Source organism: Tsukamurella serpentis (genome assembly GCF_054780975.1).
Genome location: NZ_BAAGVH010000002.1, coordinates 172,183 through 228,554, shown reverse-complemented (window position 1 = coordinate 228,554; position 56,372 = coordinate 172,183). Strand labels below are relative to the sequence as shown.

56 protein-coding genes, 3 tRNA genes and 1 other RNA gene (2 of these 60 only partly in view) are annotated in these 56,372 nt (G+C 68.9%); 42 read left to right on the top strand and 18 right to left on the bottom strand.

What is annotated here, in order from left to right; all coding sequences use genetic code 11:
* The 16 genes from dnaJ to ACYVHG_RS03430 all read left to right on the top strand — a co-directional run.
* Window positions 1-1,015 carry the 3' portion of a molecular chaperone DnaJ gene (dnaJ, locus tag ACYVHG_RS03505; RefSeq protein ID WP_461166046.1) on the top strand. It extends 137 nt beyond the left edge of the window, so 1,015 of the gene's 1,152 nt are visible here — the last part of the coding sequence; its start codon lies beyond the left edge, outside the window; it ends in the stop codon at window positions 1,013-1,015.
* A gap of 6 nt (window positions 1,016-1,021) precedes the next feature.
* Window positions 1,022-1,789, top strand: coding sequence for a 16S rRNA (uracil(1498)-N(3))-methyltransferase (locus tag ACYVHG_RS03500; RefSeq protein WP_461166045.1), 768 nt, complete (start codon window positions 1,022-1,024; stop codon window positions 1,787-1,789).
* A gap of 56 nt (window positions 1,790-1,845) precedes the next feature.
* Window positions 1,846-2,565: an alpha/beta hydrolase family protein gene (locus ACYVHG_RS03495; protein ID WP_461166044.1), complete on the top strand. Its 720-nt coding sequence runs from the start codon at window positions 1,846-1,848 to the stop codon at window positions 2,563-2,565.
* Between the two features lie 119 nt (window positions 2,566-2,684).
* Complete coding sequence (locus tag ACYVHG_RS03490) at window positions 2,685-3,734, top strand: PhoH family protein (RefSeq protein ID WP_461166043.1); 1,050 nt, start codon at window positions 2,685-2,687, stop codon at window positions 3,732-3,734.
* Window positions 3,731-4,270, top strand: coding sequence for an rRNA maturation RNase YbeY (gene ybeY, locus ACYVHG_RS03485; RefSeq protein WP_461166042.1), 540 nt, complete (start codon window positions 3,731-3,733; stop codon window positions 4,268-4,270). Before ACYVHG_RS03490 ends, ybeY begins: the two co-directional genes overlap by 4 nt.
* Window positions 4,271-4,273: 3 nt before the next feature.
* Window positions 4,274-5,593 carry a hemolysin family protein gene (locus ACYVHG_RS03480; RefSeq protein WP_461166041.1) on the top strand — a complete coding sequence of 440 codons (1,320 nt, stop codon included), beginning with the start codon at window positions 4,274-4,276 and terminating at the stop codon, window positions 5,591-5,593.
* A 56-nt stretch (window positions 5,594-5,649) separates the two neighbouring features.
* The gene (locus ACYVHG_RS03475) at window positions 5,650-5,919 is read left to right on the top strand and encodes a cytidine deaminase (RefSeq protein WP_461166906.1); all 270 of its coding nucleotides are present in this window, start codon (window positions 5,650-5,652) and stop codon (window positions 5,917-5,919) included.
* Entirely contained in the window at window positions 5,916-6,893 is a 978-nt protein-coding gene (era, locus tag ACYVHG_RS03470) for a GTPase Era (protein ID WP_461166040.1), read from the top strand. Before ACYVHG_RS03475 ends, era begins: the two co-directional genes overlap by 4 nt.
* Window positions 6,894-6,956: 63 nt before the next feature.
* Window positions 6,957-7,754 (top strand): DNA repair protein RecO, encoded by a 798-nt coding sequence (gene recO, locus ACYVHG_RS03465; protein WP_461166039.1) that lies wholly within the window; start codon window positions 6,957-6,959, stop codon window positions 7,752-7,754.
* Between the two features lie 40 nt (window positions 7,755-7,794).
* Complete coding sequence (locus ACYVHG_RS03460; protein ID WP_461166905.1) at window positions 7,795-8,556, top strand: isoprenyl transferase; 762 nt, start codon at window positions 7,795-7,797, stop codon at window positions 8,554-8,556.
* Window positions 8,553-8,960, top strand: a complete 408-nt coding sequence (locus ACYVHG_RS03455) for a hypothetical protein (RefSeq protein WP_461166038.1) — start codon at window positions 8,553-8,555, stop codon at window positions 8,958-8,960. Before ACYVHG_RS03460 ends, ACYVHG_RS03455 begins: the two co-directional genes overlap by 4 nt.
* A gap of 289 nt (window positions 8,961-9,249) precedes the next feature.
* Window positions 9,250-10,524, top strand: coding sequence for an alkane 1-monooxygenase (locus ACYVHG_RS03450; protein WP_461166037.1), 1,275 nt, complete (start codon window positions 9,250-9,252; stop codon window positions 10,522-10,524).
* A complete protein-coding gene (locus tag ACYVHG_RS03445; RefSeq protein ID WP_461166036.1) occupies window positions 10,521-10,682 on the top strand; it encodes a rubredoxin in 162 nt (53 codons plus the stop codon). The genes ACYVHG_RS03450 and ACYVHG_RS03445 overlap by 4 nt, the downstream gene beginning before the upstream one ends.
* A gap of 36 nt (window positions 10,683-10,718) precedes the next feature.
* Window positions 10,719-10,907 carry a rubredoxin gene (locus tag ACYVHG_RS03440; protein ID WP_461166035.1) on the top strand — a complete coding sequence of 63 codons (189 nt, stop codon included), beginning with the start codon at window positions 10,719-10,721 and terminating at the stop codon, window positions 10,905-10,907.
* On the top strand, window positions 10,904-12,103 hold the full coding sequence (locus ACYVHG_RS03435; protein ID WP_461166034.1) for an NAD(P)/FAD-dependent oxidoreductase: 1,200 nt from the start codon (window positions 10,904-10,906) through the stop codon (window positions 12,101-12,103). The genes ACYVHG_RS03440 and ACYVHG_RS03435 overlap by 4 nt, the downstream gene beginning before the upstream one ends.
* On the top strand, window positions 12,100-12,708 hold the full coding sequence (locus ACYVHG_RS03430; RefSeq protein WP_461166033.1) for a TetR family transcriptional regulator: 609 nt from the start codon (window positions 12,100-12,102) through the stop codon (window positions 12,706-12,708). The genes ACYVHG_RS03435 and ACYVHG_RS03430 overlap by 4 nt, the downstream gene beginning before the upstream one ends.
* Before the next feature lie 69 nt (window positions 12,709-12,777).
* On the opposite strand, the gene ACYVHG_RS03425 is transcribed toward ACYVHG_RS03430, so the two are convergent.
* Window positions 12,778-13,191, bottom strand: coding sequence for a Fur family transcriptional regulator (locus tag ACYVHG_RS03425; RefSeq protein ID WP_461166032.1), 414 nt, complete (start codon window positions 13,189-13,191; stop codon window positions 12,778-12,780).
* 2 nt (window positions 13,192-13,193) lie between these two features.
* Complete coding sequence (locus ACYVHG_RS03420) at window positions 13,194-13,496, bottom strand: ArsR/SmtB family transcription factor (RefSeq protein ID WP_461166904.1); 303 nt, start codon at window positions 13,494-13,496, stop codon at window positions 13,194-13,196.
* Between the two features lie 218 nt (window positions 13,497-13,714).
* On the opposite strand from ACYVHG_RS03420, the gene ACYVHG_RS03415 reads away from it, so the two are divergent.
* Window positions 13,715-15,118 carry a glycine--tRNA ligase gene (locus ACYVHG_RS03415; protein WP_461166031.1) on the top strand — a complete coding sequence of 468 codons (1,404 nt, stop codon included), beginning with the start codon at window positions 13,715-13,717 and terminating at the stop codon, window positions 15,116-15,118.
* A gap of 30 nt (window positions 15,119-15,148) precedes the next feature.
* Here the strand turns inward: ACYVHG_RS03415 and ACYVHG_RS03410 are convergent, their stop codons facing one another.
* A complete protein-coding gene (locus ACYVHG_RS03410; RefSeq protein ID WP_461166030.1) occupies window positions 15,149-15,580 on the bottom strand; it encodes a lipoprotein LpqH in 432 nt (143 codons plus the stop codon).
* Between the two features lie 50 nt (window positions 15,581-15,630).
* On the opposite strand from ACYVHG_RS03410, the gene ACYVHG_RS03405 reads away from it, so the two are divergent.
* From ACYVHG_RS03405 to dnaG, 3 genes are read left to right on the top strand one after another with little or no spacing between them, the layout of a single operon-like run.
* Entirely contained in the window at window positions 15,631-16,134 is a 504-nt protein-coding gene (locus ACYVHG_RS03405) for a cold-shock protein (protein WP_461166029.1), read from the top strand.
* A complete protein-coding gene (locus ACYVHG_RS03400; protein WP_461166028.1) occupies window positions 16,135-17,472 on the top strand; it encodes a deoxyguanosinetriphosphate triphosphohydrolase in 1,338 nt (445 codons plus the stop codon).
* Between the two features lie 19 nt (window positions 17,473-17,491).
* Window positions 17,492-19,441 (top strand): DNA primase, encoded by a 1,950-nt coding sequence (dnaG, locus tag ACYVHG_RS03395; protein ID WP_461166027.1) that lies wholly within the window; start codon window positions 17,492-17,494, stop codon window positions 19,439-19,441.
* 10 nt (window positions 19,442-19,451) lie between these two features.
* On the opposite strand, the gene ACYVHG_RS03390 is transcribed toward dnaG, so the two are convergent.
* Window positions 19,452-19,694: a hypothetical protein gene (locus ACYVHG_RS03390; RefSeq protein ID WP_461166026.1), complete on the bottom strand. Its 243-nt coding sequence runs from the start codon at window positions 19,692-19,694 to the stop codon at window positions 19,452-19,454.
* Window positions 19,695-19,757: 63 nt separating this feature from the next.
* Between ACYVHG_RS03390 and ACYVHG_RS03385 the strand changes: the two genes are divergently transcribed.
* Window positions 19,758-20,501 (top strand): YggS family pyridoxal phosphate-dependent enzyme, encoded by a 744-nt coding sequence (locus ACYVHG_RS03385; RefSeq protein WP_461166025.1) that lies wholly within the window; start codon window positions 19,758-19,760, stop codon window positions 20,499-20,501.
* A 63-nt stretch (window positions 20,502-20,564) separates the two neighbouring features.
* On the opposite strand, the gene ACYVHG_RS03380 is transcribed toward ACYVHG_RS03385, so the two are convergent.
* Together ACYVHG_RS03380 and ACYVHG_RS03375 are read right to left on the bottom strand one after the other, a co-directional pair.
* The gene (locus ACYVHG_RS03380; protein ID WP_461166903.1) at window positions 20,565-22,064 is read right to left on the bottom strand and encodes a glyceraldehyde-3-phosphate dehydrogenase; all 1,500 of its coding nucleotides are present in this window, start codon (window positions 22,062-22,064) and stop codon (window positions 20,565-20,567) included.
* Window positions 22,065-22,130: 66 nt separating this feature from the next.
* Window positions 22,131-22,204, bottom strand: a tRNA-Ile gene (locus ACYVHG_RS03375).
* 125 nt (window positions 22,205-22,329) lie between these two features.
* On the opposite strand from ACYVHG_RS03375, the gene ACYVHG_RS03370 reads away from it, so the two are divergent.
* From ACYVHG_RS03370 to ACYVHG_RS03360, 3 genes are all read left to right on the top strand, one after another.
* Window positions 22,330-22,500 carry a hypothetical protein gene (locus tag ACYVHG_RS03370; protein WP_461166024.1) on the top strand — a complete coding sequence of 57 codons (171 nt, stop codon included), beginning with the start codon at window positions 22,330-22,332 and terminating at the stop codon, window positions 22,498-22,500.
* A gap of 158 nt (window positions 22,501-22,658) precedes the next feature.
* Window positions 22,659-24,206, top strand: coding sequence for a hypothetical protein (locus tag ACYVHG_RS03365; protein ID WP_461166023.1), 1,548 nt, complete (start codon window positions 22,659-22,661; stop codon window positions 24,204-24,206).
* A 91-nt stretch (window positions 24,207-24,297) separates the two neighbouring features.
* A tRNA-Asn gene (locus tag ACYVHG_RS03360) sits at window positions 24,298-24,373 on the top strand.
* Window positions 24,374-24,427: 54 nt separating this feature from the next.
* Here ACYVHG_RS03360 and ACYVHG_RS03355 read toward each other — a convergent pair.
* Window positions 24,428-26,446 (bottom strand): hypothetical protein, encoded by a 2,019-nt coding sequence (locus ACYVHG_RS03355; RefSeq protein WP_461166022.1) that lies wholly within the window; start codon window positions 26,444-26,446, stop codon window positions 24,428-24,430.
* A 204-nt stretch (window positions 26,447-26,650) separates the two neighbouring features.
* Here ACYVHG_RS03355 and ACYVHG_RS03350 point away from each other — a divergent pair, with 204 nt between their 5' ends.
* Window positions 26,651-27,472, top strand: a complete 822-nt coding sequence (locus ACYVHG_RS03350; protein ID WP_461166021.1) for a serine hydrolase domain-containing protein — start codon at window positions 26,651-26,653, stop codon at window positions 27,470-27,472.
* Window positions 27,473-27,609: 137 nt separating this feature from the next.
* Window positions 27,610-28,125, top strand: coding sequence for a DUF3145 domain-containing protein (locus ACYVHG_RS03345; RefSeq protein ID WP_461166020.1), 516 nt, complete (start codon window positions 27,610-27,612; stop codon window positions 28,123-28,125).
* Between the two features lie 106 nt (window positions 28,126-28,231).
* On the opposite strand, the gene ACYVHG_RS03340 is transcribed toward ACYVHG_RS03345, so the two are convergent.
* The 5 genes from ACYVHG_RS03340 to aceE all read right to left on the bottom strand — a co-directional run bounded on the left by ACYVHG_RS03340 (window position 28,232) and on the right by aceE (window position 35,112).
* Entirely contained in the window at window positions 28,232-29,539 is a 1,308-nt protein-coding gene (locus ACYVHG_RS03340; protein ID WP_461166019.1) for a KasA/KasB family beta-ketoacyl-ACP synthase, read from the bottom strand.
* Between the two features lie 3 nt (window positions 29,540-29,542).
* On the bottom strand, window positions 29,543-29,848 hold the full coding sequence (gene acpM, locus ACYVHG_RS03335; protein WP_344996564.1) for a meromycolate extension acyl carrier protein AcpM: 306 nt from the start codon (window positions 29,846-29,848) through the stop codon (window positions 29,543-29,545).
* A 120-nt stretch (window positions 29,849-29,968) separates the two neighbouring features.
* A complete protein-coding gene (locus ACYVHG_RS03330) occupies window positions 29,969-30,871 on the bottom strand; it encodes an ACP S-malonyltransferase (protein WP_461166018.1) in 903 nt (300 codons plus the stop codon).
* Window positions 30,872-31,008: 137 nt separating this feature from the next.
* The gene (locus ACYVHG_RS03325; RefSeq protein ID WP_461166017.1) at window positions 31,009-32,298 is read right to left on the bottom strand and encodes a PucR family transcriptional regulator; all 1,290 of its coding nucleotides are present in this window, start codon (window positions 32,296-32,298) and stop codon (window positions 31,009-31,011) included.
* Window positions 32,299-32,304: 6 nt separating this feature from the next.
* A complete protein-coding gene (gene aceE / locus ACYVHG_RS03320; RefSeq protein WP_461166016.1) occupies window positions 32,305-35,112 on the bottom strand; it encodes a pyruvate dehydrogenase (acetyl-transferring), homodimeric type in 2,808 nt (935 codons plus the stop codon).
* A 291-nt stretch (window positions 35,113-35,403) separates the two neighbouring features.
* Between aceE and ACYVHG_RS03315 the strand changes: the two genes are divergently transcribed.
* The 4 genes from ACYVHG_RS03315 (at window position 35,404) to ACYVHG_RS03300 (ending at window position 37,392) form a co-directional block, all read left to right on the top strand.
* Window positions 35,404-35,790 carry a DUF3052 domain-containing protein gene (locus ACYVHG_RS03315; protein WP_461166902.1) on the top strand — a complete coding sequence of 129 codons (387 nt, stop codon included), beginning with the start codon at window positions 35,404-35,406 and terminating at the stop codon, window positions 35,788-35,790.
* Entirely contained in the window at window positions 35,787-36,320 is a 534-nt protein-coding gene (locus ACYVHG_RS03310) for a peroxiredoxin (RefSeq protein WP_461166015.1), read from the top strand. The genes ACYVHG_RS03315 and ACYVHG_RS03310 overlap by 4 nt, the downstream gene beginning before the upstream one ends.
* Window positions 36,311-36,384: transfer RNA gene (locus ACYVHG_RS03305), tRNA-Val, on the top strand. Before ACYVHG_RS03310 ends, ACYVHG_RS03305 begins: the two co-directional genes overlap by 10 nt.
* 75 nt (window positions 36,385-36,459) lie before the next feature.
* Window positions 36,460-37,392, top strand: coding sequence for a cobalamin biosynthesis protein (locus ACYVHG_RS03300; protein WP_461166014.1), 933 nt, complete (start codon window positions 36,460-36,462; stop codon window positions 37,390-37,392).
* On the opposite strand, the gene ACYVHG_RS03295 is transcribed toward ACYVHG_RS03300, so the two are convergent.
* Window positions 37,331-38,200 (bottom strand): SURF1 family cytochrome oxidase biogenesis protein, encoded by an 870-nt coding sequence (locus tag ACYVHG_RS03295; protein WP_461166901.1) that lies wholly within the window; start codon window positions 38,198-38,200, stop codon window positions 37,331-37,333. The two genes, ACYVHG_RS03300 and ACYVHG_RS03295, sit on opposite strands and share 62 nt — an antisense overlap.
* Window positions 38,193-38,663 (bottom strand): low molecular weight protein-tyrosine-phosphatase, encoded by a 471-nt coding sequence (locus tag ACYVHG_RS03290; RefSeq protein ID WP_461166013.1) that lies wholly within the window; start codon window positions 38,661-38,663, stop codon window positions 38,193-38,195. The genes ACYVHG_RS03295 and ACYVHG_RS03290 overlap by 8 nt, the downstream gene beginning before the upstream one ends.
* 49 nt (window positions 38,664-38,712) lie before the next feature.
* Here ACYVHG_RS03290 and ACYVHG_RS03285 point away from each other — a divergent pair, with 49 nt between their 5' ends.
* The 9 genes from ACYVHG_RS03285 to ACYVHG_RS03245 all read left to right on the top strand — a co-directional run bounded on the left by ACYVHG_RS03285 (window position 38,713) and on the right by ACYVHG_RS03245 (window position 46,368).
* On the top strand, window positions 38,713-39,828 hold the full coding sequence (locus ACYVHG_RS03285) for a Nif3-like dinuclear metal center hexameric protein (RefSeq protein WP_461166012.1): 1,116 nt from the start codon (window positions 38,713-38,715) through the stop codon (window positions 39,826-39,828).
* Between the two features lie 10 nt (window positions 39,829-39,838).
* Window positions 39,839-40,597, top strand: a complete 759-nt coding sequence (locus ACYVHG_RS03280; RefSeq protein ID WP_461166011.1) for a zinc ribbon domain-containing protein — start codon at window positions 39,839-39,841, stop codon at window positions 40,595-40,597.
* A complete protein-coding gene (locus ACYVHG_RS03275; protein WP_461166010.1) occupies window positions 40,594-41,244 on the top strand; it encodes a histidine phosphatase family protein in 651 nt (216 codons plus the stop codon). Before ACYVHG_RS03280 ends, ACYVHG_RS03275 begins: the two co-directional genes overlap by 4 nt.
* Before the next feature lie 34 nt (window positions 41,245-41,278).
* Window positions 41,279-41,693, top strand: an RNA gene (rnpB, locus tag ACYVHG_RS03270) — RNase P RNA component class A.
* A gap of 72 nt (window positions 41,694-41,765) precedes the next feature.
* Window positions 41,766-42,245: a DUF6194 family protein gene (locus ACYVHG_RS03265; protein ID WP_461166009.1), complete on the top strand. Its 480-nt coding sequence runs from the start codon at window positions 41,766-41,768 to the stop codon at window positions 42,243-42,245.
* 33 nt (window positions 42,246-42,278) lie between these two features.
* Window positions 42,279-43,274 carry an ATP-binding cassette domain-containing protein gene (locus ACYVHG_RS03260; protein ID WP_461166008.1) on the top strand — a complete coding sequence of 332 codons (996 nt, stop codon included), beginning with the start codon at window positions 42,279-42,281 and terminating at the stop codon, window positions 43,272-43,274.
* Window positions 43,271-44,107: an ABC transporter permease gene (locus tag ACYVHG_RS03255; protein WP_461166007.1), complete on the top strand. Its 837-nt coding sequence runs from the start codon at window positions 43,271-43,273 to the stop codon at window positions 44,105-44,107. The genes ACYVHG_RS03260 and ACYVHG_RS03255 overlap by 4 nt, the downstream gene beginning before the upstream one ends.
* A gap of 46 nt (window positions 44,108-44,153) precedes the next feature.
* Window positions 44,154-44,942: an acyl-[acyl-carrier-protein] thioesterase gene (locus ACYVHG_RS03250; RefSeq protein WP_461166006.1), complete on the top strand. Its 789-nt coding sequence runs from the start codon at window positions 44,154-44,156 to the stop codon at window positions 44,940-44,942.
* 4 nt (window positions 44,943-44,946) lie between these two features.
* On the top strand, window positions 44,947-46,368 hold the full coding sequence (locus ACYVHG_RS03245; protein WP_461166005.1) for an RNB domain-containing ribonuclease: 1,422 nt from the start codon (window positions 44,947-44,949) through the stop codon (window positions 46,366-46,368).
* Here the strand turns inward: ACYVHG_RS03245 and ACYVHG_RS03240 are convergent, their stop codons facing one another.
* The 4 genes from ACYVHG_RS03240 to ACYVHG_RS03225 form a co-directional block, all read right to left on the bottom strand.
* On the bottom strand, window positions 46,369-47,865 hold the full coding sequence (locus ACYVHG_RS03240) for a CYTH and CHAD domain-containing protein (RefSeq protein ID WP_461166004.1): 1,497 nt from the start codon (window positions 47,863-47,865) through the stop codon (window positions 46,369-46,371).
* A 3-nt stretch (window positions 47,866-47,868) separates the two neighbouring features.
* Window positions 47,869-48,867, bottom strand: a complete 999-nt coding sequence (gene pip, locus ACYVHG_RS03235) for a prolyl aminopeptidase (RefSeq protein ID WP_461166003.1) — start codon at window positions 48,865-48,867, stop codon at window positions 47,869-47,871.
* Window positions 48,867-49,721 (bottom strand): 3-methyl-2-oxobutanoate hydroxymethyltransferase, encoded by an 855-nt coding sequence (panB, locus tag ACYVHG_RS03230; protein ID WP_461166002.1) that lies wholly within the window; start codon window positions 49,719-49,721, stop codon window positions 48,867-48,869. The genes pip and panB overlap by 1 nt, the downstream gene beginning before the upstream one ends.
* 74 nt (window positions 49,722-49,795) lie before the next feature.
* Window positions 49,796-51,562 (bottom strand): NAD+ synthase, encoded by a 1,767-nt coding sequence (locus tag ACYVHG_RS03225; RefSeq protein WP_461166001.1) that lies wholly within the window; start codon window positions 51,560-51,562, stop codon window positions 49,796-49,798.
* A 54-nt stretch (window positions 51,563-51,616) separates the two neighbouring features.
* On the opposite strand from ACYVHG_RS03225, the gene ACYVHG_RS03220 reads away from it, so the two are divergent.
* From ACYVHG_RS03220 to ACYVHG_RS03210, 3 genes are all read left to right on the top strand, one after another.
* A complete protein-coding gene (locus ACYVHG_RS03220; RefSeq protein WP_461166000.1) occupies window positions 51,617-53,251 on the top strand; it encodes an alpha/beta hydrolase in 1,635 nt (544 codons plus the stop codon).
* Window positions 53,252-53,319: 68 nt separating this feature from the next.
* Complete coding sequence (gene glnA / locus ACYVHG_RS03215) at window positions 53,320-54,660, top strand: type I glutamate--ammonia ligase (protein WP_461165999.1); 1,341 nt, start codon at window positions 53,320-53,322, stop codon at window positions 54,658-54,660.
* A 10-nt stretch (window positions 54,661-54,670) separates the two neighbouring features.
* Window positions 54,671-56,372 carry the 5' portion of a bifunctional [glutamine synthetase] adenylyltransferase/[glutamine synthetase]-adenylyl-L-tyrosine phosphorylase gene (locus ACYVHG_RS03210; RefSeq protein ID WP_461165998.1) on the top strand. Its footprint extends 1,385 nt past the window's final position, so the window shows 1,702 of its 3,087 coding nt (coding positions 1-1,702); its start codon is at window positions 54,671-54,673; the stop codon falls past the right edge of the window.

The following is a 56,372-nucleotide window of genomic DNA, read 5'->3' as shown; positions in this document are numbered from 1 at the left end:
GGACGTCTCCGATGCCTACGAGGTGCTCAGCGACCCGGAGAAGCGGCGCGTCGTGGACATGGGCGGTGACCCGCTCGACAGCAGCCCCGGCGCCGGCTTCGGCGGGGGTGCCGGGTTCTCCGGTGGCCTCGGGGACGTCTTCGAGGCGTTCTTCGGCGGCGGTATGGGCGGCGGACGAGGTCCCCGCGGACGGGTCCGCGAGGGCAACGACGCGCTCATCCGGATGGAGCTCGACCTCGACGAGTGCGCGAACGGCGTGAGCCGCGAGCTCACCGTCGACACCGCGATCCTCTGCGACAAGTGCCACGGCGCGGGCACCGAGGGGGACAGCAAGCCGTCCACCTGCGGCACCTGCCACGGCGCCGGTGAGGTGCAGTCGGTGCAGCGATCGTTCCTCGGTCAGGTGATGACCTCACGGCCCTGCCCCACCTGCGGCGGCGTCGGCGAGATCATCGAGAATCCGTGCGGCAAGTGCAGCGGCGACGGCCGGGTCCGCACCCGCCGCAACCTCACCGTGAAGATCCCCGCCGGTGTCGGCGACGGCATGCGTGTGCGCCTGGCCGGTCAGGGCGAGGTCGGTCCCGGCGGCGGTCCCGCAGGTGATCTGTACGTGGAGGTCACCGAGCGCGAGCACGAGTTCCTCACCCGCGACGGAAGCAATCTGCACGTCACCGCCCGGGTTCCGATGTTCGACGCGGCGCTGGGCGCCGAGGTGACCGTTCCGACGGTGATCGACGGTGAACTGACGGTGGAGGTCCCGGCCGGCACCCAGACCGGTGATACCAAGGTGCTACGCGGGCACGGTATGCCCCAGGTCAACTCGCAGGTCCGCGGCAATCTCGTGGTGCACTTCGACGTGGCCGTGCCGGCCCGTCTCGAGCGCAAGCAGGCCGAGAAGCTGCGCGAGCTCAAGGCGCTGTTCCCGGGGGAGGAGCCGCAGGTCGCCCGGCGCGGTGGCGCCGACCAGTCCGGCGGCATCTTCTCGAGGCTGCGCGACACCTTCGCCGGACGGTGACCGCAGGTGGCGGCCACCGTCTTCCTCGCGGACACGCTTCCGGCGCCCGGCCGGGACTACCTGCTCGGCGGTGACGAGGGGCGGCACGCCGCCACGGTCCGGCGGGTGCGGGTCGGTGAGGAATTGGTGCTGTCCGACGGTGCCGGTGGCTTCGCCCGGTGCACCGCGACCGCGGTGGACAAGTCCAGTGTGGAGTTGAACTGCACCCGGACCTGGACGGTGCCGCCGGCCTCCCCGCAAGTGGTTCTGGTGCAGGCGCTGCCCAAATCGGACCGTTCCGAGTTGGCGGTGGAACTGGCCACCGAGGCCGGGATCGATGCGATCATCCCGTGGCAGGCGGCGCGGTGCGTCTCCCGCTGGGACGGCGGTAAGGGTGGCTCGAGCAAAGCGGACAAGGGAGTGGCGCGCTGGCGGGCGGTGGCCAGGGCTGCGGCGAAACAGGCTCGCAGAGCGTATGTTCCGCAGATCCACGATCTGGTCACCACCCGAGAACTCGTTTCGCTACTCACTAGTATGGATGCGAATGTAGTTGTCTTGCACGAGGGTTCGGCGGTGCCCTTCGGTGAGGTTGACTTCTCGGTAACCCGAACCGTCGTTATTGTGGTGGGACCGGAGGGCGGGATCAGCCCCGAGGAACTGGATGCCCTGGTCGGAGTAGGTGCGCAGCCCGCGCTGCTCGGTCCGACGGTGCTGCGGACTTCCACTGCGGCCGCCGTCGCGCTCGGGGCGCTAGGGGTCATGACGAACAGGTGGTCCGGCACACCGCCGGACTGATCGACACGGTCCGGCGCTGTGCCGGGCCGGATGGTGCTCAGGAGGGCTCGGACACGATGGCGCGTCGCATCTTCTACGGCAGCGAGGAATCGCAGCACGGCCACTTCTATCCGGGCGATGAGGGCAAGCCGCTGGTCACCCTGGTGCACGGCGGTTACTGGCGGAACCTGTACTCGATGACGATGGAGTCGAAGGTCGCCAAGGATCTCAGCGACCGCGGCTACCCGGTGTGGAACGTCGAGTACCGCCGGGTCGGCGAACCCGGCGTGAAGTGGCCCATCCCCGGCGAGGACGTGCTCGCCGCCATCGACTACGGCAGCGACAAGCTGGCCAAGGCCGCCGGACACATCGTCGCGGCCCACAGCGCCGGTGCCACCCTGGGGGTGTGGGCGGCGGCCCAGCGCCCGGACCTGCTCGGGGTGATCTCCCGCGGGGGTGTACTGGACCTGATCGAGCGCGGCGACGGCGATCAGTCGATGCGCCTGCTCTTCGACCTGGGTCCGAACGCCAATCCGCGTCTGCTCAAGCGTACTTTCGCGCAGGCCAGCCCGGTTGCGGCGATGCCCTTCAAGACCCGGGTGCGTGCGCTGCACGGCCGACTCGACGAGCAGGTCCCCTACCAGCTCTCGGAGTGGTTCCTCAGCCAGGCGCAGGAGCACGGAATGGACGCCACGTTGACCATGATCGAGGGCGAAGGACACGACGACTTCCTCGAGCCGGGCTCGCAGGGGCACTGCGCCACCGTCGCCGCGATCGAGGAACTGTCCGGGCACTGAGCGGTCGCTGACCGGGCGCTGCGGAAACCCACGAGCCGATCCGGGGCAGTCGGTACTAAACTGGGGATATCCGCCCCGTCAGGAGCGGTGACCGCCCCGAACAAGGATCGAACCACCGCGTGGCAGACCGCAACAGTCCCGAACCCCGAGATCAGACCGTGCCACCGGCACGGTCGACCATCGAGATTCCGATCGAGCTGACCTTCGGGCTCCTCGGCCCCGCGGACGCGAACCTGCGCGCCCTCGAGGACGGCCTCGATGCTCAGATCCACGCCCGCGGCAACGTGGTCACCCTGTCCGGCCCGCCGGCCGATGTCGCTCTGGCCGAGCGGGTGCTCGCCGAGCTCCAGGCCACGGTGCGCAGTGGAGTCGCGGTCAGCCCGGAGGAGGTGCGCCGGTCGATCGCGATGATGACCGACGGCTCGGGGGAGTCCCCGGCCGAGGTGCTCACCCTGGACATCATCTCGCGGCGCGGCAAGACGGTGCGCCCGAAGACGGTGAACCAGAAGAAGTACGTCGACGCGATCGACGAGCACACCATCGTCTTCGGAGTCGGCCCCGCCGGTACCGGTAAGACCTACCTGGCGATGGCCAAGGCCGTGCAGGCCCTGCAGGCCAAGCAGGTCAGCCGGATCATCCTCACCCGCCCCGCGGTCGAGGCGGGAGAGCGTCTGGGCTTCCTCCCCGGCACTCTCAACGACAAGATCGACCCGTACCTGCGCCCGCTCTACGACGCGCTGCACGACATGATGGACCCGGAGGCGATTCCCAAGCTGATGGCGGCCGGAGTGATCGAGGTGGCGCCGCTGGCGTACATGCGCGGCCGCACGCTCAACGACGCGTTCATCATCCTCGACGAGGCGCAGAACACCAGCGCCGAGCAGATGAAGATGTTCCTGACCCGCCTGGGCTTCGGCTCGAAGATCGTGGTCACCGGTGACGCCACCCAGGTGGACCTGCCGGGTGGCGCGACCAGCGGGCTGCGGGCAGCGGTGAACATCCTGCACGGCATCGATGACATCCACATCAGCGAGCTGACCAGTGCCGATGTGGTGCGGCACCGGCTGGTCGCCGAGATCGTGGACGCCTACTCCGAGTTCGAGGCACAGTTGGAGAACACCAAGCGCCCGCAGATCGGCGGGACACGACGGATGCCGGGGCGCCGATGAGCATCGAATTCGCCAACGAGTCCGGTTTCGAGATCGACGAGGCCGAGGTCGTCGCCGTGGCGGCGTTCGCGATCGCCGCGATGGACGTGCACCCGGGTGCGGAACTGAACATGCTCGCCGTCGACCTCGACGCGATGGCCGACCTGCACGTCAAGTGGATGGACCTGCCCGGCCCGACCGATGTGATGAGCTTCCCGATGGACGAGCTCACCCCGGGTGGCCGGCCGGATATGACCGACGCCGGGCCTGCGACGCTCGGAGACATCGTGCTGTGCCCGCAGTTCGCCGCCGAGCAGGCGACCGCCGCCGGTCACTCCACCGAGCACGAGCTCAACGTCCTCACCGTGCACGGCGTGCTGCACCTCCTCGGCTTCGATCACGCCGAACCCGAGGAGGAGCGAGAGATGTTCGCCCTCCAGGACGGCATCCTGGCCGAGTACTACGCGCAGCAGCGCGACGAGCAGCGTCGCGCCCGGCAATCGGCGCGTGACGACAAACTGCTCGGACGCACGGGATTCCTGGGGCGGCGGGACTAGCGCGTGGCCTCGTCGATCCTGCTGATCGTCGGCGTCGTCGCGCTGGTCCTGCTCGGCGGGTTGTTCGCGGCGCTGGACTCCGCACTGCTGACCGTCTCCCCGGCGCGGGTGGTGGACCTGGTCGAGGACGGCCGGCCCGGTGCGCGCCGGCTGCAGCGACTGCTCGGCAACCGGCCGATGTACGTGAACCTGGTCGTGCTGCTGCGTACCGCCTGCGAGGTGCTCTCGACGGTGCTGGTCTTCCTGGTCGCCGACCGGTACCTCGCCACGATGTGGACCGCAGTACTGACCGCCGCGGTCATGACGGTGGTCAACTATGTGCTGATCGGCGTCGGTCCACGCACTCTGGGGCGGCAGCACGCCTACACGCTCGGGTGCAACACCGCGGTGTTCCTGCAGGGGATCGCGATCCTGATGGGCCCGCTCACCCGGTTGCTGATCCTGCTCGGTAACGCCATCACCCCCGGCCGCGGCTACCGGAACGGGCCGTTCGCGACCGAGGTCGAACTGCGCGAACTGGTCGATCTGGCGCAGCAGCGCGGAGTGGTCGCCGAGGACGAGGGCAAGATGATCCAGTCGGTCTTCGAGCTCGGTGACACCGCGGCACGGGGGATCATGGTGCCCCGGCCGGAGGTGGTGTGGATCGAGGCCGACAAGTCGGTGCGTCAGGCGGTCCGGCTGGCCGTGCGCTCCGGTCACTCGCGAATCCCGGTCATCGGGGAGAACGTCGACGACGTCCGCGGCGTGGTCTACCTCAAGGACCTGGTCGCTCTGCCGGACGGTGCCGATCGGCACGCGATCACCGTGGGCACGATGGCCCGGCCGGCGGTGTTCGTGCCCGACTCCAAACCGGTCGACGCGCTGCTGCGGGAGATGCAGCAGACCAACAACCACATGGCCGTGCTGGTCAACGAGTACGGTTCGATCGCCGGTCTGGTGACCATCGAGGACGTGCTCGAGGAGATCGTCGGCGAGATCACCGACGAGTACGACGCGGACGAGATCGCCCCGGTCGAGGAGATCGGTGACGGCCTCTACCGGGTGTCGGCGCGCCTCGGCCTGGAGGACCTCGGTGACCTGTTCGACGAGGACATCGACGAGGACGAGGTCGACACCGTCGGCGGGCTGCTCGGGTTGGTACTGGGCCGGGTCCCGCTCCCGGGGGCCGAGGTACGGGCGCACGGCCTGCTGCTGGAGGCCGAAGGCTCGACGAATCGGCGTGGCAGGATGCGGATCACGACTGTTCTGGTGCGTCGCGCCGAGGACGAAGGGGCGGCGCCGTCGGACGACGATGCCGCCGACGACGAGAAGGAGAGCGTGTGACGGCCCCGGAGACCTCCGACGAGGACCGCAAACTGGTGACTCTCGCCCGCGGGGCGATGGGCCGGGCGGCGGCCGCGCACGGCGCCGCGGTGCGCGACCTGGACGGCCGCACCTACGCCGGGGCGCCGGTGGGGCTGCGGGCGTTGACGCTGACCGGCCTCCAAGTGGCGGTCGCGACCGCCCTCGCCTCCGGTGCGACGGGCTTCGAGGCGGCGGTGCTGGTGGGCGCCGCTGCCGACGACGACGCCGGAGTCGGCGCACTGCGCGAGGTCTCGCCGGCCGCACCGGTCCTGTTGTTCGACGAGCGCGGGGAGGCCCGACGGTGACCGAGGATTCCGAGACCGCAGCCCCAGGCGCAGGCGCCGTAGACGGGGCCGACGGCGATTTCCGCTCCGGGTTCGTCTGCTTCGTCGGCCGCCCGAACACCGGCAAGTCGACCCTGACGAACGCGCTGGTCGGGACCAAGGTCGCGATCACCAGCTCGCGGCCGCAGACCACCCGCTCGACCATCCGCGGCATCGTCAATCGGCCCGACTGCCAGTTGGTGCTGGTGGACACTCCCGGGCTGCACCGTCCGCGCACGCTGCTCGGGCAGCGCCTCAACGATCTGGTGCGCGACACCTATTCCGAGGTCGACGCGATCTGCCTGACGATCCCCGCGGACGAGAAGATCGGCCCCGGTGACCGGTACATCCTCGATCAGGTGCGGCACATGGCGCCGAAGACCACACTGATCGGCGTGGTCACCAAGATCGACAAGGTGGCCCGTGACCGGGTCGCCGAGCAGTTGGTCGCCGTCTCCGAATTCCTCGGCGGTGACTGCGATGTGATCCCGGTGTCGGCGACCTCCGGCCAGCAGATCGAGGATCTGGTGGCGCTGCTCGCATCGAAGATGGAGCCGGGGCCGGCGTTCTATCCGGACGATGAGATCACCGACACCGACGACGACACGATGATGGCGGAGCTGATCCGTGAGGCCGCGCTCGAAGGTGTGCGGGACGAGCTGCCCCACTCGTTGGCGGTGGTGATCGAGGAGGTGCTCGAACGGGAGAAGACGCCGGCGCAGGAGAAGTCGGGCAAGCCCGCGATGCTGGAGGTGCACGCGCTGCTGTACGTGGAGCGGCCCTCGCAGAAGGCGATCATCATCGGGAAGGGCGGTGCTCGGCTCAAGTCCGTGGGGACCGCGGCACGCGGTGAGATCGAGCGACTCCTGGGCCGGAAGGTGTTCCTCTCCCTGCACGTGAAGGTCGCCAAGGATTGGCAGCGCGATCCCAAGCAACTCGGCAGGCTGGGGTTCTAGCGATTCGACGCCCCGAGCGTCGATGGTGCCGGTTGTCGGGGTGGAGTGGGACAATCTCTACTCATGAGGTCGTACCGGGACAGCGCTGTGGTGCTGCGGCAGCACAAGCTGGGGGAGGCCGACTACATCCTCACGCTGCTCACCCGGGAGAACGGCCTGGTCCGCGCGGTGGCGAAGGGGGTGCGCCGGCCGCGTTCGCGGTTCGGGGCACGGCTGGAACTGTTCGCCCACGTCGATCTCCAGCTGCACCCCGGCCGCAGTCTGGACGTGGTGACCCAGGTGCACTCCATCGCCGCCTACTCCGGTGACCTCGCCGACGACTACGGGCGCTACACCACCGCCTGCGCGGTGATCGAGACCGCGGAGCGTCTCGCGGGTGAGGAGCGGGCCCCGGCCCCGGAACTGCACCGGCTCACCGTCGGGGCGCTGCGGGCGATCGCCGCCGGCACCCGTGACCGGGAACTGGTGCTGATCTCGTTCCTGCTGCGCGCCATGGATGCCGCGGGCTGGGCGCCGGCGCTGACGCTGTGCGCCCGCTGCGGTGACGACGGCCCGCACCGCGCCTTTCACGTGGCCGCGGGGGGCGCCGTCTGCGTGCACTGCCGGCCCGTCGGATCCGCGGTTCCCTCCCAGGGAGTGCTGGACCTGATGGCGGCACTGGCCCGGGCGGATTTCGACTTCGCCGAGACGATGGATGATCGGGTCCGTAGGCAGGGCGCGGGCCTGGCTGCGGCGCACCTACAGTGGCACGTGGGCCGGCAACTGCGCTCGTTGCCCATGATCGAGCGGCACGCGCCGCACAGTCCGGCCCTCGCGGCCGGTGAGAGGGAGGTCGACGGTGCCGGGACTGCGGCGGGGTAGGGCCAAGGCGGCGAAGCCGGCCGGTGAGCAGTCACGACCGGTGACGCCCCGTCCGCCGGACCCGCATCCCTCGGGGGCCGTGCCGCCGGAGATCCCCGCGGAACTGGTGCCGCGTCATGTCGCGCTGGTGATGGACGGCAACGGGCGCTGGGCCAAGGAACGCGGTATGGCTCGCACCGAGGGCCACAAGCGCGGCGAGGCCGTTCTGATGGACACCGTGTGCGGCTGTATCCAGATGGGTGTCCAGCAGCTGTCGGCGTACGCCTTCTCCACCGAGAACTGGTCCCGCAGTCCCGAGGAAGTGCGTTTCCTCATGGGCTTCAACCGGGACGTGATCCGGCGCCGCCGCGACGAGATGCACGAGATGGGTGTCCGGGTGAAATGGGCCGGACGCCGACCCCGGCTGTGGCGCAGTGTGATCGCCGAGCTCGAGGCCGCCGAGGAACTCACCCGGGACAACACCGTCATGACGCTCACCATGTGCGTCAACTACGGTGGACGCGCCGAGATCGTCGACGCCACAAGGGAGATCGCCCGTCGGGCCGCCGCCGGGGAGATCAACCCGGACCGCATCACCGAGCAGTCCTTCCAGAACTACCTGTACCAGCCGGATATGGGTGATGTCGACCTGTTCCTGCGTCCGTCGGGGGAGAAGCGCTCGTCGAACTTCCTGCTGTGGGAGAGCGCTTACGCCGAATACGTCTATCAGGACACGCTTTTCCCGGACTTCGATCGGCGCGACCTGTGGGCTGCGTGCCTGGAGTACGCCAAGCGCGACCGCCGGTTCGGCGGTGCCCAGTGACCGCGCGGGATCCGCGCCTGGACGGACTGCGTTCCCGGCTGGAGTCTGCGCTGGCCGATGGTGTCGCGCTGCGGCGTGACGAGAATCAGGCCGTGCTGGTCGATTTCGGTGATACCCCGGCGTCGGTGCAGGTGTTCGAGCTGGCGCACACCGTTGACGTCTACTCGCTGACCCAGGTCGTGGCTTGGGATCTACCGCTCAGTGACCGCCTGCGGACCGATGTCGGCGCGGCCGGTGAGGCAGTGCAGTTCGGAGCGTTGCGGCTGATGGAGCGGGAGGTATCCGCCGACCTCGTGCTCACCTATTCGTTCCCCGCCGGCACCCTCGCCGGCGATCCGCTGCGCGAGTTCGTGTTGTTCGTCCTGGCGCAGGGCATCGAAGTCCGCCGCCGGATCGTCGGCTGACGTTCTGTTCGACCGGTTCACCGGGAACGGCCGGTGAGCCGCTCACCGCTGCGTGGCCAGTGAACTCCCGGCGCGTTCGATCGCCGTCACGTCCCCGCACCCACTGCACCCCACCTCGACGCTCCCGCGAAGGGCGGGTGTCGGGCTGTGCAAACTCACCCTCATGTACACCGAGTACTTGACGAATCAAGGCAGTGTGTATCGGCATTGCTTGACATGTTGACGCGATCTGTCAAATACTGGCGAGACGATAGGGCGACGGGCGCAGAGCTCGTTGCAGCGGCCGAGGATGGGAGAGACCGTGAAGGGCCTGACCTACATCGACGCGGACGGCGAGGAAGCCGTCTGGACCGATCACAAGAGACGTCTGTGGTTGTGGGGGCTGTTCGTGCCCACCGCACTGTTCTTCGCCGTGGGACTGATGGTGCTGCTCGGTCTCGGCCACACCCCGCTGATGTACCTCACCCCGGTGCTCTGGTGGATCGGTCCGATCCTGCTGTACGTGATCCTCCCGATCGTCGACGTCAGAGCCGGCGACGACGGCGAGAACCCGCCCGAGGAGGTGATGGAGGCGCTGGAGAACTCCACCTATTACCGGTGGCTGACCTTCATCTTCCTGCCCTTCCACCTCGCCTCGTTGGTGGCGTTGTGCTACTTCCTGACCGCTGATTCGCTCACCTGGCTCGGTGGCCTGTACTCCGACGGTGGTGGCCTGAGCCCGGTGAGCAAGATCGGGCTCACGCTGAGCCTGGGCGTGGTCACCGGCATCGGGATCAACACCGGACACGAACTGGGCCACAAGAAGCCCGACAGTGAACGCTGGATCGCCAAACTGACTCTGGCACCCGCCATGTACGGCCACTTCTTCATCGAGCACAACCGCGGCCACCACGTCCGGGTGGCTACTCCGGAGGATCCGGCCAGTGCCCGGTTCGGGGAGACCTTCTGGGAGTTCCTGCCGCGCAGTGTGTGGGGCAGTGTGAAGTCCTCGTGGAACCTGGAGAAGACCCGCCTGCGCCGGCTCGACAAGAGCCCATGGACTCTGCGGAACGACGTGCTCAACGCCTGGATGATGACCGCTGTCCTGTTCGGGACGCTGACGGCGATTTTCGGCTGGTACGTGCTGCCCTTCCTGATGATTCAGGCCGTCTACGGGTTCAGTCTGCTCGAATCGGTGAACTATCTCGAGCACTACGGTCTGCTCCGGCAGAAGACGGCCTCGGGGAGGTACGAGCGCTGCTCGCCGCGGCATTCGTGGAACTCGGACCGCATCGTCACCAACGTCTTCCTCTACCACCTGCAGCGCCACAGTGACCATCACGCCAACCCCACCCGGCGGTACCAGACGCTCCGGTCGTTCGAGGAGGCACCGTCATTACCCCACGGGTACGCCACGCTGATCGGTCTGACCTACTTCCCGCCCCTGTGGCGGAAGATGATGGACCACCGCGTGATCGAGCACTACCAGGGCGACGTCACCAGGGCGAACATCCACCCTCGCGTCCGCGATCGGGTACTCGCCGAGTACGGCGCCGACGCCTCGGGCGGGCGGGCCGCGGCATGAGTGCGTACCAGTGTCCGGTGTGCGGATACCGGTACGACGAAGCCGTCGGCGCGCCGAGGGAAGGGTGGCCGGCCGGAACCGTCTGGTCCCGGATCCCGGACGACTGGAACTGCCCGGATTGCGGTGTCCGCGACAAGATCGATTTCGAACCGGTGTGACACAACGGATCGGCCAACACCCCAAGGAGTTTCAGTATGAGCGATGCACCCTTCAGGCTGTTCCGCTGTCTGCAGTGCGGATTCGAGTACGACGAGGCGCAGGGCTGGCCCGAGGACGGGATCGCCCCCGGTACCCGCTGGGACGAGATCCCCGATGACTGGTCCTGCCCCGACTGCGGCGCGGCCAAGGCCGACTTCGAGATGGTCGAGGTTTCGCGGGCATGACCGGCGACGGCGTGGTCATCGCCGGAACCGGTATCGCCGGGGCAACCGCGGCGTTGAACCTGCGCTCCGGCGGCTACGACGGTCCGCTGACCCTCATCGGTGGTGAGCCGTACCTGCCGTACCGGAGGCCCGCGCTGTCGAAGGACATCCTGCTCGCCGAGGCCGAGGCCGAGGCCGGGGCGGAGGTCGGGAGCATACTGGTCAAGCCCGCAGCCGTCTGGGACCGGGCCGGGATCGACGTCCGCACCGGTGTTCGTGTCACCGGCGGTGACACCGCCGCGCGCACCGTCGAACTGTCCGACGGCACCGCTCTGGGCTACCGTTCGCTGGTCCTGGCCACCGGTGCCGCTGCCCGTGTACTGACCGGACCGCCGCCGCACGAGCGGATCCGGTACCTGCGCGACTTCGCCGACGCTGCGGGCCTGCGGGGTGCACTCGCCCACGCGCACGGTGTCGTCGTCCTCGGCGCCGGACTGATCGGCTCAGAGGTCGCATCCGCCGCACGCAGCCTCGGAGTGCGGGTCACCGTCGTCGATCCGGCGCCCACGCCGCTCGCCCGGGTACTGCCGCCCGCCATCGGTGGACGGCTGGCAGACCTGCACCGCGAGGCCGGCGTCGACCTCCGGCTCGGGCAATGCGCGACCGGGATCGACGCGGACGCCGGACAGGTCCGGGTCCGGCTCGGCACCGGGGAGCAGGTGCGGGCGGACCTGGTGGTGATCGCCGTCGGATCGGTCCCGGACACCGCCCTCGCCGAGCGGCTGGCCCTGCGCACCGACGACGGTATCGTGGTGGACGAGCGATACCGCACCTCGGCGGAGGACGTGTACGCGATCGGTGATTGCGCCCGGGTACCCAACCCGCTGGAGGGCGGCGGCTACCGCGCGGAGAACTGGTCGGCCGCCCACGATCACGGCGCGGCACTGGCTCGGGTGATCCTCGGTGAGGACTGCGCGCCGGTGCTCCCGTGGGGCTGGTCGAATCAGTTCGGGGTGCTGCTCCAGTTCGCGGGATGGCCTGCGGCGGAAGACCATGTGGAGGTGGACGGCGCGATGGATCAGGTGACCGGTTCGTTCTCGGCGCGCTGCACCCGGGGCGGCGCGCTCGTCGGTGCGGTCGCGGTGGGCCGACCCAAGGAGTTCCGCGCCGCCCGCGGTGAACTGTCCCGGCTGATCGCATCGGTGGATGCGCGATGACGGTCCTCGCCGGGCGGGGGGAGACCACCCACTCCAAGCCGACGGTGCGCGACCAGGCCTTGGACGCGGTGAGTGGCTTCCTGCGGGAGAACCAGGAATGGTCGTCGGTGACGATGGCGGCGGTGGCCCGCGAGGCGGGCGTGAGCCGGCAGACGCTGTACAACGAGTTCGGTTCCCGTAAGGGGATGGCCGTCGCCTACGTGACGCGGTTCGTCGACGGGCTGTTGGCCTACGTGCAGGACCGGATCGCCGCGCATCCGGGCCGGATCGACGATGCGCTCGCCGACGCCATGCTCGGGGTCTTCCGGACGGGAATGGGGGATCCGGTGGTGCTCAACATCGTCGGCCCGAACCCGCACCGCGACCTCATGGGGATCGTCACGGTCGACGGCACCCCCATCCTCAAGCGCGCCGCCGACGGACTCGCCGAGATCCTGGCCATGAGCTGGGCGCAGATCCGCCGCGCCGACGCCCAGATCGCCGCCGGAGTACTGGTGCGGCTGGCGTTCAGTCACATCACCATGCCGATCGAGACCGCCGAGGACGCCACCCGGGAAGTGACCTCCGCGCTCTCCCCGTTCCTCACCCGGGCGGCACGGGACTGAGCCGCCGGAACCGGTCCGGTCGCCCACCGGCCGGTCGGTGTGCGGTCGGTCCGGGGAGGGGGCGAGCGCTCAGGCGGAGGCCGCGCACTGCGAGCAGCGCCCGAAGATCTCCAGGGTGTGCGTGACGTCGGTGAATCCGTGCGCCGCAGCGGTCCGTTCGGACCATGCCTCGACGGACCGATCGGTCACCTCCACGGTGCGTCCGCACTCGCGGCAGACCAGGTGATGGTGATGCTCGACCGAGCACAGCCGGAACAGGGCCTCGCCGCTGTCGGTGCGCAGGGTGTCGACCGCACCGGCGTCGGCCATCGCCTGCAGATTCCGGTACACCGTGGTCAGGCCGATCGACTCGCCGTCGGAGCGCAGCTGTTCGTGCAGCTCCTGCGCGGACTTGAACTCCGAGACCGACTGCAGCGCATGAGTGATCGCCCCGCGTTGCTTGGTGGCACGCACACCGGTGCCCTTGGTGGGTTCGCCGGACATCGTCAGGTTCCCGGCCGCTCGGAGGCGTGGGTGACCGCGTCGATCACGATGTGGGCGAGGTGATCGTCGACCAAGCGGTAGACGATCTCGCGCCCGTTGCGCTCACCGCGGACGACGCCCGCGGATTTGAGCACCCGCAGGTGCTGGCTGACCAGTGGCTGGGTGACGCCGAGGCTGTCGACCAACTGGTGCACGCACAGCTCGGAGCGCATCAGTTCGAGCACGATCGAGATCCGCACCGGTGCGGCCAGCGCGCGCAGCAGATCTCCGGTGGCGGCCAGCACCTCCGGATCGGGCCGCTGCACGGCCTCGCATTCGGCGTCGACGGGGCAGTCGGCAGCGACCCCCCGGACGATGTCGGTAGAAATGCGGAACACCTCCTGTTATCTACAATCATTTTCATATGCGGATCCAGCTACGTCAAGCGGTGCGGTCGCGCCGTCCCGTTGCGCCGCCGCGACCGGGCCGAACGGTAGAGTCGATGCGATCAGTCCCGCCAACCCAGTCGGAGAAGAAGCGCGCCGTGGCCAAAGCAACCAAAGTCGAAACCGTCGCCAACCTGTGCAAGCGCCGGGGACTGGTCTACCCCGCGGGTGAGATCTACGGCGGTACGCGTTCGGCCTGGGACTACGGGCCACTGGGTGTGGAGCTCAAGGAGAACATCAAGAAGCAGTGGTGGCGCAACATGGTCACCTCCCGCGACGACGTCGTGGGCCTGGACAGCTCGATCATCCTGCCCCGGCAGGTGTGGGTGGCCTCCGGTCACGTCTCGGTGTTCAACGACCCGCTGGTGGAGTGCCTGAACTGCCACAAGCGGCACCGCCAGGACCACCTGCAGGAGGCCTACGCCGAGAAGCGCGCGGCCAAGGGTGAGCAGATCGAGCCGGACGACGTGCCCATGACGGAGATCGTCTGCCCGGACTGCGGCACCAAGGGGCAGTGGACCGAGCCCCGTGACTTCAACATGATGCTCAAGACCTACCTCGGACCCATCGAGTCCGAGGAGGGCCTGCACTACCTGCGCCCGGAGACCGCGCAGGGCATCTTCGTGAACTTCAAGAACGTGATGACCACGGCCCGCAAGAAGCCGCCGTTCGGCATCGGCCAGATCGGCAAGAGCTTCCGCAACGAGATCACCCCGGGCAACTTCATCTTCCGGACCCGTGAGTTCGAGCAGATGGAGATGGAGTTCTTCGTCAAGCCGGGCGAGGACGACACCTGGCACCAGTACTGGATCGATTACCGGCTCAAGTGGTACACCGACCTCGGTATCAACCCGGACAACCTGCGCCTGTACACGCACCCGCAGGAGAAGCTGAGCCACTACTCCAAGGGCACCGTCGACATCGAGTACCGCTTCGAGTTCGCGGGCAGCGAGTTCGGTGAGCTCGAGGGCATCGCCAACCGCACCGACTTCGATCTCGGCACGCACTCCAAGCACTCGGGTGAGTCGCTGGAGTTCTTCGATCAGCAGTCCGGCGAGCGGTACATCCCGTTCGTGATCGAGCCGGCCGCGGGTCTCACCCGCTCGCTGATGGCGTTCCTGGTGGATGCGTACACCGAGGAGGAGGTGCCGAAGTCGGGCGGCGGTACCGACACCCGCGTGGTGCTCAAGCTGGACCGGCGCCTGGCCCCGGTCAAGGCGGCGGTGCTGCCGCTCTCGCGCGATGAGAAGCTCTCACCCAAGGCGCGCGAGCTCGCGGCGCAGCTGCGCCAGTTCTGGAACGTCGAGTTCGACGACGCCCAGGGCATCGGCAAGCGCTACCGCCGCCAGGACGAGATCGGTACCCCGTTCTGCATCACCGTGGACTTCGACACTCTGGAGGACGATTCGGTGACCGTGCGTGAGCGGGACACCATGTCGCAGGAGCGGGTTCCGCTCGCCGAGGTGCAGCAGTACCTCGCTACGCGCCTGGCAGGCTGCTGAGCCGACACCGACCGCGATTCTTCGTGCGGGTCAGCCGCAGGTGATCTCCACCCGGAACTTCTTCATCGACAGGTTCGCCGCCCGGGCCTCACCGGTGATCGTGTAGCGGTTACCGGCCTTCGACGCCGTCGCCGTACCGATCTGCCCCACCGGGGTGTTGAGCACGGTCATGACGCTGCCGTCGACCGCGATGAACAGGCTGTTGACCCTGGGCGGGTTGCCGTCGGTGATCACCGCACCGACTCCGCGAGCGGTCTGCACGCTGCCCGAGCCCACTGTGATCGAATCTCCGGTGCGCTCGCAGCCGGCGTTGACGAACTCGGCGGCGTCGTTGCGCTTGCCGTCGACCTCGACCACGGTGCTGGAATCGATGTTGGGGGAGGTGCACGCCGTCGCCACGGCCAGAGCGCCGATCACGAGGGCGGCGGTACCGAAGCGGACGGGAAGACGACGGATTCGCATAGCGACACCGTACCGGCCTGATCCGGCTCGCCCGTGGGATACTCGGAGCCATGACGAACGGCAAGGTTGTGCATTTCGACACGCAGCGGGGATTCGGCTTCCTCGCTCCCGACGCCGGTGGCGATGACGTTTTCCTCCACGTCAACGACATCGACTTCGACGAGTCGGCACTGCGACCCGGCACCGAGGTGACTTTCGATGTGGAGAACGGCGACAAGGGACTCAAGGCGGTGAACGTCGCCGTCATCGGCGGTGCCCCCGCCCCGCGCCGTGAGCAGCGCGATCACCGTGGCGACCGGGACCACCGGGAACACCGTGGCGACCGTGAGCGTGACCACCGCGCCGATCGGGAGCACAGGGGTGAGCGGCGTGAGCAGCGGCCCCGCCGCGAGGCCCCGCGGGCGGCGACCGGAGCCCTGGACATGCAGTCCTTCGTCGACGAGCTGACCGAGTTGCTGCTCGACTCCTCCGACGACCTGACCGCCGGCCAGATCATCGAGATCCGCCAGCGCATCGCGGACTTCGCCTTCGCCCGCGGCTGGGTCACCGAGTAGGTGCCACTGCTTCCCGGACCGGCCGCTTACCGAGCGGCCGACGTCGAACGGATCGTCGCCGAGTCACCCAAGGTCGCGGGTCTGGCCGGTGAGAGCGAACCCGCTCTGTTCTCGGGGCCGCAGTGGGAGGCGCCGCGCTGGGAGGGGCACAGTTCCGCCTTCGCCCGCGACCGCGCGCGCGTTCTGCACAGTGCGGCGCTGCGCCGGCTGGCGGACAAGACGCAGGTGGTGGGCCCGCGTGAGGGGGACACCCCGCGTACCAGGCTCACCCACTCGCTGGAGGTCAGCCAGATCGGGCGGGGCATCGCCCTGGGGATCGGCTGCGATCCGGATCTGGTGGACCTGGCCGGCCTCGCTCACGACATCGGACACCCGCCCTACGGTCACAACGGTGAGCGGGCCCTCGACCAGGTCGCCGCGAAGATCGGCGGTTTCGAGGGCAACGCCCAGAACCTGCGGATACTGACCCGGCTGGAACCGAAGGTGCTCGACGCCGAAGACCGTTCGGTGGGACTGAACCTCACCCGCGCGGCGCTGGACGCCGCCACCAAATACCCGTGGCTGCGCCGCGAGCCCGGCGGCAAGTTCGGGGTCTACGCCGACGACGCCCACGTGCTGGAGTGGATGCGGGGTGGCGAGAACGGACCGCACGGGCGCCGTCAGTGCCTGGAATCGCAGATCATGGACTGGTCCGACGACGTCGCCTACTCGGTGCACGACGTCGAGGACGGGGTGCTCTCGGGCCGGTTGGACCTGCGGGCACTGGCCTCGCGGGACGAGGTGCGCAGTCTGTCCGGCTTCGGCGCCAGCAGCTTCCGCGGTGTGGAAGCGGCCGAGCTGGAGGAGGCGGGTGCGCGCCTGGCCTCGTTCGAGGTGGTCTCCGAGGCCGCACGGTACGACGGTGGCCTCACCACGTCGGTGGCACTGAAACGGATGACCAGTGAGCTCGTGGGCCGCTTCGCCTCCGCGGCGATCGACGCCACCCGTGCGGCGACCGGGAGCGAGCCGGTGTGCCGGTACCAGGCCGATGTGGAGGTGCCGCGCTCGGTGCTCGCGGAAGTGGTGCTGCTCAAGACCATGGCGCTGCAGTACATCTATTCGAACCAGATGCACCTGGCGATCCAGCAGGGGCAGCGCGACCGGATCCTGCGGGTCGCGGACTTCCTGATGGGTGCCTCACCGTCACACATCGACCCGCTCTACAGCCCGGCCTACCTGGCCGCCGAGTCGGATGCGGAGCGGCTGCGGGTGGTGGTGGATCAGATCGCGTCCATGACCGAGACCCGGCTGGAACGGCTCGACCAGGTGGTGCTGGCAGGTCCCGGCGGCGCGGTCTAGCGCGGCTACACTCGAACCCGTGGTCGGCAGAATCCCGGAGCGTGACATCGCGGCGATCCGCGACCGCGCGCGCATCGAGGACGTGGTCGGCGAGTACGTGGCGCTGCGTCCCGCAGGGGTGGGATCGATGAAGGGCCTGTGCCCTTTCCACGACGAGAAGACTCCGAGTTTCCACGTGCGCCCCACCCAGGGCTTCTACCACTGCTTCGGCTGCGGGGAGGGCGGCGACGTCATCTCCTTCCTGCAGAAGATCGAGCACGTGCCGTTCGTGGAGGCCGTCGAGCAACTCGCCGACAAGGTGGGCATCCAGATCAGTTACGAGGGTGGTGCGCCCGGCCCGAAGCAGGATCGCGGCACCCGTATGCGGCTGGTCGCCGCGAACGCCGCCGCCCAGAAGTTCTACGCCGAGCAGTTGCGCTCACCGGAGGCGGAGATCGCCCGCAAGTACCTCACCGACCGCGACTTCACCGAGGCCGATGCGCAGTTCTACGGCTGCGGCTACGCCCCGTCGGGCTGGGACACCATGACCAAGGCGCTGCTGCGCCAGGGCTTCGAGGTCAAGGAATTGGAAGCGGCCGGGCTGTCCAAGCAGGGGCAGCGCGGCCCGATCGACCGGTTCCACCGGCGCCTGCTGTGGCCGATCCGCAACCTCGGCGGCGACGTCATCGGATTCGGTGCCCGCAAGCTGTTCGACGACGACAACCTCGGCAAGTACATGAACACGCCCGAGACGATGCTCTACAAGAAGTCCCAGGTGCTGTTCGGACTCGATCACGCCAAGAAGCACATCGCCAAGGGGCACCAGGTGGTGGTGGTCGAGGGCTACACCGATGTGATGTCGATGCACGCCGCCGGGGTGGAGACGGCGGTCGCCTCCTGCGGCACCGCGTTCGGCGAGGAGCACGTGGCGCTGGTGCGCCGGCTGATGATGGACGACAGCTACTTCCGCGGTGAGGTGATCTACACCTTCGACGGCGACGAGGCCGGCCGCGCGGCGGCGATGAAGGCCTTCGACGGTGACCAGAAGATCGCCGGGCAGACCTTCGTGGCCGTGGCGCCGGACGGCATGGACCCGTGCGAACTGCGGCAGCGCCAGGGCGACGAGGCGGTGCGCGACCTCATCGCGCAGCGGGTGCCCATGTTCGAGTTCGCGGTCAAGACGCTGATCACCGAGTTCGATCTGGACACCGCGGAGGGGCGGGTACACGCACTGCGCCGCTCCGTCCCGGTGGTCGCCCGGATCAAGGACATGGCGCTGCGGGACGAGTACGCACGCCAACTCGCGGGCTGGGTCGGCTGGGACGATGTGACACAGGTCCTGCGCCGGGTGCGGGAGGAGTCGGCGCGCATCCGGCGCGGCCAGGGACGGCCCGGTCCGGGGGCGCCGGCATCGTCGGCTCCGCGGCGCGAGTCAGCAGCGTCAGCCCCGGCGGCGCAGAGCCCGGGACAGAACCTCGGCGCTCGCCCGGCCGGTCCGCAGCGTCCCGACCCCAACGATCCCGTGCTCTGGGTGCAGCGGGAGGTGCTCAAGAGTGCGCTGCAGGTGCCGGCGCTCGCCGGGATGGTCTTCGACGCACTCTCGGAGGACATGTTCACCGATCCCGCGTACCGCGCGGTGCGGCTCGCGATCGAACAGGCCGGTGGAATCGCTGCGGGTATGGGCGGCCCGGAGTGGGTCGATACCGTGGTCCGGCACGTCGACGGACCGGCGCTCGAACATCTGGTCACCGAACTCGCGGTGGAACCGATGCAGGTGGCGGGGGATCCGTCGCCGCGGTACGTCGAATCGGTGATGGCGCGTCTGCAGGAGGTGTGGGTCGGCGGGCAGGTGGCCGATCTGAAGTCGAAACTCCGCCGCATGTCACCGAACACCGACGGTGACTACAACCGCCTGTTCGGTGATCTGGTGGCGCTGGAGAGTTACCGGCAGAGCCTGCTCAAGATGGCCGTGGGCGACGTCGCGTTCTGATGCGGGCGGATCAGTCCAGATCCGTCTTCGGCGAATAGATCACCGTCTGCGCGTCGATCTCGCGCATCGTGCGCATCTTCGGATCGGGATTGAGCTGCTCGGCGAGCTTACGACGACCGACTTCCACGGCCTTCTTCGTCGCGGGGCTGCTGGCGATGGCCTTCGCAGTGCGATTGATCTGCTCGTACCGGCGGCGTCCGGCCTTGGTGCCCAGCACGTAGCCGGCACCAGCGGCGATAACCAGTCGGATCATGAGGCCACTGTACCGGCCACGGGTGCGGGCCACGCCGTGGCGGTCGGCCGATAGGCTCGGAGTATGAGTTCGTACGCAGCCGCGCACACGGTCGAGGAGTTCGAGCAGAACATCGCAGAGGTGCTGCGCCGGATCGACGCGGCGGCCACCCGGGTGGGACGGTCACCGTCGGACGTGCGACTGCTCCCGGTCAGTAAGACGGTGCCGCAGGAACGGCTGCGCGCCGCCGTCGCAGCCGGATGCCGTGAGTTGGCCGAGAACAAGGTGCAGGAGGCCAAGCGCAAGAGCGCCGAGATGTCCGATCTGGACGTCACCTGGGCGGTGATCGGGCATCTGCAGACCAACAAGGCCAAGGATGTGGCCGCCGTCGCTGGCGAGTTCCAGGCCCTCGACAGTCTCCGGGTGGCCGAGGCTCTCGATCGCCGGCTCCAGGGCCTCGGGCGCGGTCTCGATGTGTATGTGCAGGTGAACACGTCCGACGAGGAGCAGAAGTACGGTCTGCCGCCCGCCGACGTGCCCGCGCTGCTCCAGCAGCTCCCTGCGTTCACGGCCCTGCGGGTGCGGGGTCTGATGACGCTCGCGGAGTTCTCCTCAGATCAGGCCCGGGTCCGACGGTGCTTCACCGTTCTGCGGGATGTCCGTGATCGGGTACGCGAGACCTGGCCCGAGGTCGCGGAGCTGTCGATGGGTATGTCCGGTGACTACGAGATCGCGGTCGAGGAGGGGGCCACCTGTGTGCGGGTCGGCCAGGCGATCTTCGGCTCCCGCGCCGTCCCGGACAACCACTACTGGCCGAGCGAGGGTTGACCCGCTGATACCACGACCGCCCCGGTGCGAGCGTGTGCTCGCACCGGGGCGGTTCGCTGTGTCTTAGGCCTGGCCGCGGACGTCGGCGCGAGCCGGGATCACCACGGGGTGCACACCGGACATGCGCTCGAGTACCCGGACCACCTGGCAGGAGTAGCCGTACTCGTTGTCGTACCAGACGTAGAGCACGAGGTCCTTGCCGTCGGCGATGGTGGCGAGACCGTCCACGATGCCGGCGCGGTGCGAGCCGACGAAGTCGGTCGACACCACCTCGGGCGATTCGATGTAGTCGATCTGCTGGCGCAGCTTCGAGTGCAGCGAGGCGCGGCGGAGGTAGTCGTTGACCTCGTCCTTGGTGGTGGGCTTCTCCAGGGTGATGTTGAGAATCGCCAGCGAGACGTCCGGGGTGGGAACGCGGATGGACGAACCGGTGAGCTTGCCCTCGAGTTCGGGCAGTGCCTTCGAGACGGCCTTGGCGGCACCGGTCTCGGTGATCACCATGTTCAACACCGCCGAGCGACCACGACGATCACCCTTGTGCAGATTGTCGATCAGGTTCTGATCGTTGGTGAACGAGTGCACGGTCTCGACGTGGCCACGCTGAATGCCGTAGGCCTCGTTCAGGGCGGCGAGCACCGGGGTGATCGCGTTGGTGGTGCACGACGCCGCCGAGAGGATGGTGTCCTCGTCGGTGATGGTGTTGTCGTTGATCCCGTGCACGATGTTCTTCAGCGGCGCTTTGCCGGGCGCGGTGAGCAGTACCCGCGAGGCGCCCTTGCTCTTGAGGTGCTGGCCGAGGCCGTCCTCGTCGCGCCACTTACCTGTGTTGTCGACGATCAACGCGTCGGAGATGCCGTACGCGGTGTAGTCGATGGTGGACGGGTCGTCCGAGTAGATGACCTGGATGCGGGTGCCGTTGGCGATGATTACGTCGTTGTCGGCGTCGATGGAGACCGAGCCGGCGAACGGGCCGTGCACCGAGTCGCGAGCGAGCAGGCTGGCGCGCTTCTCCAGATCGTTCTTGACGCTGCGGCGCACGACGATGGCGCGCAGGCGCAGGCCGTGACCGTTGCCGGCGTGGCTGATCAGGATGCGGGCCAGGAGACGGCCGATGCGGCCGAAGCCGTAGAGCACGACGTCGGCGCCGCCGCCGCCGTTCGAGGCGGGCACGTTGCGTTTGGCGATCTCCTCGCGCAGCAGTGCCTGCACGGCCTCGTCGGTGTCGAGGTCGGTGGCCAGCATCGCCAGGCGGGCGATGTCGATCGAAGCGGGCTCGGGCTCGATGGCGAGCAGGCCGCGCAGCACCTTCTCCGTCTGCGAGAGCGTCAGGGCCTGGTGGCCGAGCTCCTCGGCGCGCTCATGGGCCGAGATCACCGCGGACGTGGAGAGGTTGATCAAACGGTGACCGTGGATCGACGACACCACCCCGTGCTGGCGGTACAGGCGGCCGATCATGGGGATCAGGCGCTCGGCCTGCTCCTCACGCGCGACCCATTCGTCGCGGTGGCTCTCGTACGCGCCGCGGTGGCCGTCGGCGCCAGTCGAAGGGGAACTCGGATCCAGCTGCTGCGTCACGGGAGACATTATGCATGTCACCGTGGGCTCGGTGGATCGGTGGGGCGGACGTAGTGGGGCAGGTGGGGCTCGAACCCACGACCAGCGGATTATGAGTCCGCGGCTCTAACCGACTGAGCTACTGCCCCCGGTGCGGGGTAGCTGCCCGCAGCGCGCTGATAGTACCCGGCGCGTCGTGCGGCAATCCCTTCCGCGCACCGCGAACCGGACATAGTGTGTGAGGTACGTCACCATATCGAACAAGGGGGTTCGAGTGCTCGACCACTACGACGTGCGCAGCGGCGGTTTCACCCTGGGGATCCGCCCACCGGCGGGACGCCGGGCGGGGAACAAGACCTGGCGCCTGATCAAGACGATTCTCGATTCCGCGGCCGAGTTGGACGTCTACGTCTGCGCAGTGCGCAGGGGCCGCGCAGCAGGTTGAACCCGGTCGCGCCGCGTGGGCCGCTGAGGTGACCGACAGATTCGTCCGGGATCGGTGTAACGAATGACGCCGTGGTCCGGATACAGAGTGTGACTTGAGTCCTTCACCAGTCCAGCGGGAGCGCACGCCCCGTTTCTTCACGCAAGGATGGAAACCGTATGAACACGAAGAAGATCGGGGCCGCGTCGTTCGCCGTTGTGGCGGCCGCAGGCCTGCTTGCCGGCTGTGGCAAGTCGACCGAGGGGGAGAGCCCCGTCGCCTTCTCGCCGGTCACCGGAGATCAGTTCACGGCCAACCCCGGCGCCTTCCAGACCGACGGTGTCTCCGCGCCGCCGCAGGGCGTGACGATGGTCGGTAACGCCGTTGCCGCCCAGGCCGTCGCCAACTCGGGTCTGCCGCAGGGCACGATCACGTCCACGACGAACAACATCACCGTCTACTACCCGCCGGCCCCCGCGATTCCGGGGCTTCGTCCCGCGCCGCAGCCCGCGCCGCCTGCGCCGATGGTGCGCCCGTCCGGCTACAAGCCGTGGCGGTACACCCCGCAGGAGATCGCCGTCTACCAGCAGATCTGCGAGACGGGCACCTGGAACAACTACCGCGCCGGCATCGAGGTCCAGACGCAGACCTGCTGGACGCTGTACGGCCGCCAGCTCGGTGTGAAGCCGTGGCAGCCCGGCCAGCCCCGTCCGTGGCAGCGCCCGGAGTACCCGAAGCCGTGGTTCTCCGCCGAGTTCAAGGTCGACGTCCCCGTGTTCTGGGTGTACCCGAAGAACTGGACCCAGCCCAAGCCGCAGCCGATCATCTCGGTCTCGATCGGCCTGAACCTCGGTGACAACCCGTACCGGCACGTCAACCCGCGCCACCGCGACATCTACTACCCAGTGTGGGCCGTGACGCCCGGCCGGGTGGTGGCGGTCCATGACCAGGCTCTGATCGTGGCGCCGGTCTACACCTACACGAGCACCACCACGACCACGACCACCGTGACCGCGCCGGTCGCTCCGGGCGTGGTGCTGGAGCCGCTGCCGACCAGCGCCAAGGTGACGCCGATCCTGGCGCTTCCGGGCGCGAAGATCGCCGGCAACGTGAACCTCGACGCCAACGTGACCGTTCCGACCGCCGCCGCACTCAAGGGCGCGACGATCCAGGCCGGAACCGTCGCTTCGCTGAACGAGGCGATCGGCACCAACGTCGAGGCGTCCGTGGCCAAGGCGGATTCGGACAACGCCAGCCGGATCTCGGCGAAGGCCGAGGCCGGTGCCAGTGTGGCCGTCAGCGGCAAGGCCGGCGAGGCCGGCGCCGGTGCGGGTGCAGGCGTCAACGGCAGCGCCGGGGTCAACGGCGGCAATGCCGGCGCCGGTGGCAACGTCGGTGGCAACGCAGGCGGGAACGTCGACGGGAACGGTGTCGGTGGCGCAGCATCGGCCTCCGTTAACGCCCGTGGTGCGGTGACCACCACGACCACCACCGCGCCGAAGCAGACTCCGGCTGAGACGGAGAAGAAGCGCGAGAAGCCCGCCAAGTCCGAGAAGCCCGCCCAGTCCGCGACGCCCGAGAAGCCCGTCGAGGAGACTCCGGCGGCGTCGGCGCGGCAGCAGTCGGCCGTCAAGGCGGGGGCGAGCCTGTCCGCCGGCGTCGAGGCCGGTGCGTCCTGCACGCCGAAGCAGGTCAAGGACGGCATCTGCGCAGCTGCCGCCAACTGAGTCGCCGCACTCGGGGAGACCTTCAGCAGGTCCGCTGACCTGCTGATTGGTCTCCCCGAGCGCGTATGCGCTAGAGTTTCTTCTCGGTCAATCCCCCATAGCTCAATTGGCAGAGCATTCGACTGTTAATCGAAGGGTTACTGGTTCGAGTCCAGTTGGGGGAGCCAAGAAGCCCCAGGCCAGATGGCCCGGGGCTTCTTTTTGTGTGGCTCGTGAACGGGCTATGCGGCGTCCGAATCGGTGCCGCCCGCGGAGGCCGTGGCCGAATCGCTCGTGCTCGGCTTCTCCTCAGTGGCAGCCGTCGCAGCGGAGGCCGAAGGCTTGTCGGGAGCGGTCTCGGTCTTCGGTTCGGCTGCGGTCTCGGGAGCCGACTCCACCTTCGGATCCGGCGTGGACTCGCGCTCGACACCGGGCGTGGAGTCCGCGTCGGCCGAGGACCCTCCCGATCCGCCGGCCGAGGACGCGCTCACGCCGGTTCCTGTGCCACTGGGCACCGTCGGCGCGGCCAGCCGCGCGAACAGGTCGGGAGCGGGCTCGGTGCCCGGGGTGCCCGCCGCGTGCCGGGGTTCCGACGTGGTGACGGTCGCGGCCGGCTCGTTTCCGGGCTTGTCGCGGTCGGCGGCCGAGGCCAGGAGGTTCAGCGGCGCGGGGCCCGACGGTGCGGCGGCCCGCGCCCCGGTGCCGGTGGTGGCCCCGGAGGTGGCAGGCTCGACCGGCAGTGCCTCGGAGCGCTCCGAGAGCGTCTTCGACAGGTCCAGAATCGACGACGCGGACCGATTGACGAACGGCCCGTACTGCTCGGTGGCCAGATCCGAGAGCGGCTTGAGCACCGGCGTGACGAGAGTCGCCCAGACCGGACCGAAGGCCGTCATCACCGGCTTGACCACGGTGTCAACACCCAGGAACTGGCTCACCGAGCTGACCCCGAGCGGGCTGGTGATTCCGGTGATGATCTTGCTGATCGGATCGGTGGGGAGCAGCGCGGGCGGGATCAGCCCGGCCGGTGAATCCGGTCCCGCCTGCTTGCCCACCTGCAGCAGGTTGTCACTGAACAGTTTGATTCCGAACAGAGACGGCGAGGTCAGACCTGCGCCGTTCACCCCGAAGTTGACGCCGCCCAGGCCGTAGATCAGCGGCAGCGGAATCCCGAGCGGGTTCTGCAGCAACGAGAGGTTCTGGCCGTTGTTGAGGTTGATCCCGTTGGTACCGATGTAGTTGCCCGTGGTCACGTTGAGGTTGGTCAGCCCGAACGGCAGGAAGGTACTGAGATTGGTGACAGTGGCGCCGATCGGCGAGTACACCCCGTTCTTCGTGGGGAGCAGCACGCTTCCGCCGATCACACCGACCTTCGCCGCGTTCAGCGGCAGCGCGGCGCCCGCGGCGTAGATAGGGGCCGCGATCACGGTATCGGAACCGCCGAGCCAGCCCGGCAGCTTCAGTGCGCCGGTGGGCATCGCCCCCCACCAGCCCAATTGACCGCCCAAAGGGAAGTTGTAGGTGCCGTTGCCCTGCGGCACCCACAGCGTGCCCGACGGGAGCGTGCCCTCCGGGACCAGCGGGACGTTGAGCCCGATACCCGGAACCACCAGCGTCAGGCCGCTCGGAGTCTTGGCGAAGGTGTTGGTGAACACCGTCTGGCCGTTGATCCCGAGGAACGCGAAATCGTAGAACCCTGAGTACTTGGACTGCGTGATCTCCAGTCCCTTGATCACATCGCTGCCGGCCGGGAGCGCCTTGAGGACATCGCCGATGACGGGGGTGTCCAACAGCTTCTGCAGGCCGGCGCCGGCGTCAACCAGCAGCTTGCCGCCGGGCAGTGTGGTGGGCAGCGGGATGGTGACCTTGCCTCCGCCGGGCAGGATGATGTCCGGGACAACGCCGGGAACACCGGTCGGCAGGGCGAAAGTGCCCAGGTTGTTCAGGATCTTCGGCAGATCGGCGATCTTGGTCGCGTCGGCTTTGGTGTATGTGGAACCGAAGGTGGGGAGCAGGCCGCCGGATCCCGAGGCGATCGGTCCCCAGTACGAGGCGGCGCTGCCGTTGACGTTGTTCGCTGCGTTGAGCAGGTTGTCGAGAGCGTGCGAGTAGTCGGCGATCGCCCGGCTGTAATCGGGCGCGGTGGTCGCGGCCTGAGCCGGTGCGCCCATCATCCCGATGCCGGCGGTGGCGCTGATCGCACTCGCGGCGATCGCTGCGCGCTGAGCGGCCAGCTTCGATGCCTTGCGATGCTTCGCAGTCATGGACGTCGTTTCCTTCCGGACGGATGCAGACGCGACCATCGCGCGCCCACCCGCGAGCGTAGAGTCCCCGACGCCCGAAACCGGCGGATTCTGCAATTCCGAAGAACGGATCAAAGGGGTGCTGAATCCGATGCACTGCGTGGAGCGCGTCCGATTCCCGCGGGCCCCGCGATAGGGTGGGCGCACTGATCGAAAGGACCGGCGATGAGCCTCGCGGAACTGTCCGAATGGCCCGTCGACAACGTGGCCGCAGCGCTGCTGCGGACCGATGCCGCAGGCACCGTCGACACCTACGGTGACATCGACCGGACCTTCGAATTAGCCTCTGTCACCAAACTTCTCGTCGCCTACGCGGTGCTCGTCGCGGTCGAGGAGGGGGTCGTCGAGCTGCGTGATCCAGCCGGACCGGCGGGAAGCACCGTCGAACACCTGCTCTCGCATGCATCCGGCCTGGCCTTCGACTCGGCGCAGGTGCAGGCGCCACCGGGTGACCAACGGGTGTACAGCTCCTACGGCTACGAACTGCTGGCCGATCTGGTGCATCGGGAGTCCGGGATCGCCTTCGCGGACTACCTCCGTGAGGGGGTCCTCGAACCGCTCGGCATGAGCGGTACCGAGCTCGCCGGGCCCGCCGGCCACGGCGCTCGGTCGACGGTGGCCGACCTGGCCCGCTTCGCGGCCGAGGTCGCAGCACCGACACTGTTGGACCCGGGAACCGTCGACGAAGCCCGGGCCGTCCACTTCTCCGGGCTGCCCGGGTTCGTGCCCGGCTATGGGAAGTTCGCGAACAACACCTGGGGGCTCGGATTCGAGGTGAAGGGCGACAAGCGGACGCACTGGACCGGGGAACGGAACTCACCGCGTACCGTCGGCCACTTCGGACAGGCCGGCACGTACCTGTGGTACGACCCGGACCTGCAGTTGGCCGCGGTGGTGTTGACGGACCGGGCGTTCGGGCCGTGGGCGAAACCGCTGTGGTCGCAGTTCAACGACCGGTTGATTTCTCAGGAACTTCAAGGTGTGTAACTGGCGCAACACGCGCATCATGGTGCACAATGGCTTCATAACTACATCGATGTGATAAGCAGCGGCTGGTAGCTCCGCACGGTTTCGACAGGTGGCTTGGGGAAGACGTCCTCGTCGAAACGAAGAAGGTGGCAACCATGCAGCAGCTGAGTCAGTTTGCAGAGGTGACGACGGGAGTCGTGTGGATTCACGCCGCACCTGCTGCGCTGTGCCCGCATGTGGAGTGGGCACTGTCGAGGACCCTCGACGCCCGGGCCACCCTCAAGTGGTCCGCGCAGGAGGCCGTCCCCGGCACACAGCGCGCTGTGGTCGACTGGGTGGGCCCGGTCGGCAGCGGTGCGCGGATGGCGAACACCCTGAGGGAGTGGAACTCCGTCCGGTTCGAGGTCACCGAGGATCCCTCCGAAGGGGTCGACGGTGAGCGGTTCTGCTACGCGCCCGGTCTGGGGCTGTGGCGCGGCACCATGAGCGCGTCCGGCGACACCCTGATCGGGGAGGCGCAGCTGCGCTCGATCATGCTCGAGCAGGGCGGCGAAGGTATGCAGACCGCCATCGACTCGCTCCTGGGTACCGCCTGGGACGAGGCGCTCGAACCCTTCCGCATGGGCGGCCAGGGGGCCGAGGTCACCTGGCTCTCCCAGGCCGTCGGCTGACTCCGGGACGGGGCAGTACAGCGGATGACTGTGCCACCCACGACCTGGTTGAGAAAAGAAACCGGCCGCCGGGGGGATCCCCGACGGCCGGCTCTGTGAGAGACGATCAGTACTTGCCGAAGGCCAGCGCCACGTTGTGGCCACCGAACCCGAACGAGTTGTTCAGCGCGTAGCCGATCTCGCCGGTACGGGCGGTGCCGTGCACCACGTCCAACTCGATCTCCGGGTCCTGGTTGTCCAGGTTCAGAGTCGGCGGGATGATCCCGTCGCGGATCGAAAGCACCGTCAGCGCGGCTTCGAGGGCGCCCACGGCTCCGATCGAGTGGCCCAGCGCGCCCTTCGGCGCGTAGATCGCGGCGTCGGTGCCGACGACGGCGTTGATCGCCTTCGCCTCGGCGGTGTCGCCGATCGGGGTCGCCGTGGCGTGGGCGTTGATGAAATCGATGTCCGAGCGCTGCAGGCCGGCGGTCTCCATGGCGCGCTTCATCGCACGCGCGGCGCCGCCGCCCTCCACGTCGGGGGAGACCATGTGGTAGCCGTCGGAGGTGATGCCGGCGCCGAGCAGGCGGGCGATCGGCTTGGCACCACGCGCGAGCGCGTGTTCCTCGGTCTCGATGATCATCAGTGCCTGAGCCTCGCCGAAGACGAAACCATCGCGGTCCTTGTCGAACGGGCGCGAAGCGGCCAGCGGATCGTCGTTGCGGGTCGAGAGCGCTCGCATCATCGCGAACGACGCGATGGGCGGCGAATCGATCCGGCCCTCCACACCACCGCAGACCGCGATATCGGCGTCGCCGAGCACGATCTGGCGCCAGGCGTGGGCGATGGCCTCGTTGCCGGTGGAGCAGGCCGAGACCGGTGCGATGGCACCGGCACGCGCACCGATCTCCAACGCCGAAACGGCACAGGCGCCGTTCGGCATGGACATCTGCACAGCGAAGGGCGAGACCTTGCGGACACCGGAGTCGCGAAGCGCATCCACCGCCTGCACCATGGTCTCGCCGCCGCCCAGACCGGTCCCGACGACCGCTGCGAGGCGGTCCGGATCGACATCGGGGCGGCCGGCCTTGTCCCACAGTCGCTTGGTCATCACATGAGCGACCTGCTCGACGTAGGACATACGCCGCTTCGACACGTGCTGCTTGCTGATATCGCCGGCGTACTGGCGGTCGGGGCGCTCAGGCACCTCGTCCGACGGATCCGACAACAGCTGACCGCCGAAACGAACCGGCAGGTCGGGGATCTGCACGCCGATGAAATCACCCTGGAGCGGACGGATGCCGCTCTTGCCGTCCAGCAGGCCCCGCCAAGTGGAGTCGGTATCGATACCGATCGACGTGGTCAGCTCTACGGCTGTGACGACGACGCTGGGGAAATCGCCCCCGAGCGTCGAGAAATTCCTCAGCGATGCCACGATCTACTTGTTCTTCTCGGCCTCGTACTTGCCCTTGAGCTCTGCGGCGAGGTCGGCGTTCTCGGCCTCGAGCTTCTGGATGTACGCGACGGCGTCGCCGACGGTCTTCAGGCCCGCGAGGTCCTCGTCCGGCACCTTCACGCCGTACTTGTCCTCGAGCTGCACGGCGATCTCGACCATCGACAGCGAGTCGATGTCCAGGTCATCGATGAACGCCTTGTCCAGGGTGACCTCGGAAGGCTCGATGCCGGTGACCTCTTCGATGATCTCGGCGATGGCGGCGACGATTTCGTCCTGGCTGGTGGCCACAGTGGGTCCCTTTCCTTGTGTGACCCGACCCGCGTTTTCGCGGAGACGGGAGTCCATGAGTGCGACCGTGCGGCCGCGGGGGGCGACGATGCCGTTCGGCACCGTCGACGGTACTTCAGCTCAGCGCGCGGCGGTGAGCAGCTCGGCCAGATCGGCCGGCGTCTTCACCGCGACCTGCGGCACACCCTTGAGCTCGCGCTTGGCGATACCCACCAGGGCACCGGCCGGCGGCAGTTCGACGACGGTCGAGACCTCGGCTGCACGCATGGTGGCGGTGCACAGGTCCCACCGGACCGGGCGGGTGACCTGCGCGACGATCTGCGACAGCGCGGCCTCGCCGGAGGTCACGGCCTTGCCGTCCCGGTTCGACAGCAGAGTCAGCTGCGGATCGCGCGGGGTGATGGACTGCGCGGCGGCGGCGACGGCCTCCTGCGCAGGTGCCATGAACTCGGTGTGGAAGGCACCGGCCACCGCGAGCGGGCGCAGGCGCGCCTTCTCGGGAGCGTTGTCGGCGAGCTTCTGCAGGTTCTCGACGGCGCCCGCGGCGACGATCTGCCCGGAGGCGTTCATGTTGGCCGGGATCAGGTCGAACGACTCGAGGGTCGCGAGCACGTCCTGCTCGTCGCCGCCGAGCACCGCGGTCATCGAGGTGGGGACCAGTGCGCAGGCGGCGGCCATGGCGCGGCCACGGATCGCGGCCAGACGGACCGCCTCGTCGGCGGTGATGACACCGGCGACCGCTGCGGCGGCCAGTTCACCGACCGAGTGCCCGGCCACGACGGTGTCCGACGGCTGGGCGCCCATCTGCTCGAAGGCGAGCAGTGCGGCGGCCACCACGAGGGGCTGCGTCACCGCGGTGTCGGTGATCTCGTCGGCCTCGGCGATGGTGCCGAGGCGGACCAGGTCGAGATCGGCGATCTCGGACCACGCGCGGAGACGCTCCACGGCAGAAGGCTGATCGAGCCATGCGGTCAGCATGCCGGGCTTCTGGGAACCCTGTCCGGGTGCGAGCAGTGCAATCACGTCTACCAGGAAACACCGCCAGAACCTGAAAAGAAGGTGTTGGTCCCTGAGAACCTGGCTCATCGAATTTGTGGGGTTTCCACAAAAGTGCTGCTCAGTGAGGCCTGGCTGTTACCAGAGTGTTATTTGTGACGGAACTAGGTTAGTGGGATATCGGAGATACGGGTCATCGCGGCGGGCGTGAAACGCTCCGGATTGGCCGCCGCGAGCCGTCCGATCGTCGCCGCCACCCGCAGTACGAAGGCATCCCGGGGATCCTGCGGATCACGCCCGGTGATCTCCGCGATCTTCTTCAGGCGGTACCGCACGGTGTTCGGGTGGACGAACAGCTCACGAGCGCAGGACTCGACCGCGCCACCGGAATCGAGGTACGCGTCGAGGGTGTCCGACAACGCCGAACCGGCGTCCTCCAGAGGTTTGACCAGGAGCTCGTAGAGCGTGCGGCCGGCGTGGGTGTCGCCGATCAGCGCCCGCTCGGGCAGCAACTCCCAGCTGTGCACCGGGCGGGGCGCGCCCGGCCAGCCCGCGACGGCGTTCACCCCCGCGATCGCCTCGACCGCGGAGGCGTGCGCCTCCTCGAGGGTCGCGGTGGTGTGCCCGATCACCACCGGACCGTCGGCGAAATGACGCATCAGCGCCTCCGCGAACTGATCCGAGGTGGTGACCGAACCGCTGACGATGACCACCAGTTTGGTGCCCTGCACAACGGCGAGCGCCGACCGGCCGTGCCCGCGAGCGGTGTCGTGCACCGATCCGGCCACCGAGACGTTCTGATCCGGCGGCGGGTTACCGACGATGACGGTGGCCGAGGCCACCGGATCCCAGTTCAGTGCCGCCGCGCGGGAGAGCAGATTCGCGCCGGTGTCGCCGCGGACCACCGCGTCGACCACCAGCGCCTCCATCCGCGAGTCCCACGCGCCGCGGGCCTCCGCGGCCGAGGCGTAGATCGACGCCGCGCCGAAGCCGATCTCCCGCCCGTACCGCAGCACCGCCTCGGTCAGGGCGATCAGTTGCTCCTCGTTACGGGCCAGCAGCGGCAGCCACCGCTCGAAGAACTCCATCGCCACCCGCACCATCTCCACGGTCTGCAGCAGCGTGACCCGGCGGGCCAGGTCCTGCGGGACCGACTGGAAGGCGGCCACCGTGTAGGCGACGTCCCCGCCGTGGTCGATCCACTCCGCGAAGTTGACCACCGCCGTCTGGACGACCAGCTGGATGGACGAGCGCTGACTGGCCTCCAGATCGGCGAAGTACGGCAGCTGCTCCTCCATGGACCGGACCGCCTCGGTCGCCACGCGCCCCGAATACTGGCGGATCCTGGCCAGGATCGCTTCGGGTAGCACCTCACGAGGCTCGGGTCGCTTCCTGTTGAAGCTTCCCTTCCCCTGCCTCCCGGGGAGGGGGAACGAGCCCGTATCGGCGATCATGGGGTCCTAGGCTACGCCGGGGTCCGAAACCTGCTTCGGGGCGGCGAGCACGTCGTCGATCCGATAGCGCTCGGCGGCCTCGGCCGCGACCGAGAATTCGAGAGCCCCGTCGCGGGCCAGACCGAGCAGCACGCCCACCACGATCGACTCCGCGTCGACGTTGAAGAAGCGCCGTGCCGCCGGGCGGGTGTCGGAGAAGCCGAAGCCGTCGGTGCCCAGCGTGACGTAGGTGCCGGGCACCCACTGCCGGATCAGATCCTGCGTGCCGCGCATGAAGTCCGAGGCGGCCACCGTCGGGCCCTCGGTGTTCTCCAGCACTCTGGTGACGTGCGGCGTGCGCACCGGAGCGGAGGGATCGCGCAGCGCCGCCTTCTCCGATTCGATGCCGTCGCGGGACAGCTCGACCCAGCTGGTCACCGAGAACACCGACGCCGCCACGCCCCAGTCGTCGGCCAGCATCTGCTGCGCGCGCAGTGCGTCCGGCATGGTGACGCCCGATGCCAGGATGTTCGCCTTCTTATCGGTGTCGACGGTGGCGCCCTGGTACAGGTACATGCCCTTGAGCAGGGATTCGACGTCCAGGTCCGCGGGCTCGGCCGGCTGATGGATCGGCTCGTTGTAGACGGTGATGTAGTAGTAGATGTTCTCCGGGTCCTGCCCGTACATCCGGCGCAGTCCGTCGATCACGATGTGCGCCAGCTCGTACCCGAAGGCCGGATCGTAGGCGACCACCGCCGGGTTGGTCGAGGCCAGGACATGGCTGTGACCGTCGGCGTGCTGCAGACCCTCACCGGTCAGGGTGGTGCGGCCCGCGGTGGCACCGAGGACGAAGCCGCGGGCCATCTGGTCGGCGGCGGCCCACAGGCCGTCACCCGTGCGCTGGAACCCAAACATCGAGTAGAAGATGTACAGCGGGATCATCGGGACGTCGTGCGTGGCGTACGAGGTGCCGACCGCGGTGAACGACGCGGTGGAGCCGGCCTCGTTGATGCCCTCGTGCAGGATGATGCCCTTCGGGTTCTCCTTGTAGGCGAGCATCATCTCCGCGTCCACCGAGGTGTACGTCTGACCGAGCCGGTTGTAGATCTTCAGCGACGGGAACCAGCTGTCCATGCCGAAGGTGCGGGCCTCGTCCGGGATGATCGGCACGATCCGGTGGCCGATCTCCTTATCGCGCAGCAGCTCCTTGAAGATGCGCACCACCGCCATGGTGGTCGCGACCTGCTGCTTGCCCGATCCCTTGCGCATGATGTCGACCGCATCGATCCCCGGCGTCACCAAGGCCTGCGCCTGCGTGCGCCGGCTGGGCAGGAAACCGCCGAGCTGCTTGCGGCGGTCGAGCATGTACTGGATCTCCTTGGACTCCGGTCCCGGGTTGTAGTACGGGGGGAGGTAGGGGTCCTTCTCGAGTTCCTCGTCGGTGATGGGGATGCGCAGCTCGTCCCGGAACTGCTTGAGATCGTCGAGGGTGAGCTTCTTCATCTGGTGCGTGGCGTTGCGGCCCTCGAAGTTGTGGCCCAGGCCGAAGCCCTTGATGGTGTGCGCGAGGATCACCGTGGGCTGGCCCTTGTGCTCCATCGCGGACTTGTAGGCCGCATACACCTTGCGGTAGTCGTGGCCGCCGCGCCGCAGACCCCAGATCTGCGCATCGGTCATGTCCTTGACCAGTTCCTTGGTCCGCGGATCGCGGCCGAAGAAGTGTTCACGGACGAAGGCGCCGTCGTTGGCCTTGAAGGTCTGGTAGTCACCGTCGGGTGTGGTGTTCATGATGTTCACCAGCGCACCGTCACGGTCGCGGTGCAGCAGCTCGTCCCACTCGCGGCCCCAGATCACCTTGATCACGTTCCAGCCCGCACCGCGGAAGAAGGACTCGAGCTCCTGGATGATCTTGCCGTTGCCGCGCACCGGGCCGTCGAGCCGCTGCAGGTTGCAGTTGACCACGAAGGTGAGGTTGTCCAGGCCCTCGGTGGCCGCGATCTGGATCTGGCCGCGCGATTCCGGCTCGTCCATCTCGCCGTCGCCGAGGAAGGCCCAGACGTGCTGGTCGGAGGTGTCCTTGATGCCCCGGTCGTGGAGGTAGTGATTGAACCGGGCCTGCTGGATGGCGTTCATCGGGCCCAGGCCCATGGACACCGTCGGGAACTCCCAGAAGTTCGACAGCAGTCGCGGGTGCGGATAGGAGGGTAGGCCCTTGCCCTTGTCCTCGTGGGACTTCTCCTGCCGGAATCCGTCCATCCGCTCGGCGGGGATACGCCCCTCGAGGAAGGCGCGGGCGTAGATGCCGGGGGAGGCGTGGCCCTGGATGAAGATCTGGTCGCCGCCGCCGGGGTGTTCCTTGCCGCGGAAGAAGTGGTTGAAGCCCACCTCGTAGAGCGCGGCCGAGCTGGCGTAGGTCGAGATGTGACCGCCGACGCCGACGCCGGGGCGCTGCGCACGGTGCACCATGATGGCGGCGTTCCAGCGGATCCAGGCGCGGTATCGACGCTCGATCTCCTCGTCACCGGGGAACCACGGCTCGAGCTCGGTGGGGATCGTGTTGACGTAATCGGTCGAGGTCAGCGACGGGATCGAGACGTGCTGTTCGCTGGCGCGCTCGAGCAGCCGGAGCATCAGGTAGCGGGCGCGGGCCGGGCCGTGGGTGGCGATCAGGTCGTCGAGCGACTCGAGCCATTCGCCGGTCTCGTCCGGGTCGATGTCCGGCAGGTACGAGGCGACGCCCTCACGGATCACACGGACGCGGTCCGGGCGGTCCTTCGCGGGGGCGGGGCCCTCTGCGGAAACGGGTGCCGGGGTGGCGGCGTTCGAGTCGGTCACATGTGCTCCTCACGGATTGCGGAGGCGGTGCAGCGCTTCTGCGGGGTGTTGCGGGGTCTGCGGTGTGTCGCAGGTCCCATCCTGCCGCATTCGAAAGTTACTCGACAGTCGGATTCCGCGTGGTGGAATTCACGTCTGCACTTGCGCGAGATCGTGGTACCGGGTCTGCTGTAGGTCGGCGGTGCCGTAGATTCGATACCGACCACGAATGAGCGCACCGGCGATATCCGCCGGTGTCCGTGCAGAAGGAGGCTCCCACCGGTGTCCACGAATGGGTCCCACGCCCAGAAGATGGGCCTGCAGCCCGGAAACATCGTGCAGGAGATCGGCTGGGACGAAGACACCGACGATGACCTGCGGCTGGCCATCGAAGAGCTCACCGGTGCGGAGATGCTCGACGAGGACACCGACGAGGTGGTCGACGTGGTGGTGCTCTGGTGGCGCGACGACGACGGTGACCTGGTGGACACGCTCATGGACGTGATCACCCCGCTCTCCGACGACGGCTACGTGTGGGTGCTCAGCCCCAAGACCGGCCGGCCCGGGCACGTTCAACCCAGTGAGATCGCCGAGGCCGCCCCGACCGCCGGCTTGACGCAGACCTCCTCGACCAACCTCGGCTCCTGGATCGGATCCCGCCTGGTGCAGCCGAAGTCCGGTCGAGCGGCCAAGCGGTGACGACGGTGTTCTCCGAGACGGGGGTCTCACCGGCGGCATCGGTGCCGTCGGGGCCGCTGCAGGTGGGCGACACCGCACCCGACTTCACCCTGCGCGACCAGAACAACCGGCCGGTCTCACTGGCCTCGTTCCGCGGCCGCAAGAACGTGTTGCTGGTGTTCTTCCCGCTGGCCTTCACCGGCACCTGCGAGAGTGAACTCGGCGGCATCCGGGATTCGCTGCACCTGTTCGACAACGACGACGCCGCCGTGATCGCGGTGTCCGTGGGACCGCCGCCGACGCACAAGGTCTGGTCCGGTACCCAGGGCTACCTATTCCCGATCGTGTCCGATTTCTGGCCGCACGGTGCCGTGGCGCGCGAGTACGGCGTTCTCAACGAGAAGAACGGTTACCCGAATCGGGGCACCTTCGTGATCGACCGGGACGGTGTGATCAGGTTCGCCGAGATGAACGAGCCGGGCGTCCCGCGCGATCAGTCGCTTTGGGAACACGCCCTCGCTGCGCTAGCCTCATCCGGCAAGCGCGTGTAGCTCAGTTGGTTAGAGTCCCGGTCTTACACACCGGTTGTCGGGGGTTCGAGTCCCTCCGCGCGCACCGATCTCGCTGATCAGATCCCGGTCACCGAGCCGCGCTATCGGTGGGTGAGTGACCGAAGTATCGTCGACGCTCGTGAACCGGAGCACTGAACTCGCGTTGGGTGTCCTCGCCGACGAGGTCTTCGGCGATCCGCGCCGCTACCACCCGGTGGCGGGTTTCGGCACGATCGCGATGCGGTTGGAGCAGCGGATGTACGCACCGTCGAAGCTGCGGGGCGCGATCTACACCGCGATCCTGGTGGGCGGAGCCACCGCACTCGGTTGCGCCGCACGGAACATCCCCGGCGGCACCGCCCTCGGCACCTGGGTGGTGGTCGGCGGAGCCGGACTGCGCCGAGCCGGCGGCGCAGTGGGGGAGCATCTCGAACGCGGCGACCTCGACGCCGCCCGTAGCCTGCTCCCGAGCCTGTGCGGCCGCGATCCCTCCGTACTCGATACCGCGGGCCTGGCCCGAGCGGCCACCGAATCGGTCGCGGAGAACACCTCCGACGCCGCGGTAGCACCCCTGTTCTGGGGCGCGGCGCTCGGTCTGCCGGGCCTGCTGGCCTATCGCGCCGCGAACACTCTGGACGCGATGGTCGGCTACCGCAACGACCGCTACGCCGACTTCGGCTGGGCCTCGGCCCGCCTCGACGACGTGCTCAATTACGTGCCGGCACGCCTGGCCGGCGCGGTCACCGTGGTCGCGGCCCCCGCAGTGGGTGGCGAGCCCGCACAGGCGCTGCGGGCCTGGCGCCGGGATGCACGCTCGCACCCGAGCCCCAACGCCGGGGTGGCGGAGGCCACCGCCGCCGGCGCGCTGGGCCTGCAATTGGGCGGGCGTACGCAGTACCCCCACGGCGTCGAGATGCGCCCGACTCTGGGCGACGGACCCGCGCCGCAGCCGCACGATCTGCGGCGAGCGACACGATTGTCGCTGGTCGTCGAGTGCGGCGCGGTGGTCGCTACTCTCCTTTGCGTCCGTACCGGTCGGCGAGCCGGGCGGCGCGGACGGCCTCAGAGCTGACCTCCGGCGTCGGATCGTCGTCGTCCGCGGACGACGGCCCGGCGGTGCCGGCATCGAAGACCGCCTTGTCCTCACGGCGCCGGCGCACCTCCGACCACACGAAGTAGCCGATCGCCAGCGGGGCCATGATCCCGAAGGTCAGCCACTGCAGCCCGTACGACAGGTACGGTCCGGCGTCGAGCATGGGGAGCGGCACCGGGTCCAGGACGCCCGGCTGGTCTTCACTGAGATCGAGATACCCGGGGGCGAAGTCGATGCCCTGCGCCGGTCCGATCGCCGCCGGATCGATCGCGTAGACCTGGAGGAATCCGCCCTCGGTGCGCGGACCACGAGCGGGATCGGTCTGCTCCGGGGCGCGGATGCGGGCCTGCACCGTCACCGTGCCCGACGGTGGCGGAGCGAAGTCCGGCACCACCGCGCCGGTCGGCGTCCGGACGAAGCCGCGGTCGATCAGATAGGTGGCTCCGTCGTCCGCGGCGAACGGGACCAGCACCTCGTACGCCGGTTGACCGTCCTGGTTCCGCAGCCTCGCCAGCGTCTGCTTATCGACCAGGAACTGCCCGGTGAGGGTCACCCGGCGCCATTCGGCGTCCTTGGGCACCTCGGTGCGGCCACCGAGCAATCGGCCCGCCGGGATCGGCTCGGCGTTCACCGAATCGGCGATCTGCTGATTGCGGTGACTGGTCGAGGAGTTCTTCCCCAACTGCCACGGCGCCAGCACCGACCAGCACAGCGCGGTGAACGCCAGTGCGGCGACCGCCAAGGCGATCCAGCGCGGCTGGAAGACGACCTTCAACCAATTAGGCACTGTGCTCACGCGTCCATTCGATCAGCCCCGGCATCGACGCCCGCACCTGTTCGAGGGTCACGCGGAAGTCGTCGACGTCGCCGTAGTACGGGTCGGCGACGCTCTCGTGGTCGGCATCGGGGTCGAAGCTGCGGAGCAGGCGCAGCCGCTCGTCCGGCACCCCGAGCCCGCGCAGCGGTTGCACGTGCGAGCGGTGCAGTGCGACCACGAGGTCGGCCGCCAGGTGATCGTCGGTCACCTCGGCGGCGCTGTGGTCGGTGGGGTAACCCGCCTCGGCGAGAACTTCGCGGGCGCGGTGATCCGCGGCATCGCCCTGGTGCCATCCCCCGGTGCCGGCGCTGGTCACCCGCACCGCCTCTGCCAGTCCGGCGTCGGCGACCGCCCGCTCGAAGACGATCCGGGCGATCGGTGACCGGCAGATGTTGCCGGTGCACACGAACGTGACATGCAGCGGTGTACTCACCCCTCCATCTTGCCCGACGCGGCGCGGGGGCCCGCATACGCTTGCAGGTATGAAGCTCGCTGAGGTCATCGAGATGCTCGATCAGGCGTACCCGCCGCGACTGGCGGAGGAATGGGACAGTGTCGGACTGGTCTGCGGAGATCCCGCCGACGAGGTGGAGAAGGTCCTGGTCTGCGTGGACGTCACCACAGCGGTGGTCGATGCGGCGCTGGCCGGTGGGGTTCAGCTGATCATCGCGCACCACCCGCTGTTGTTGCGGGGTGTGGACACCGTCGCCGCGACTACCCCGAAGGGAGCGCTGATCCACCGCCTGGTGCGCGGCGGCTGCGCCCTGTTCACGGCGCACACCAACGCCGACCGTGCCCGCGGCGGCGTCAACGACGCTCTCGCCGCAGCGCTCGGATTGCAGGTCAGTGGTCCGATCGAGTACCTCGACGCCGCTCGCCGGCTGGACCGGTGGGGCGTGATGGTGCCGCCCGCCCAGGCCGATGAGGTGCTCGCGGCGATGTTCGACGCCGGCGCCGGGGAGATCGGCGAGTACTCCGAGTGCGCGTGGCGGGTCGGTGGGACCGGGCAGTTCCGTCCCGGTGACGACGCCGACCCGGCCATCGGCTCGGCCCGCGAACTCACCGTGCACGCCGAGACCCGACTGGAACTGGTCGCCGAACGCGCCGTCCGCGACCGGGTCACGCAGGCGCTCAAAGACGCGCACCCCTACGAGGAGCCCGCCTACGACATCGTGGAACTGGCCGGTGGAGACCGTCAATGGGGACTCGGCCGGGTCGGGACCCTGCCCGGGCCGGTGAGCCTGGCCGTGTTCACCGAGCAGGTAGCGGCCGCGCTCGGTGTCGCGGTCCGCAGCGCGGGCGACCCGGACTCGGTGATCAGCACCGTCGCGGTCTGCGGGGGAGCGGGGGACAGCCTGCTCGCAGCGGTGGCGCGGCGCGGCGTGGATGCCTACGTCACCGGTGACCTGCGCCATCACCCGGTCGACGAGCATCTTCGTGCCGGTGGCCCCGCCGTGGTGGACGCCGGACACTGGGGTACGGAGTTCCCCTGGTGCGCCGCCGTCGCCGAACTGCTGTGGCCGTTGCTGGAGGTCACCGTCCACGACCGGCCCACCGATCCGTTCACGGTGCGCGCCACCCCGGGAGCCGATGCGTAGAGTGGCGCAGATGAACGCTGATCCGGCCGCCCAACGCTCCCTGCTGGACCTCGCCGAGGTCGATTCGGAGATCGCACGTCTCGACCACCGGGCCACCCACCTGCCCGAGGACGCCGAGATCGCGGAGCTGCAGCAGCGGGCCACCACTGAGCGGGACGAGTCGGTGCGGGTGTCGATCCTGCTCGAAGACCTCGACCGCGATATCAGCAAGCTGGAGAACGAGGTCAACCAGACCCGGCTGCGGGAGCAGAAGGACCGCGAACTGATGGCCTCGGGGAGTGTCCCGGCCAAGCAGCTCACCGAACTCGAGCACGAGTTGCGCGGACTCGAGCGGCGCCAGTCGGTGCTCGAGGACGAGGAGCTCGAACTGATGGAGCGCCGCGAGGCGGTGGAGCTCGATCAACAGCGCGCGGAGGCCACCGTCAACGCCACCACCGACGAGATCGACTCCGCGCAGCGTCGTCGTGAGGAGTCGCTGAAGGACATCGAGGTGGCCCGCACTCGCACCGCCACCACCCGCGAGGGCCTGGTCGGAGCGTTGCCGGAGGCTCTGTACGCGGATTACGAGCGGTGCCGCAAGAGCTCCGGTGCCGGCGCAGGACTTCTCCAGGCCCGACGGTGCGGCGCCTGCCGGCTGGAACTGGACCGGGGTTTCCTCGACACCGTCGGCCGGGCCGCCGCCGAACTGGTGGTGCACTGCGACGAGTGCGGTGCGATCCTGGTCCGGACCGACGAGTCCGGCCTGCCGCAGCCCAAGCCCGAGCTGTGACCGGGGCGCAGCAGCGCGGCGGCTGGATCACCTCGCAGTTCGAGCCGACGAGACTGATCCTGCTGCGGCACGGCCAGACTCCGGCGTCGGTGCGGCGGCTGTACTCCGGCCGGGGAAACCCCTCGCTCACCGATCTGGGGCGGGAGCAGGCCCGGCAGGCCGCGGAGCTGCTGCGGGGGGTGCACATCGACACCGTGCTGAGTTCGCCGCTGGATCGGGCGCTGCAGACCGCGGAGATCGTGACGGCCGGCCGCGGGCTCACCGTCGAGACCGAGGACGGCCTGATCGAGACGGACTTCGGTGCCTGGGAGGGGCTGTCCTTCGGCGAGGCCCGCGAGCGCGATGAGCAGGTGCACCGGCAGTGGCTCGGTGACACGGCCGTCGCTCCGCCGGGTGGGGAGAGCTTCGACGAGGTGCACGGTCGGGTAGCGGCGCTGCTGGAGCGGATCGTGGGCGAGAGCGCCGGCCGTACGGTGCTGCTGGTCTCGCACGTCACTCCGATCAAGACGGTATTGCGGATCGCCCTGGACTCCGGCCCGCAGTTGCTGTACCGGCTGCACCTGGATCTGGCCTCGGTCTCGGTCGCCGACTTCTACCCCGACGGCGGCACCTCGGTCCGTCAGGTGAACCGCACCGCCGGGCTCTGAGCCGCTCCGGTGCGGGTATCGTGTACCGCGCGGACGAGCTGACCGGGCGGCCGCGGCGTCGGGGACGGCTGGTGGACATCAGCTCGCCCGGGTCGAGGAAAGTCCGGACTCCGCAGGGCAGGGTGGTTGCTAACGGCAACCCGGGGTGACCCGCGGGACAGTGCCACAGAGAACAGACCGCCCGGGCTCCGGCCCGGGTAAGGGTGAAACGGTGCGGTAAGAGCGCACCAGCGCGGCGGGTGACCGCCGCGGCTCGGTAAACCCCACCCGGAGCAAGGTCGAAGGCGTCACCGCACGGTGGCGCTGCGCACGTGCATGAGGGCTGCTCGCCCGAGCGTGCGGGTGGACCGCTCGAGGCACCCGGCAACGGTGTGTCCAGATGGATGGTCGCCGCCGCGGCGCAGTGATGCGGCGCGGTACAGGATCCGGCTTACACGTCAGCTCGTCCGCCTCAACGCCGTCGAGGGCAGGTGGCGGTGTGGCCGGCGGTGGCGGTGCGACCGCGGGGTACCGTGCTCACTGTGTCCGCGTCCGCACCGAACCACCTGGAAGCCGTCATCGCTCTGCTGCGTGAACTGCCCGACTCCACGGTCGAGACGATCGAACCGGGCGCTGTTGCGGCCGACGGTCTCACCCCGGTCCCGGAGATCGCCTGGGGCGACACCTTCGTCCACCACGTCGATGGGGATGTGGCCTCGGTGGTGCCCTACCTGACCGTGGTCACCAAGGACTATCCCGACGACCGGGCCTCCCGGCTCGACCGGCCCGGCGCGTTCCGGTTGAACGCGAACGTGGGCAAGGAGGCCTTCACCGATCTGATCGGCTATCCGCCCGCCGAACACGCCGCCCGCGCAGGCGAGTGGGATTACGCGGCCGGCGGGCGTGTGCTCCCGCATCCGCTGTACGCGCGGCTCGGCTGGGTGTGCCTGGTGAACCCGGAGGCCGGCGATCTCACCCGTGACCTGGTCGGCCGTGCGGAAGGGCACGCGAGAAAGCCGTAGAAACTTGTCAGTGGGCCGCATTAGGGTTGCCCTATGACACACGGTGAGAGCGGTGATTGGGCGATCGAGGCAATCGGCCTGGTGAAACACTTCGGTGACTTCACCGCGGTCAACGACGTGAGTTTCCAGGTGCCCCGAGGGTCGGTCCTGGGCATGCTCGGTCCGAATGGCGCGGGCAAGACCACCTGCGTCCGGATGATGACGACGCTCTCGCCACCGTCGGCCGGTACGGCCCGGATCAACGGATTCGACGTCCGCGAGCAGCCCGCACAGGTGCGGCGCAGTATGGGGCTCACCGGCCAGGCGGCCACTGTCGACGAGGTTCTCACCGGACGGGAGAACCTGCGCATGATCGGCGGCCTGTACGGCATCCCCACTGCCGAACTGCGCCCACGCATCGAGCAACTGCTCGATCAGTTCTCCCTCACCGAAGCGGGGAACAAGCAGGTAAAGGCCTACTCCGGTGGTATGCGCCGGCGGCTGGACCTGGCCGTCAGCCTGATCACCGCACCACCGGTGCTCTTCCTCGACGAGCCCACCACCGGGCTCGATCCGCGATCGCGGTCCGAACTGTGGGACGTCCTGCGGTCCCTGGTGGCCGGTGGCACCACCCTCCTCCTGACCACCCAGTACCTGGAGGAGGCCGATCAGCTCGCCGACGACATCGTCGTCATCGACCGGGGCGAGGTGATCGCGCACGGCACCCCGCTGCAGCTCAAGGAACGCGCGGGTGCGGCCAGCCTGGTGCTGACGGTCTCCGACGCCGCCGACATCCCGCAGGCGAAGCGTCTGCTCGAGGACGTCGGCGGGGAGGTGTTCGTGGAGGAGGGTCCGCGCCGGCTCACCACGGCCGCCGGGGGCCTGTCCGACCTGAACCGGGTCGCCGCGTCGTTCGCGGCGAGCGGTATCGCCGTCGACGATCTGGGCCTGTCCCGGCCCAGCCTCGACGACGTCTTCCTCTCCCTGACCGGGCACCGCACCGAGGCCGAGCACGATTCCACGGCCGACTCCGAGGAGATCTCCGCATGACCAGCACCGCAGCCCCCGTATCGGTCCAGGTGACCACCCGCCAGACCAGCCTGTGGACGCAGGCCTGGATCATGGTTCGCCGCAGCCTCATCCACACCAAGCGGATGCCCGAGATGCTCTCGGACGTCACCATCCAGCCGATCATGTTCACGCTGCTGTTCGCGTTCGTGTTCGGCGCCGCGATCCCCACCAACGGGGTGTCCTACCGGGAGTATCTGCTCCCCGGCATCCTCGGGCAGACGATGGTCTTCACCTCGTTCATCGTGGCCAACGGCATCACCACCGACCTCGACAAGGGCATCATCGACAGGTTCCGGGCACTGCCGATCAGCCGGGCGTCGGTACTGATCGGACGGAGCATCGCGAGTCTGCTGCACTCGTCGATCGGCATCGTGGTGATGGCACTGACCGGCCTGATCATCGGCTGGCGTATCCGGACCAACCCGATCGACGCGGTGCTCGGCTTCGTCGTGCTCCTGGTCTTCGGCTTCGCCATGATCTGGTTCGGCATCCTGGTGGGCTCCTGGCTCAAATCCGTCGAAGCCGTGAACGGCTTCATGTTCGCCACCATGTTCCCGATCACCTTCCTGTCGAACGCCTTCGTGCCGACCGAGGGCATGGCGCCGTGGCTACGGGCCGTCGCCGAATGGAACCCGGTCTCGTCCCTGGTTCAGGCGATGCGGGTGAGCTGGGGCAACGACATGCCGCTGCGCGCCGATGCGCCGTGGTCGCTGCAACACCCGGTGACCGCCACGATCGGGTGGGCCATCGTGCTCACGCTGGTGTTCGGGCCGCTGGCGCTGCGGGCGTTCAACAAGCGCACCACCGACTGAGGCTCGTCATCAGCAACGCACCGGGCTCGTGTGGAAGACTCCGGGCGTGATCGGAGAACCGCTTCCCCCGCGTATCACTGACCCGGCTCGCCGCCCGGAGCTCCTGGCGGGCGGCGGGATCTTCACCGCCGAGCGATCGGTGCGCGGTGACGCGGTCAGCCAGGACCGGCGCCTGAAGTTCGACGGGGTCGCCCGGTACCTGCAGGACGCCGGCCAGGATCACCTGCGACACGTCGACTACGAGGATGTGCACCCCTACTGGGTGGTGCGCCGCACCGTCATCGACGTGCTCGAAGGCGGTGAGCAGCCCGACATCCTCACTCTGGAACGCTGGGGCTCGAAAATGGGCTCACGCTGGTGCACTGCTCGAGTCGACATCGACGGCCGGAAGGGCACCCGGGTTCAGACCGAGGCCTTCTGGATCAACTTCAACATCGACACCCTCACCCCGTCCAGGCTGAGCGATACCTTCCTCAGCATCTTCGGTGCCTCCGCGGAGCCCGGGGTACTGCGCTGGAAGCAGTGGCTCGACCCGGCGCCGCACCCCGACGCGGTGGAGATCCCGTTCCTCCTGCGGGCCGCCGACCTCGACGTGATCGGCCATGTGAACAACGCGGTGTACTGGTCCGCGCTGGAGGAGGCCCTCGCGACCGAACCGGACCTGCGTGAACGCCTACCGCTGCGCGGGATCGTCGAACACAACTCGGGCCTGCAACTCGAGGACGCACCGCGTCTCCTGGCCCACCGCGACAACGACATCCTGTACGCATGGCTGGTAGCGGGCGATCGCACCGCCGTGGCGATGAGTGTCCAAGCCCTCCCGGAAGACAGGTAGCACGATGGCCGGAATCCCCATGCGCGGCACCGTCCCGTCGAGCGACGTCGACTTCGCCGCGGTACGCACCGAGTTCGAGCTCGCCGAGGAGTTCCCCGCCGACGCCCAGGCGCAGGCCGACGCCGCCACGGACCGCTGCGCCGAGGGCAGAGCGGACCGGCGTGACATCGAATTCGTGACGATCGACCCGCCCGGCGCCAAGGACCTGGACCAGGCCCTGCACATCGCCGCGGACGGTGACGGCTACCTGGTGCACTACGCCATCGCCGACGTCGGCGCTCTGGTCGAGCCGGGTGGGGCACTCGAAGCCGAGACCCGTCGGCGGGGCCAGACCATCTATCTTCCCGACGGCTCGGTGCCCCTGCATCCGCGGTCGCTGTCCGAAGGAGTCGGCTCACTGCTGCCCGGCCAGGACCGTGCGGCGGCGCTGTGGGAGATCCGCCTCGACGCCACGGGTGAGGTCACCTCGGCGACCGTCAGCCGCGCGATCGTCCGGTCCCGGCGTCAGCTCGACTACGCCGCGGTACAGGCCGCCTTCGACGCCGGTGAGGTCGATCCCGCCGTCGCGCTGCTGCCCGCAGTGGGGGAGCTGCGCAGGCAGTGGGGACGCGCTCACGGTGCCATCGAACTCAGACTGCCCGCACAGGAGGCGGCCGCCGGCCCGGACGGGTGGACGGTGCGCATCGAACCCCGCACCGATTTCGACGGCTACAACGCGCAGATCTCACTGCTCACCGGAATGTGCGCGGCGACGATCATGCTCGACGCCGGCGTGGGGCTGCTGCGCACGCTGCCGCCCGCATCCGACGACGCCGTGGCGGACCTGCGCCGTACCGCCGCCTCGCTGGGGTTGAACTGGGACGGGGCTGTCTCCGTGGCCGACTTCCTGGCCGCCGTGGATGTGAGTACTCCGCAGGGTCTCGCCGTGATGAGCGATGCCACCCGGCTGCTCCGCGGTGCCGGTTACGCCGCCTTCGGCACCGTCGGCGCACCCCGACCGCCGGCCGAGTACGCGCACGCCGGAGTCGGCGCGCCCTACGCGCACGTCACCGCTCCGCTGCGGCGGCTCGCCGACAGGTACGCCACCGAGGTGTGCCTGGCCGCCTGCGCGGGCCGGGTCCCACCCGACTGGGCACGCGGCGCCCTCGACGACGCCGCTGAGATCATGGCGCGCACCAACACCCTGGCCGGAAAGGTCGATCGGGCCTGCATCGACCTGACCGAGGCGGTGATCCTCGCCGACCGGGTGGGGGACGATTTCACCGCGGTCGCGATGCGCGAGGATCAGGTGCTCCTCGACGACCCGGCGGTGATCGCCACCTGCACCGGCGGTCCACCCGAGGGCACGCACGTGACCGTCCGGTTGGAGACCGCGGACGTCGACGCCCGCAAGGTCATCTTCTCCTATCCGGGGCAGCCCGGCTGATCAGCGCAGTCTGCGCAACAGCGGCGGCAGGCCCTCCCGTGCCTGCCGTGCGCGCAGTTCCTCGACCGCGTCGATCCGGCCCAGCCGGAACGCGATCGACGGATCGGTGGTCTCGGCGGCGAGCTCGGCCACCGCGTCTCGCGCGATGGTCGCGTCCTGGAACTCGCCGAGCCGGGACTGCACTTTCGACAACGCTTTCACCTCGGTCCGGAGGTCGCCGCGCACCACGGGATCGATGACCGCTGCGGCGTACCGCAGGCGCTTGGCCTGCTTGCGGATCGCGTGCACGTCCTGGTCGGTGCACGCCGGGTCGGCGAGCAGGATGCCGGACTTGCGAGCGAACGACCTGATCCGCTTGTCCAGCAGCGGCGCCAGGCTCTTGCGGGCGGGTGCATCGGCCCGCTCCCGCAGCGGAGGATCGGCGATGAACGCATCGACCGCGTCCAGCAGTACGAAGTAGCGATCGGACTCGAGGGCGGCCCGAACCCGGTCCCAACCGCGGGCTTCGACGTCGCGCTGGCGCTGTGCCAGCACCGTACCGGCGCCGCCGAGATCGCCGTCGGCGTCGAAGGTCTCGAACCGCTGCGCCAGCACCTCGGCGTCGCGGACCCCGCCGAGAATCGACGCCAGTAGTTTCAGCTCCGAGCTCAGCGCCGCACGCGCGGGACCGTCGAAGAACCCGGAGAACTCGGTGAGCACACTGCGTAGCTGCCGGGTGGCGATCCGCATCTGATGCACCGAATCCTCGGCGCGTGCGCGCACTCGAGGATCCTCCCGCAGCAGCTTGTCCCGGTACGCGCCCAGTGCCGCGGTCAGCAGCAGGCCGGCGTCGGCCCGGTCGGCCTTCTTCGGCAGCGCGATCGTGGGCCGCGCCACCTCGGCGTCGATCGCCCGGGCCAGCTTCGACGCGGCATCCGGGCGACCGCCGCCGGCGGCACGCAGCAGTGCGTCGACGGTGACCGCGGTACGCCGCCCCAGTGCGGTGTCCGGGACCTCGAACTCCCACTCGCGCCAGTACTTCTCGGCGCCGTCGGGCAGCAGCGATATCGAGTGCACGTGATCGTCGACGAACTCGCCCAGCAGTTCACCGTCCACCGCGTGGCAGTAGGTGGTGTGACGCTCGTTCTCCACGATCGCCACCGGCGCCAGATCCCGGCCGCGGGCGAAGGCCAGAACCCGCTCCCGCAGTTCCTGCGGGACATCGGCCACCGCATCGGCGGACTCCGACGGGTCCACCTCCAGCGGCGCGGTCACCTCACGACGATCGGCACCGTCGGGCAACTTGAGATGCCAGCCGTCGTCCTTACCGCCGGTACGCCGGCGCAAGGTGATCCGGTTCGCCGCCAGATCCAGCGCCTCGGTGTCGTAGTACACCGCCGTCAGATGGAAGATCTCGTCGGTGGAGGTGCTGTCCACCCCGGCGGCGGCGGTCAACAGCGGTGTCGCGGTCTCGGCGTCCACCTCGTACTTGGTCTCGATCTCGCGCTGCTCAGCCATCGCCTAGCCGTCCCCTCGTGCGAACCGGTCGGTCGCCTCGATCAGTGCCGAGCGGATACCCGGCTCGAACGCGGAATGCCCGGCGTCGGGCACCATCACCAGCTCCGCCGACGGCCACGCGCGATGCAGGTCCCAGGCGCTGCGTGCCGGGCACACCACGTCGTAGCGGCCCTGCACGATCACCGCGGGGAGGTGCTCGATCGCGGCGATATCGCGCAGCAGTTGGCCCTCGTCGAGGAAGCCACCGTTCATGAAGTAGTGGTTCTCGATCTGTGCGAACGGGATCGCGAACCGCGGATCGTCGGCGTCGGCCGCCTTTTCCGGCGAGTTGATCAGGTGACTGGTGCCGCGCTCCCATTTCGACCAGGCCTTCGCCGCCGCCAGTGCCACCGCCTCGTCGGTCGAGTGCAGCAGCCGGTGGTAGGCGGCGATCTTGTCCGCCGACGGTTCCCGGTCCGCCGGGTCGAGTGGGGCGAGGTAGTGCTCCCAGTCGTCCGGGTAGACGTGCGAGGCACCGTCGTTGTAGTACCAGTCGAGTTCGCTGCGACGCAGGAGGAAGATCCCGCGCAGCACCAGCTCGGTGACCCGCTCCGGATGCGCCTGCGCGTACGCCAGGCCCAGCGTCGAGCCCCACGATCCGCCGAAGACCTGCCAGCGGTCGATGCCCAGGTGCTGGCGGATCCGTTCGATGTCCGCGATCAGGTGACCGGTGGTGTTCACCGCCAGACGTTGCGCGAGACCGTCCCCGACGCCGGTCGGCGGGTCCGCCAGGTGCGGCTTGGACTGGCCGCAGCCGCGCTGGTCGAAGACGACGATGCGGTACGCAGCCGGGTCGAAGAAGCGCCGGCAGTCCGGGGACGTCCCGCCACCCGGCCCGCCGTGGATGAACACCACGGGCTTGCCGTCCGGAGCGCCGCTCTGCTCGACGTGCAGCAGCTGGCCGTCGCCCACGTCCAGCAGTTCGGCGCGGTAGGGCTCGATCGGGGGGTAGAACTCGCGCATCAGAATCCGTGCTCCGGTCCCGGGAACTCGCCCGAGGCGACCTCCGCGACGTACTGCTGGGCTCCGCGCAGCAGTACGTCGCCGACGTCGGCGTACCGCTTGACGAACCGGGCCACCCGGCCCCGGTTCAACCCGGCGAAGTCCTGCCAGACCAGCACCTGGCCGTCGCAGTCCTTGCCAGCGCCGATCCCGATCGTGGGGATCGAGATCTCTGTGGTGACCTGCGCCGCGACCGTCGAGGGCACCATCTCCAGGACCACCGCGAAGGCCCCCGCGGCGTCCACCGCCTTGGCGTCGGCGCGAACCCTGGCGGCGGCCTCATCGTCGCGGCCCTGCACCCGGTTGCCGCCGAGGGTGTTCACCGACTGCGGGGTGAAGCCGATGTGGGCCATCACCGGGATACCGCGGCGCTGCAGGAAGTCGATGGTGGGTGCCATCTGCTCGCCGCCCTCCAACTTCACCGCCTCGGCGCCGGCCTTCATCAGCTTCACCGCCGATTCGAAGGCCTGCTCGGGTGAGCCCTCGTAGCTGCCGAACGGCATATCGGCCACCACCAGTGCGTACCGGGTGCCGCGGCGCACCGCGGCCACCATCGCGGCCATCACGTCCAACTCCATCGGCAGTGTCGAGTCGAACCCGTACACGGTGTTCGCCGCGCTGTCGCCGACCAGTAGAGCGGTGACCTGGGCCTCGTCGAAGATCGAGGCCGTCATGAAGTCGTAGCTGGTGAGCATCGCCCACTTCTCGCCGCGCTGCTTGAGCTCGGCCAGGTGGTGGGTGCGCACCTTCTTGCGGGGGGTGCCGGTCGCGGATTCCGGCTGGGATCCGCTTCCGTAGACGGGGGTCTCGCTCATGGTTCGGGCTCCGTATTCTTCTCCGTCCCAGCCGGTGACTCCGGTCCGGGCAGTCTGTGGTCGCAGCCTCCCGGTCAGACCGGGTCGTGCCAGCGATTGGTGATCGGCATCCTCCGGTCCCGTCCGAAGGCCCGGGGCGTGATCTTCGGGCCCAGCGGGTACTGGCGGCGCTTGTACTCGGCGCGGTCCACCAGCCGGGCCACCTTGCGGATCAGTTCCGGGTCGTAGCCGGCGCCGTCGGCGCCCTGCTCGGCGATCTCCGCGACGCCCTGGTCCTGTTCGACGTACCGGCGCAGGATGTCGTCGAGGACGTCGTAGTCGGGCAGGGAATCGCTGTCCTTCTGGCCCGGCCGCAACTCGGCCGAGGGCTCCTTGGTGATCGAGGATTCCGGGATCGGTGGGGTCTCACCGCGCTCGGCGGCGATCGCATTGCGCCACCGCGCCAGCTCCCAGACCAGGGTCTTCTCCACGTCCCGGATGGGGGCGTAGGCGCCGACCGCGTCGCCGTAGATGGTGGAGTAGCCCACCGCCAGTTCGCTCTTGTTGCCGGTCGCGAGCACCAGGTGACCGTCGAGGTTCGACAACGACATCAAGGTCATACCGCGGCAGCGGGCCTGGATGTTCTCCTCGGCCAACCCGCTCAATCGCAGCTGGTCGACGAAGGTGGCCACCATGTTCTCGATCGGCTCGCTGCGGTAGTGCACTCCGGTGCGGGCAGCGAGGTCGGCGGCGTCATCGCGGGAGTGCTCCGAACTGTACTTGGACGGCATCGACACGCAGTACACGTTGTCCGGGCCGACGGCGTCCGCCGCGATCACCGCAACCAGCGCGGAATCGATTCCGCCGGACAGTCCCAGGGCGACGGTGCGCCCACCCACCTTGTGCACGTAATCGCGGGTGCCGGTGACCAGGGCGGCCCAGACCTGCGCAGTGCGATCGAGGACCGGCCACTCGTCGGCCTGCGGTGCGAGCGAGTTCGGCCGGGCGGGTAGCGTCACGGTCTCGATCTCCCAGCCGTCGACGCTCCGCGCCTGTGCACGCCCCTGCGCGGGGATCTCTGCGAACCGGGTGGCCTCGATGAACTGCGGGCCGGTCGCGGGTGCGCCGCCACCGTCGAAGACGAGAGTGTCACCGTCGAAGACGAAACTGTCACCGTCGAAGACGAGTTCGTCCTGTCCGCCCACCAGGTTCACGTAGATCAGCGGCGCCCCGGCCTCGGCGACACGTTGCGCCACCACCTCGCGGCGCTGCTCGGGCTTGTCCGCCTCGAACGGGCTGGCGTTCAGGCACAGCACCGCGTCCACACCCAGTTCGCCGAGTCCGGCGACGGGGCCGTCGGGCCACCACACGTCCTCGCAGATCGCCAGGCCCAGGCGCACCCCGTCGACGTCGAGGACCACCAGCCGGTCGCCCGGGGTGAACCAGCGCTTCTCGTCGAAGACGCCGTAGTTGGGCAGGAAGTGCTTGTCGTACCGGGCAACCAGCTTTCCGCCGTGCAGCACACCGGCCGCGTTGCGGGCCCCGCCGGTGGGGTTCGTGCTGGTCTCGGGGGCGTCGGGGTCGCGGTCGAGGAATCCGACCACCACGATCAGGTCACCGCAGCCGGCGGCGTCGAGCGATCTCGCCAGGTCGTGCACGGCCTCGCGGGAGTCGACGGCGAAGGAGCGCCGCAGCAGCAGATCCTCCACCGGGTAGCCGGTGAGGGCCATCTCGCCGAACACGGCGACCTGCGCGCCGCGTTGGGCGGCGTCCCGGGCGGCGGCGGTGATACGGCTGACGTTGGCGTCCAGCTCCCCGACCACGGGGTTGATCTGGCACGCCGCGACACGGAGAGGCGTCATGGGATCACCCTAGCGTCCCTCGCGGTATCGCCGCCGCGTGGCAGGATCGGTGCAATGAAGGCACGGAAGTCCTCACGCGGAGTCGTCCTCGGTGTGCTCGCGCTGCTCACCTCCACGATGCTGGTGGGGTGCTCGGTGCAGATCGGTGGCAGCGCCGAACCGGCGGAGAGTTCCACCGTGTACGGCGGTCCCGGTGGCTCCGGGGCGAGTGCCGGACCCGGTGCGCCGCCCACCTCGGTGCCGGGCCTGAAGAAGTACTACGAGCAGAAGCTCGCCTGGGGATCGTGCACCGAGATGGCCAAGGCCGATGAAGTGGCCGCGTTCGACCCCAAGCGGCTCGAATGCGCCCGCCTGACGGTGCCGATCGACTACAACGACCCGGGCGCGGGGGAGACTCAACTGGCGGTCGCCCGGGTGAAGGCCTCCGGCGCCAAGCAGGGCTCGCTGGTGATGAATCCGGGCGGACCGGGCGGCTCCGGAGTGCAGCAGGTCGCGGCCAAGTCCATGGAGGCCGACAAGTTCGAGATCACCAGGACCTTCGACCTGGTCGGCTGGGATCCGCGCGGGGTGGGCGCGAGCGCACCGCCGGTCAAGTGCTTCTCCGATCGGCAGCGCGACGAGAACCGGCTCTCGACCCTGGCCTTCGACAACTCCCCGGCGGGCATCGCCAAACAGGAGGACTTCAACCGCAGCCAGGCGAACCTGTGCGCGGAGAAGATGGGCAAGAAGTTCCTCGAACACGTCGGGACCGTGGACACCGTGCGTGATCTGGACGTGCTGCGGGCGGTGCTCGGTGACCGGAAACTCACCTACATCGGGTACAGCTACGGCACCCTGATCGGCGCGGTGTACGCCGAGCGGTTCCCCGAGCAGGTGCGGGCGATGGTGCTCGACGGTGCCGTGGACCCGGCGCAGGATCCGATCGCCTCGAACGTCCAGCAGATGGCGGGCTTCCAGACCGTGTTCAACGACTTCGCCAAGGACTGCGCCTCCCGGCCGGACTGCCCGCTGGGCCCTGATCCGGCGCAGGCCACCGCGAACTATCAGAAGCTGGTGCGCCCGCTGATCGACCGGACCGTGCGCGGTCAGGGCGGGCGCCAGTTGAGCTACAACGATGCGACTACGGCCACCATCCAGGCGATGTACGCCCAGCAGCTGTGGGATCCGCTGCGCCGCGGTCTCAGCGCCCTGCAGCGCGGGGACGGCAGCCTGCTGCAGCGGATCGCAGACATCTACCTCAGCCGAGACGAGACCGGCCGCTACTCGCCGATGATGGACGCGAACACCGCCATCAACTGCGTCGACGGTCCGGCGATCACGGACCCGGCGGACGTGTCCCGGCTGGACACCGAGATCCGCAGGGCCGCGCCCTTCCTCGACGACGGCCGTGGCACCGGCCGCGCCGCCAAGGGCGTGTGCGCGTACTGGGCGGCCGCACCCACGCTCAAACCGCACCAGATCAACGCGGTCGGAGCGCCCGAACTGGTGGTGATCTCCACGACCCACGATCCGGCCACGCCGTACCAGAACGGGGTGAACCTGGCCAAGCAGCTCGGCGCCTCGCTGATCACCTTCGAGGGCAGCCAGCACACCGTCTCCCTGGACGGCAACGCCTGCGTCGACAACGCGGTCACGGCCTATCTGCGCGACCTGAAGCCGCCGGCCGCGGACCTGCGCTGCACCGCCTGACGGTGTTCGGCCGCCGGTTCGGGCATATGTAACACGCCGTTAACACCCTCTCGCTTAGGGTCGTCTGCATGGACCGGCAGCAGGAGTTCGTGCTTCGCACCATCGAGGAACGGGACATCCGCTTCGTGCGGCTGTGGTTCACCGACGTGCTGGGTTTCCTCAAGTCGGTGGCGATCGCCCCGGCGGAGCTGGAGGGTGCGTTCGCCGAGGGCATCGGCTTCGACGGCAGCTCGATCGAGGGGTTCTCCCGCGTCTCGGAGGCCGACACCGTCGCCAAGCCCGACCCCTCCACCTTCCAGGTGCTGCCGTGGGTCGGTGGTGACGGGGAGATGCACTCGGTCCGCATGTTCTGCGACGTCGCCATGCCGGACGGGACGCCCTCGTGGGGCGACAGCCGGCACGTGCTGCGACGGCAGCTCAATCGTGCCGCCGACCTCGGGTTCTCCTGCTACGTGCACCCGGAGATCGAGTTCTACCTGCTCCAGCGGGAGCTCACCGCGAACGGCCGGCCCGTGCCCGCCGACACCGGCGGTTACTTCGACCAGGCGGTGCACGAGTCGGCGCCCAACTTCCGCCGCTCGGCGATCGAGGCGCTCGAGGCGATGGGCATCTCGGTCGAGTTCAGCCATCACGAGGCCGGACCGGGCCAGCAGGAGATCGACCTGCGGTACGCCGACGCGCTGTCCATGGCCGACAACGTGATGACCTTCCGCTACCTGGTCAAGGAAGTCGCGATGGCCGAGGGCGTGCGCGCCTCGTTCATGCCCAAGCCGTTCACCGACCACCCCGGTTCGGGCATGCACACGCACATGAGCCTGTTCGAGGGCGATTCCAACGCCTTCCACGACCCGGACGACGAACTGCAGCTCTCTGCCACCGGGAAGGCGTTCATCGCCGGGATCCTGCATCACGCGCCGGAGATCTCCGCCGTCACCAACCAGTGGGTCAACTCGTACAAGCGCCTGGTGACCGGCGACGAGGCCCCCACCGCGGCCACCTGGGGCGCGGCGAACCGCTCGGCCATGGTCCGGGTGCCGCTGTACACGCCGAACAAGTCCAGCAGCCGTCGCATCGAGGTCCGCTCGCCCGATTCGGCCTGCAACCCGTACCTGGCCTTCGCAGTGCTCTGCGCCGCCGGCTTGGCCGGTGTCAAGGGTGGCTACGAGCTGCCGGAGGCCGCCGAGGACGACGTCCGGCAGATGACCGCCCGGGAGCGACGCTCGATGGGTTTCCGGGATCTGCCCACCAGCCTGGACGACGCCCTGGTGCTGATGGAGAAGAGCGAACTGGTGGCCGAGACCCTGGGCGAGCACGTCTTCGAGTACTTCCTGCGCAACAAGTGGTCCGAGTGGAACGACTACCGATCGGTGGTCACCCCGTTCGAGCTCGACCGCTACCTGTCGCTGTAGGCGGGCGACGGTGCCTCCGACCAGTCGCGAGGTCCGCCGGCCCGGTGCGGGCAGGCTGGGGTTGCTCGACCCCGCCGCGGAGTCCGCACTGCAGAGCCTCGGGTGGGCGAACACCGACAGCTCCGACGTGCTGTGGGCGCTCTCACGCGCCGCCGATCCCGACTGGACGCTGCGCGCGCTGATCCGGTTGCGGGAGGCTGTCACCGAGGCCGCGGCGCAGGCACTCGACGATGCCCCCGATCCGGCACCCGGCCCGGGAGTGGGTGACTGGGCGGAGATCGACCACCTGCTCCGCACCGACACCACGTTCCGGGGACGGCTTTTCGGGATGCTCGGCGCCTCCGACGCCCTGGGGGATCACCTGATCAGCCACCCGGCGTCGTGGCGGCTGCTGGCCGACACCGCACCGCTGAAGACCCGTGACGAGCTGATCGCCGCGATGCTGGCCACCGTCGGCTCGGTGAAGGTGCCCGGCCGCGGCGACGACGATCTGCTCTACCGTGCCGCCGTCACCGGCGGGGCGGCGATCGCGAAGCTCCGTGACGGATACCGCGACCTGGTGATGGTGCTCGCGGCACGCGATCTCGCCGAACTCGTGGAGAACGAGCCGACCCTGCCCTTCCCGGAGGTCGGAGCGCATCTGGCGGACCTCGCCGATGCGGCTCTCACCGCGGCTCTGTCGGTGGCCGTGGCCACCGTGTATCCGGACAGTGAACCCCAGGGCCGGCTCGCGGTGATCGCGATGGGCAAATGCGGTGCCCGAGAACTGAACTACGTCTCCGACGTGGATGTGATCTTCGTGGCCGAACCGGCGGACGGTCCCAGCGCCCGGCTGGCCGGGGAGATGATGCGGATCGGCTCCGCCGCGTTCTTCGACGTCGACGCCGCACTGCGTCCGGAGGGCAAGGCGGGCAGCCTGACCCGCACCTTGGAATCGCATGTCGCGTACTACAAGCGGTGGGCCAAGACCTGGGAGTTCCAGGCGCTGCTCAAGGCCCGCCCGCAGACCGGTGACCTCACTCTCGGGCAGGAGTACCTATCGGCGCTGAGCCCGATGGTGTGGGAGGCCAGCGAGCGCGCGGACTTCGTGCAGGACGTGCAGGAGATGCGCCGCCGGGTCGAGGAGAACATCGCTCCCGACCTGCGTGAACGTGAACTCAAACTCGGACGCGGCGGACTCCGGGACGTCGAGTTCGCGGTCCAGTTGCTGCAATTGGTGCACGGGCGCACCGATGAGAGCCTGCGTGAGCGCAGCACCGTCGACACCCTCGTCGCGCTGACCAAGGGCGGTTACGTCGGACGTGAGGACGGTGCGAACTTCACCGCCTCGTACGAGTTCCTGCGGCTGCTCGAGCACCGTCTGCAACTGCGGCGGATGGAGCGCACACATCTGCTGCCGCCGCCCGAGCACGAGGAGGCGTGGCGCTGGCTGGCTCGCGCCGCACACATGCGGCCCGACGGTGACCGCGACGCGGCCGGGGTGCTGCGCGCGGAGCTCAAGCGGCAGTCCGCGCGCGTACGCAGGCTGCACACCAAGCTCTTCTACCGTCCGCTGCTCGATTCGATCGCCGGACTCGACGCCGGGGCCGTGAGCCTGACCGACGACGCGATCGTGGCGCGGCTCGGAGCACTGGGCTTCCGCGAACCGACACATGCGCTGGCGCACCTGAAAGCGATGGCAGTCTCGTCCCGGCGCGGCCGGATCCAGACCA

What these genes read in the sequence shown, in the direction of transcription:
- ACYVHG_RS03495 (WP_461166044.1), top strand. Translation starts at nt 1,846, where the DNA reads ATGGCGCGTCGCATCTTCTACGGCAGCGAGGAATCGCAGCACGGCCAC.
- ACYVHG_RS03220 (WP_461166000.1), top strand. Translation starts at nt 51,617, where the DNA reads ATGAAGGCACGGAAGTCCTCACGCGGAGTCGTCCTCGGTGTGCTCGCG.
- ACYVHG_RS03355 (WP_461166022.1), bottom strand. Translation starts at nt 26,446, where the DNA reads ATGACTGCGAAGCATCGCAAGGCATCGAAGCTGGCCGCTCAGCGCGCA.
- ACYVHG_RS03225 (WP_461166001.1), bottom strand. Translation starts at nt 51,562, where the DNA reads ATGACGCCTCTCCGTGTCGCGGCGTGCCAGATCAACCCCGTGGTCGGG.
- glnA (WP_461165999.1), top strand. Translation starts at nt 53,320, where the DNA reads ATGGACCGGCAGCAGGAGTTCGTGCTTCGCACCATCGAGGAACGGGAC.
- ybeY (WP_461166042.1), top strand. Translation starts at nt 3,731, where the DNA reads ATGAGCATCGAATTCGCCAACGAGTCCGGTTTCGAGATCGACGAGGCC.
- ACYVHG_RS03430 (WP_461166033.1), top strand. Translation starts at nt 12,100, where the DNA reads ATGACGGTCCTCGCCGGGCGGGGGGAGACCACCCACTCCAAGCCGACG.
- ACYVHG_RS03280 (WP_461166011.1), top strand. Translation starts at nt 39,839, where the DNA reads ATGAACGCTGATCCGGCCGCCCAACGCTCCCTGCTGGACCTCGCCGAG.
- ACYVHG_RS03240 (WP_461166004.1), bottom strand. Translation starts at nt 47,865, where the DNA reads ATGGCTGAGCAGCGCGAGATCGAGACCAAGTACGAGGTGGACGCCGAG.
- ACYVHG_RS03350 (WP_461166021.1), top strand. Translation starts at nt 26,651, where the DNA reads ATGAGCCTCGCGGAACTGTCCGAATGGCCCGTCGACAACGTGGCCGCA.
- ACYVHG_RS03445 (WP_461166036.1), top strand. Translation starts at nt 10,521, where the DNA reads ATGAGTGCGTACCAGTGTCCGGTGTGCGGATACCGGTACGACGAAGCC.
- ACYVHG_RS03245 (WP_461166005.1), top strand. Translation starts at nt 44,947, where the DNA reads ATGGCCGGAATCCCCATGCGCGGCACCGTCCCGTCGAGCGACGTCGAC.
- ACYVHG_RS03365 (WP_461166023.1), top strand. Translation starts at nt 22,659, where the DNA reads ATGAACACGAAGAAGATCGGGGCCGCGTCGTTCGCCGTTGTGGCGGCC.
- ACYVHG_RS03260 (WP_461166008.1), top strand. Translation starts at nt 42,279, where the DNA reads ATGACACACGGTGAGAGCGGTGATTGGGCGATCGAGGCAATCGGCCTG.
- ACYVHG_RS03385 (WP_461166025.1), top strand. Translation starts at nt 19,758, where the DNA reads ATGAGTTCGTACGCAGCCGCGCACACGGTCGAGGAGTTCGAGCAGAAC.
- recO (WP_461166039.1), top strand. Translation starts at nt 6,957, where the DNA reads ATGAGGTCGTACCGGGACAGCGCTGTGGTGCTGCGGCAGCACAAGCTG.
- ACYVHG_RS03285 (WP_461166012.1), top strand. Translation starts at nt 38,713, where the DNA reads ATGAAGCTCGCTGAGGTCATCGAGATGCTCGATCAGGCGTACCCGCCG.
- ACYVHG_RS03440 (WP_461166035.1), top strand. Translation starts at nt 10,719, where the DNA reads ATGAGCGATGCACCCTTCAGGCTGTTCCGCTGTCTGCAGTGCGGATTC.
- panB (WP_461166002.1), bottom strand. Translation starts at nt 49,721, where the DNA reads ATGAGCGAGACCCCCGTCTACGGAAGCGGATCCCAGCCGGAATCCGCG.
- ACYVHG_RS03325 (WP_461166017.1), bottom strand. Translation starts at nt 32,298, where the DNA reads ATGATCGCCGATACGGGCTCGTTCCCCCTCCCCGGGAGGCAGGGGAAG.
- ACYVHG_RS03345 (WP_461166020.1), top strand. Translation starts at nt 27,610, where the DNA reads ATGCAGCAGCTGAGTCAGTTTGCAGAGGTGACGACGGGAGTCGTGTGG.
- ACYVHG_RS03425 (WP_461166032.1), bottom strand. Translation starts at nt 13,191, where the DNA reads ATGTCCGGCGAACCCACCAAGGGCACCGGTGTGCGTGCCACCAAGCAA.
- ACYVHG_RS03435 (WP_461166034.1), top strand. Translation starts at nt 10,904, where the DNA reads ATGACCGGCGACGGCGTGGTCATCGCCGGAACCGGTATCGCCGGGGCA.
- ACYVHG_RS03255 (WP_461166007.1), top strand. Translation starts at nt 43,271, where the DNA reads ATGACCAGCACCGCAGCCCCCGTATCGGTCCAGGTGACCACCCGCCAG.
- ACYVHG_RS03390 (WP_461166026.1), bottom strand. Translation starts at nt 19,694, where the DNA reads ATGATCCGACTGGTTATCGCCGCTGGTGCCGGCTACGTGCTGGGCACC.
- ACYVHG_RS03475 (WP_461166906.1), top strand. Translation starts at nt 5,650, where the DNA reads ATGGGCCGGGCGGCGGCCGCGCACGGCGCCGCGGTGCGCGACCTGGAC.
- ACYVHG_RS03405 (WP_461166029.1), top strand. Translation starts at nt 15,631, where the DNA reads ATGACGAACGGCAAGGTTGTGCATTTCGACACGCAGCGGGGATTCGGC.
- pip (WP_461166003.1), bottom strand. Translation starts at nt 48,867, where the DNA reads ATGCGCGAGTTCTACCCCCCGATCGAGCCCTACCGCGCCGAACTGCTG.
- ACYVHG_RS03410 (WP_461166030.1), bottom strand. Translation starts at nt 15,580, where the DNA reads ATGCGAATCCGTCGTCTTCCCGTCCGCTTCGGTACCGCCGCCCTCGTG.
- ACYVHG_RS03315 (WP_461166902.1), top strand. Translation starts at nt 35,404, where the DNA reads ATGGGCCTGCAGCCCGGAAACATCGTGCAGGAGATCGGCTGGGACGAA.
- ACYVHG_RS03450 (WP_461166037.1), top strand. Translation starts at nt 9,250, where the DNA reads ATGGGAGAGACCGTGAAGGGCCTGACCTACATCGACGCGGACGGCGAG.